This is a genomic window from Paenibacillus sp. F024, assembly GCF_057814255.1.
Genome location: NZ_JBVASZ010000026.1, coordinates 1 through 56,703 on the forward strand (window position 1 = coordinate 1; position 56,703 = coordinate 56,703).

Annotated in this window: 60 protein-coding genes, 1 tRNA gene and 1 riboswitch (1 of these 62 only partly in view); of the genes, 22 read left to right on the plus strand and 39 right to left on the minus strand. The window is 48.1% G+C overall.

The genetic code is table 11. The features are described from left to right. Positions 1 to 151 (minus strand): orotidine 5'-phosphate decarboxylase / HUMPS family protein (locus tag ACZYR9_RS20970; protein WP_488980463.1); only part of this gene is annotated, 151 nt, incomplete at its 3' end. Between the two features lie 401 nt (positions 152 to 552). On the opposite strand from ACZYR9_RS20970, the gene ACZYR9_RS20975 reads away from it, so the two are divergent. The 3 genes from ACZYR9_RS20975 to msrA are packed head-to-tail and all read left to right on the plus strand — an operon-like array spanning position 553 to position 3,228. After that, a complete protein-coding gene (locus ACZYR9_RS20975; RefSeq protein WP_488980406.1) occupies positions 553 to 1,596 on the plus strand; it encodes an LLM class flavin-dependent oxidoreductase in 1,044 nt (347 codons plus the stop codon). A 17-nt stretch (positions 1,597 to 1,613) separates the two neighbouring features. Then, entirely contained in the window at positions 1,614 to 2,237 is a 624-nt protein-coding gene (locus ACZYR9_RS20980; protein WP_488980407.1) for a TetR/AcrR family transcriptional regulator, read from the plus strand. A gap of 22 nt (positions 2,238 to 2,259) precedes the next feature. Then, a complete protein-coding gene (msrA, locus tag ACZYR9_RS20985; RefSeq protein WP_488980408.1) occupies positions 2,260 to 3,228 on the plus strand; it encodes a peptide-methionine (S)-S-oxide reductase MsrA in 969 nt (322 codons plus the stop codon). Between the two features lie 51 nt (positions 3,229 to 3,279). Here the strand turns inward: msrA and ACZYR9_RS20990 are convergent, their stop codons facing one another. The 12 genes from ACZYR9_RS20990 to ACZYR9_RS21045 all read right to left on the minus strand — a co-directional run bounded on the left by ACZYR9_RS20990 (position 3,280) and on the right by ACZYR9_RS21045 (position 11,546). Then, a complete protein-coding gene (locus ACZYR9_RS20990; RefSeq protein ID WP_488980409.1) occupies positions 3,280 to 4,137 on the minus strand; it encodes a VOC family protein in 858 nt (285 codons plus the stop codon). 85 nt (positions 4,138 to 4,222) lie between these two features. Continuing rightward, on the minus strand, positions 4,223 to 5,059 hold the full coding sequence (locus ACZYR9_RS20995) for a hypothetical protein (protein WP_488980410.1): 837 nt from the start codon (positions 5,057 to 5,059) through the stop codon (positions 4,223 to 4,225). Continuing rightward, a complete protein-coding gene (locus ACZYR9_RS21000; RefSeq protein WP_488980411.1) occupies positions 5,023 to 5,583 on the minus strand; it encodes a hypothetical protein in 561 nt (186 codons plus the stop codon). Before ACZYR9_RS21000 ends, ACZYR9_RS20995 begins: the two co-directional genes overlap by 37 nt. A gap of 12 nt (positions 5,584 to 5,595) precedes the next feature. Further along, positions 5,596 to 5,769: a hypothetical protein gene (locus ACZYR9_RS21005; RefSeq protein ID WP_488980412.1), complete on the minus strand. Its 174-nt coding sequence runs from the start codon at positions 5,767 to 5,769 to the stop codon at positions 5,596 to 5,598. A 17-nt stretch (positions 5,770 to 5,786) separates the two neighbouring features. Next, entirely contained in the window at positions 5,787 to 6,230 is a 444-nt protein-coding gene (locus ACZYR9_RS21010) for a flavodoxin (RefSeq protein WP_488980413.1), read from the minus strand. Between the two features lie 154 nt (positions 6,231 to 6,384). Continuing rightward, the gene (locus ACZYR9_RS21015; protein ID WP_488980414.1) at positions 6,385 to 6,585 is read right to left on the minus strand and encodes a VOC family protein; all 201 of its coding nucleotides are present in this window, start codon (positions 6,583 to 6,585) and stop codon (positions 6,385 to 6,387) included. Between the two features lie 15 nt (positions 6,586 to 6,600). After that, positions 6,601 to 7,140 (minus strand): NADPH-dependent FMN reductase, encoded by a 540-nt coding sequence (ssuE, locus tag ACZYR9_RS21020; protein ID WP_488980415.1) that lies wholly within the window; start codon positions 7,138 to 7,140, stop codon positions 6,601 to 6,603. A 72-nt stretch (positions 7,141 to 7,212) separates the two neighbouring features. Then, on the minus strand, positions 7,213 to 7,458 hold the full coding sequence (locus tag ACZYR9_RS21025; protein WP_488980416.1) for a YezD family protein: 246 nt from the start codon (positions 7,456 to 7,458) through the stop codon (positions 7,213 to 7,215). Between the two features lie 91 nt (positions 7,459 to 7,549). After that, positions 7,550 to 8,611: a sulfate/molybdate ABC transporter ATP-binding protein gene (locus ACZYR9_RS21030; protein WP_488980417.1), complete on the minus strand. Its 1,062-nt coding sequence runs from the start codon at positions 8,609 to 8,611 to the stop codon at positions 7,550 to 7,552. Between the two features lie 5 nt (positions 8,612 to 8,616). Beyond that, on the minus strand, positions 8,617 to 9,504 hold the full coding sequence (cysW, locus tag ACZYR9_RS21035; RefSeq protein WP_488980418.1) for a sulfate ABC transporter permease subunit CysW: 888 nt from the start codon (positions 9,502 to 9,504) through the stop codon (positions 8,617 to 8,619). A 20-nt stretch (positions 9,505 to 9,524) separates the two neighbouring features. Beyond that, the gene (gene cysT, locus ACZYR9_RS21040) at positions 9,525 to 10,361 is read right to left on the minus strand and encodes a sulfate ABC transporter permease subunit CysT (protein ID WP_488980419.1); all 837 of its coding nucleotides are present in this window, start codon (positions 10,359 to 10,361) and stop codon (positions 9,525 to 9,527) included. Between the two features lie 78 nt (positions 10,362 to 10,439). Next, on the minus strand, positions 10,440 to 11,546 hold the full coding sequence (locus ACZYR9_RS21045; protein ID WP_488980420.1) for a sulfate ABC transporter substrate-binding protein: 1,107 nt from the start codon (positions 11,544 to 11,546) through the stop codon (positions 10,440 to 10,442). Positions 11,547 to 12,146: 600 nt separating this feature from the next. Here ACZYR9_RS21045 and ACZYR9_RS21050 point away from each other — a divergent pair. From ACZYR9_RS21050 to ACZYR9_RS21065, 4 genes are all read left to right on the plus strand, one after another. Then, positions 12,147 to 13,064, plus strand: a complete 918-nt coding sequence (locus ACZYR9_RS21050; protein ID WP_488980464.1) for an ABC transporter substrate-binding protein — start codon at positions 12,147 to 12,149, stop codon at positions 13,062 to 13,064. A 61-nt stretch (positions 13,065 to 13,125) separates the two neighbouring features. After that, positions 13,126 to 14,115, plus strand: coding sequence for a FecCD family ABC transporter permease (locus ACZYR9_RS21055; protein WP_488980421.1), 990 nt, complete (start codon positions 13,126 to 13,128; stop codon positions 14,113 to 14,115). A gap of 3 nt (positions 14,116 to 14,118) precedes the next feature. Next, positions 14,119 to 15,141, plus strand: coding sequence for a FecCD family ABC transporter permease (locus tag ACZYR9_RS21060; protein WP_488980422.1), 1,023 nt, complete (start codon positions 14,119 to 14,121; stop codon positions 15,139 to 15,141). A gap of 115 nt (positions 15,142 to 15,256) precedes the next feature. Beyond that, positions 15,257 to 15,934: an HAD family hydrolase gene (locus ACZYR9_RS21065; protein ID WP_488980423.1), complete on the plus strand. Its 678-nt coding sequence runs from the start codon at positions 15,257 to 15,259 to the stop codon at positions 15,932 to 15,934. A gap of 68 nt (positions 15,935 to 16,002) precedes the next feature. Here the strand turns inward: ACZYR9_RS21065 and ACZYR9_RS21070 are convergent, their stop codons facing one another. The 3 genes from ACZYR9_RS21070 to ACZYR9_RS21080 all read right to left on the minus strand — a co-directional run bounded on the left by ACZYR9_RS21070 (position 16,003) and on the right by ACZYR9_RS21080 (position 18,997). Then, positions 16,003 to 16,467: an MEKHLA domain-containing protein gene (locus ACZYR9_RS21070; RefSeq protein ID WP_488980424.1), complete on the minus strand. Its 465-nt coding sequence runs from the start codon at positions 16,465 to 16,467 to the stop codon at positions 16,003 to 16,005. Between the two features lie 282 nt (positions 16,468 to 16,749). Beyond that, complete coding sequence (locus ACZYR9_RS21075; RefSeq protein ID WP_488980425.1) at positions 16,750 to 17,505, minus strand: IclR family transcriptional regulator; 756 nt, start codon at positions 17,503 to 17,505, stop codon at positions 16,750 to 16,752. Positions 17,506 to 17,761: 256 nt separating this feature from the next. Next, complete coding sequence (locus ACZYR9_RS21080; protein WP_488980465.1) at positions 17,762 to 18,997, minus strand: nickel pincer cofactor-dependent isomerase, group 22; 1,236 nt, start codon at positions 18,995 to 18,997, stop codon at positions 17,762 to 17,764. Between the two features lie 360 nt (positions 18,998 to 19,357). Between ACZYR9_RS21080 and ACZYR9_RS21085 the strand changes: the two genes are divergently transcribed. The 9 genes from ACZYR9_RS21085 to gluQRS all read left to right on the plus strand — a co-directional run bounded on the left by ACZYR9_RS21085 (position 19,358) and on the right by gluQRS (position 28,612). After that, positions 19,358 to 20,566 (plus strand): CaiB/BaiF CoA transferase family protein, encoded by a 1,209-nt coding sequence (locus ACZYR9_RS21085; protein ID WP_488980426.1) that lies wholly within the window; start codon positions 19,358 to 19,360, stop codon positions 20,564 to 20,566. Beyond that, positions 20,567 to 21,526: a hydroxymethylglutaryl-CoA lyase gene (locus ACZYR9_RS21090; RefSeq protein WP_488980427.1), complete on the plus strand. Its 960-nt coding sequence runs from the start codon at positions 20,567 to 20,569 to the stop codon at positions 21,524 to 21,526. Between the two features lie 121 nt (positions 21,527 to 21,647). Continuing rightward, positions 21,648 to 22,682 (plus strand): Bug family tripartite tricarboxylate transporter substrate binding protein, encoded by a 1,035-nt coding sequence (locus tag ACZYR9_RS21095; protein WP_488980428.1) that lies wholly within the window; start codon positions 21,648 to 21,650, stop codon positions 22,680 to 22,682. Positions 22,683 to 22,735: 53 nt separating this feature from the next. Further along, positions 22,736 to 23,185, plus strand: coding sequence for a tripartite tricarboxylate transporter TctB family protein (locus tag ACZYR9_RS21100; RefSeq protein ID WP_488980429.1), 450 nt, complete (start codon positions 22,736 to 22,738; stop codon positions 23,183 to 23,185). A gap of 13 nt (positions 23,186 to 23,198) precedes the next feature. Continuing rightward, positions 23,199 to 24,704: a tripartite tricarboxylate transporter permease gene (locus ACZYR9_RS21105; protein ID WP_488980430.1), complete on the plus strand. Its 1,506-nt coding sequence runs from the start codon at positions 23,199 to 23,201 to the stop codon at positions 24,702 to 24,704. 388 nt (positions 24,705 to 25,092) lie between these two features. After that, positions 25,093 to 25,851: a FadR/GntR family transcriptional regulator gene (locus ACZYR9_RS21110; protein WP_488980431.1), complete on the plus strand. Its 759-nt coding sequence runs from the start codon at positions 25,093 to 25,095 to the stop codon at positions 25,849 to 25,851. A 15-nt stretch (positions 25,852 to 25,866) separates the two neighbouring features. Continuing rightward, the gene (locus ACZYR9_RS21115; protein ID WP_488980432.1) at positions 25,867 to 27,321 is read left to right on the plus strand and encodes an MFS transporter; all 1,455 of its coding nucleotides are present in this window, start codon (positions 25,867 to 25,869) and stop codon (positions 27,319 to 27,321) included. A gap of 209 nt (positions 27,322 to 27,530) precedes the next feature. Beyond that, positions 27,531 to 27,607: transfer RNA gene (locus ACZYR9_RS21120), tRNA-Asp, on the plus strand. A 105-nt stretch (positions 27,608 to 27,712) separates the two neighbouring features. Next, on the plus strand, positions 27,713 to 28,612 hold the full coding sequence (gene gluQRS, locus ACZYR9_RS21125; protein ID WP_488980433.1) for a tRNA glutamyl-Q(34) synthetase GluQRS: 900 nt from the start codon (positions 27,713 to 27,715) through the stop codon (positions 28,610 to 28,612). 110 nt (positions 28,613 to 28,722) lie between these two features. Here gluQRS and ACZYR9_RS21130 read toward each other — a convergent pair whose 3' ends face one another. From ACZYR9_RS21130 to ACZYR9_RS21140, 3 genes are all read right to left on the minus strand, one after another. Continuing rightward, a complete protein-coding gene (locus tag ACZYR9_RS21130) occupies positions 28,723 to 29,292 on the minus strand; it encodes a hypothetical protein (protein WP_488980434.1) in 570 nt (189 codons plus the stop codon). Positions 29,293 to 29,295: 3 nt separating this feature from the next. Further along, entirely contained in the window at positions 29,296 to 29,850 is a 555-nt protein-coding gene (locus ACZYR9_RS21135; RefSeq protein WP_488980435.1) for a DUF7010 family protein, read from the minus strand. A 327-nt stretch (positions 29,851 to 30,177) separates the two neighbouring features. Beyond that, on the minus strand, positions 30,178 to 30,429 hold the full coding sequence (locus tag ACZYR9_RS21140) for a hypothetical protein (protein WP_488980436.1): 252 nt from the start codon (positions 30,427 to 30,429) through the stop codon (positions 30,178 to 30,180). A 324-nt stretch (positions 30,430 to 30,753) separates the two neighbouring features. Then, a riboswitch (cobalamin riboswitch) is annotated at positions 30,754 to 30,941 on the plus strand. Positions 30,942 to 31,091: 150 nt separating this feature from the next. On the opposite strand from ACZYR9_RS21140, the gene ACZYR9_RS21145 reads away from it, so the two are divergent. The 4 genes from ACZYR9_RS21145 to ACZYR9_RS21160 are packed head-to-tail and all read left to right on the plus strand — an operon-like array spanning position 31,092 to position 33,766. After that, positions 31,092 to 31,850 (plus strand): energy-coupling factor ABC transporter permease, encoded by a 759-nt coding sequence (locus ACZYR9_RS21145; RefSeq protein ID WP_488980437.1) that lies wholly within the window; start codon positions 31,092 to 31,094, stop codon positions 31,848 to 31,850. A gap of 4 nt (positions 31,851 to 31,854) precedes the next feature. Then, the gene (locus ACZYR9_RS21150; RefSeq protein ID WP_488980438.1) at positions 31,855 to 32,139 is read left to right on the plus strand and encodes an energy-coupling factor ABC transporter substrate-binding protein; all 285 of its coding nucleotides are present in this window, start codon (positions 31,855 to 31,857) and stop codon (positions 32,137 to 32,139) included. After that, positions 32,136 to 32,933: a cobalt ECF transporter T component CbiQ gene (gene cbiQ, locus ACZYR9_RS21155; RefSeq protein ID WP_488980439.1), complete on the plus strand. Its 798-nt coding sequence runs from the start codon at positions 32,136 to 32,138 to the stop codon at positions 32,931 to 32,933. Before ACZYR9_RS21150 ends, cbiQ begins: the two co-directional genes overlap by 4 nt. Beyond that, on the plus strand, positions 32,930 to 33,766 hold the full coding sequence (locus ACZYR9_RS21160; protein WP_488980440.1) for an energy-coupling factor ABC transporter ATP-binding protein: 837 nt from the start codon (positions 32,930 to 32,932) through the stop codon (positions 33,764 to 33,766). Before cbiQ ends, ACZYR9_RS21160 begins: the two co-directional genes overlap by 4 nt. Positions 33,767 to 33,851: 85 nt before the next feature. On the opposite strand, the gene ACZYR9_RS21165 is transcribed toward ACZYR9_RS21160, so the two are convergent. From ACZYR9_RS21165 to ACZYR9_RS21240, 16 genes are all read right to left on the minus strand, one after another. Beyond that, complete coding sequence (locus ACZYR9_RS21165; protein WP_488980441.1) at positions 33,852 to 34,130, minus strand: hypothetical protein; 279 nt, start codon at positions 34,128 to 34,130, stop codon at positions 33,852 to 33,854. A gap of 123 nt (positions 34,131 to 34,253) precedes the next feature. Then, the gene (locus ACZYR9_RS21170) at positions 34,254 to 35,375 is read right to left on the minus strand and encodes a Ger(x)C family spore germination protein (RefSeq protein WP_488980442.1); all 1,122 of its coding nucleotides are present in this window, start codon (positions 35,373 to 35,375) and stop codon (positions 34,254 to 34,256) included. Position 35,376: 1 nt separating this feature from the next. Continuing rightward, entirely contained in the window at positions 35,377 to 36,453 is a 1,077-nt protein-coding gene (locus ACZYR9_RS21175) for a GerAB/ArcD/ProY family transporter (protein WP_488980443.1), read from the minus strand. A gap of 23 nt (positions 36,454 to 36,476) precedes the next feature. Continuing rightward, entirely contained in the window at positions 36,477 to 37,949 is a 1,473-nt protein-coding gene (locus ACZYR9_RS21180; RefSeq protein WP_488980444.1) for a spore germination protein, read from the minus strand. 153 nt (positions 37,950 to 38,102) lie between these two features. Further along, complete coding sequence (gene rlmN / locus ACZYR9_RS21185; RefSeq protein WP_488980445.1) at positions 38,103 to 39,161, minus strand: dual-specificity RNA methyltransferase RlmN; 1,059 nt, start codon at positions 39,159 to 39,161, stop codon at positions 38,103 to 38,105. A 167-nt stretch (positions 39,162 to 39,328) separates the two neighbouring features. Next, positions 39,329 to 39,784: a MarR family winged helix-turn-helix transcriptional regulator gene (locus ACZYR9_RS21190; RefSeq protein ID WP_488980446.1), complete on the minus strand. Its 456-nt coding sequence runs from the start codon at positions 39,782 to 39,784 to the stop codon at positions 39,329 to 39,331. 153 nt (positions 39,785 to 39,937) lie between these two features. Then, positions 39,938 to 40,984 carry a Delta(5) desaturase DesA gene (gene desA, locus ACZYR9_RS21195; RefSeq protein WP_488980466.1) on the minus strand — a complete coding sequence of 349 codons (1,047 nt, stop codon included), beginning with the start codon at positions 40,982 to 40,984 and terminating at the stop codon, positions 39,938 to 39,940. A gap of 199 nt (positions 40,985 to 41,183) precedes the next feature. Then, on the minus strand, positions 41,184 to 41,708 hold the full coding sequence (locus ACZYR9_RS21200) for a gamma carbonic anhydrase family protein (RefSeq protein WP_488980447.1): 525 nt from the start codon (positions 41,706 to 41,708) through the stop codon (positions 41,184 to 41,186). Between the two features lie 94 nt (positions 41,709 to 41,802). Next, complete coding sequence (locus ACZYR9_RS21205; RefSeq protein WP_488980448.1) at positions 41,803 to 43,500, minus strand: IlvD/Edd family dehydratase; 1,698 nt, start codon at positions 43,498 to 43,500, stop codon at positions 41,803 to 41,805. Between the two features lie 146 nt (positions 43,501 to 43,646). Continuing rightward, complete coding sequence (locus ACZYR9_RS21210) at positions 43,647 to 43,892, minus strand: HPr family phosphocarrier protein (protein ID WP_488980449.1); 246 nt, start codon at positions 43,890 to 43,892, stop codon at positions 43,647 to 43,649. 102 nt (positions 43,893 to 43,994) lie between these two features. Then, positions 43,995 to 44,399, minus strand: a complete 405-nt coding sequence (locus tag ACZYR9_RS21215; protein WP_488980450.1) for a VOC family protein — start codon at positions 44,397 to 44,399, stop codon at positions 43,995 to 43,997. Positions 44,400 to 44,448: 49 nt separating this feature from the next. Continuing rightward, on the minus strand, positions 44,449 to 45,075 hold the full coding sequence (locus ACZYR9_RS21220; protein ID WP_488980451.1) for a fumarylacetoacetate hydrolase family protein: 627 nt from the start codon (positions 45,073 to 45,075) through the stop codon (positions 44,449 to 44,451). Between the two features lie 36 nt (positions 45,076 to 45,111). After that, complete coding sequence (locus ACZYR9_RS21225) at positions 45,112 to 45,897, minus strand: SDR family oxidoreductase (RefSeq protein WP_488980452.1); 786 nt, start codon at positions 45,895 to 45,897, stop codon at positions 45,112 to 45,114. An 18-nt stretch (positions 45,898 to 45,915) separates the two neighbouring features. Then, positions 45,916 to 46,824 carry a dihydrodipicolinate synthase family protein gene (locus ACZYR9_RS21230; RefSeq protein ID WP_488980453.1) on the minus strand — a complete coding sequence of 303 codons (909 nt, stop codon included), beginning with the start codon at positions 46,822 to 46,824 and terminating at the stop codon, positions 45,916 to 45,918. 47 nt (positions 46,825 to 46,871) lie between these two features. Beyond that, on the minus strand, positions 46,872 to 47,594 hold the full coding sequence (locus ACZYR9_RS21235; RefSeq protein WP_488980454.1) for a FadR/GntR family transcriptional regulator: 723 nt from the start codon (positions 47,592 to 47,594) through the stop codon (positions 46,872 to 46,874). A gap of 383 nt (positions 47,595 to 47,977) precedes the next feature. After that, entirely contained in the window at positions 47,978 to 50,521 is a 2,544-nt protein-coding gene (locus ACZYR9_RS21240) for a transglycosylase domain-containing protein (protein ID WP_488980455.1), read from the minus strand. 237 nt (positions 50,522 to 50,758) lie between these two features. Between ACZYR9_RS21240 and ACZYR9_RS21245 the strand changes: the two genes are divergently transcribed. Next, on the plus strand, positions 50,759 to 51,556 hold the full coding sequence (locus ACZYR9_RS21245; RefSeq protein WP_488980467.1) for a squalene/phytoene synthase family protein: 798 nt from the start codon (positions 50,759 to 50,761) through the stop codon (positions 51,554 to 51,556). Positions 51,557 to 51,655: 99 nt separating this feature from the next. On the opposite strand, the gene ACZYR9_RS21250 is transcribed toward ACZYR9_RS21245, so the two are convergent. Then, the gene (locus ACZYR9_RS21250; protein ID WP_488980456.1) at positions 51,656 to 52,393 is read right to left on the minus strand and encodes a LytR/AlgR family response regulator transcription factor; all 738 of its coding nucleotides are present in this window, start codon (positions 52,391 to 52,393) and stop codon (positions 51,656 to 51,658) included. Between the two features lie 23 nt (positions 52,394 to 52,416). Continuing rightward, positions 52,417 to 54,444: a GAF domain-containing sensor histidine kinase gene (locus ACZYR9_RS21255; protein ID WP_488980457.1), complete on the minus strand. Its 2,028-nt coding sequence runs from the start codon at positions 54,442 to 54,444 to the stop codon at positions 52,417 to 52,419. 378 nt (positions 54,445 to 54,822) lie between these two features. On the opposite strand from ACZYR9_RS21255, the gene ACZYR9_RS21260 reads away from it, so the two are divergent. Beyond that, positions 54,823 to 55,179, plus strand: coding sequence for a response regulator (locus tag ACZYR9_RS21260; RefSeq protein WP_488980458.1), 357 nt, complete (start codon positions 54,823 to 54,825; stop codon positions 55,177 to 55,179). Between the two features lie 128 nt (positions 55,180 to 55,307). Here the strand turns inward: ACZYR9_RS21260 and ACZYR9_RS21265 are convergent, their stop codons facing one another. Together ACZYR9_RS21265 and ACZYR9_RS21270 are read right to left on the minus strand one after the other, a co-directional pair. Next, complete coding sequence (locus tag ACZYR9_RS21265; RefSeq protein ID WP_488980459.1) at positions 55,308 to 56,078, minus strand: endo alpha-1,4 polygalactosaminidase; 771 nt, start codon at positions 56,076 to 56,078, stop codon at positions 55,308 to 55,310. Between the two features lie 22 nt (positions 56,079 to 56,100). Next, a protein-coding gene (locus tag ACZYR9_RS21270; RefSeq protein WP_488980460.1) for an HD-GYP domain-containing protein crosses the window boundary here: on the minus strand, positions 56,101 to 56,703 show its final stretch. The gene runs 1,257 nt beyond the window's last position; 603 of the gene's 1,860 nt are visible here — the last part of the coding sequence; its start codon lies beyond the right edge, outside the window; the stop codon is at positions 56,101 to 56,103.

A 56,703-nucleotide genomic window follows, 5' to 3' on the forward strand; every position in this document is an offset into this window, starting at 1 on the left:
AAGCTTCCTTGATTTCTTTTACCGCTCTGAGTCCTTCGTTAATGACAACCGGCGTACCGATTTCTACGATATCGATATGGTCTTGAACCTCCGCTACCAGTTGTTTTGCTCCCGGAATATCTACCAAGTCCAAAGCTAATTGTAATTTCATGTTTGTTTCTCTCCCTCGTCCTGCTTTTATTATTTGTATTTTTGGTTTGTAAGCCAATGGAATATACGATGGTGCTTTTGTTAATTTATAGCCCCGGCCAGGAACTGTGATGCCTTGTAGAAGACATGCTTCATTGTAGGCCCGTTTTTTCAAAAATGGAAGTACGCACTTTTAAGTTGAGAAGTAACAAATTAGATACTATTGAGCAATGACAGCCGTTCGCAAGGGCTTGATCCAATCAATAAGTGTGCTTTATTCTCCGAAACTTTGCCCCCACGCCTGCTTGTTTTTGCTTGACATGCGCCTCATCCAAACGTATGATACAACTAACATTGTTACCGAATAGTAACATTAATCCCATTTAGATAAGATGGATGTACGGCAAGAAGGAGGGCTACCGCATGTCCAAGCCGTTTTCAGATGAAGGATTAACCCCTAAGGGGCTTAAAGACACCCCTTTATCGGTTCTCGATCTGTCGCCCATTATCGCCGGCGGTACACCAGCCGATTCCTTCCGCCGGAGTCTGGATCTCGCCCGGCATGTAGAGAAGTGGGGCTATCGTCGTTATTGGCTGGCTGAACATCACAACATGGCCGGCATTGCCAGCTCGGCAACGTCTGTATTAATCGCCTACGTAGCCGGCGGGACATCGACGATTCGTGTCGGCTCCGGCGGAATCATGCTCCCGAATCATTCGCCTCTGGTGATTGCAGAGCAATTCGGCACGCTGGAATCCTTATATCCGGGCCGTATCGATCTGGGTCTGGGGCGGGCGCCGGGCACAGATCAGGTGACCGCCCGCGCCCTTCGCCGTGACCTTGGGAGCAGCGGCGAAGATTTCCCTGAACAGCTGGCCGAGCTCCGCGCCTACCTTCGTACCCCTGCGGATCCGTCTCAGCTTCAACCTGTCCGCGCTATTCCGGGAGAAGGATTGAATATCCCCATATGGCTGCTCGGTTCAAGCGGTTTTAATGCCCAGCTTGCCGGACTGCTCGGGCTGCCGTTCGCCTTTGCCGGCCAGTTCTCTCCGGACTATATGCGGCCCGCTCTGGAATTGTACCGGCAATCCTTCCGTCCTTCGGAAGTTCTCTCCAAACCGTACGCTATGGTTGGAGTCAATGTCATCGCAGCCGATACGGACGAACAGGCTTACCGCTTGGCCACCACTCAGCAGCTGAGGTCTTTGAAGCAGATACGCGGCTTTGCGGCTCCATTGGAGCCGCCGGTGGACCGTATGGACGATCTTTGGAGCGAATACGAGAAAGCTGCGGTCCAGGGGAAGCTCCGGTTATCGTTCATAGGCAGTCCGAAGGCCGTGAAAGAAAAGCTGCAGGCGTTTATCGAAGCGACTCAAATCGATGAAATTATGATTAACGCCCAGATTTTCGACCATGCCGACCGGCTGCGTTCCTATGAGATCGTGGCGGAGCTTAGCAAAGCGTAGCAGCGCAGGAGACCTCTATGACAAACCTTAATCCCAAGCCGGAACCGGCTTTCACCAAAAGAAAACGGGTTCCGAGCGCTCAAGCCCAGGAATATATTCTTCAGGCCGCCGGTGAGCTTTTCTATCAAGAAGGCATCCGTGCGGTAAGCGTGGACGCGGTTGTGGAACGGGCAGGCATGAACAAAATGAGCCTGTACCGTCAATTTTCCTCCAAAGACGATTTGATTCTGGCCTATTTGGAGAGGCAAAGCAAACAATTTTGGGAGGATTGGGAGTCCAGTCTTGCCAAACATCCCCGTCAGCCCAAACGGCAAATCATTCAGTTCTTTACGGATTTGGCCGGCCGAGCTTCCGTTAATGGCTATCGCGGGTGCTGCTTCAACCATATCGCCATTGAATTCCCGGATCCGGAGCATCCCGCGCGCCAATTGGTGTTTGCTCACAAAAACACGCTTATTCAGAAGCTCACCGACTTAACGAAAGCGATGAATGCGGCCGATCCTATGCTATTAGCCCATTCCCTTGCGCTATGGATCGAAGGAACCTACGCAGCAAGCCAAACCTTCGGATCATGCAGCGACACCATCCGGATGCTTCCCGTTATCGTAGAGAAGCTGTTGGTTGGAGCCGCACCTTATTAAACATGAAAGAAGATGAGAATAGATGACCGATGTAAACAAACCACTGGAGTTAGCAACATTTGCCGGCGGCTGCTTCTGGTGTATGGTGAAGCCGTTTGACGAACAGCCGGGAATTGTGAAGATCGTATCAGGCTATACGGGCGGTCACGTCGAGTTCCCTACCTATGAGGAAGTCTGCTCGGATACGACGGGGCATTATGAAGCCGTCCAAATTACATTCGACCCGGCCGTATTTCCGTATGAGCGTTTACTGGACCTGTTCTGGAAACAGATCGACCCTACGGATGCGGGAGGCCAATTCGCCGACCGCGGCGATTCCTACCGGACGGCGATCTTTTATCATAACGAAGAGCAAAAGCAATTGGCCGAGCAATCCAAGCAGCAGCTTGCGGCAAGCGGACGTTTTCAAAAGCCGATCGTCACTCCGATCCTGCCGGCTAAACCGTTCTATTCGGCGGAAGACTATCACCAGAATTACTACAAGACGAATCCGGTTCGCTATAAAGCTTATTTCGCCGGCTCAGGCCGGGAGAAGTTTATTAGAGAGCAGTGGAAGGACAAAAAGAAGGACGAGGAATTAAGACAGCGCCTCACACCGATGCAATATGAGGTGACGCAGAACAACGGTACGGAACCCCCGTTTCGCAATGAGTTCTGGAATCATCAAGAGGAAGGACTATATGTCGATATCGTATCGGGCGAGCCATTATTTACATCCCTCGATAAATTTGATTCGGCCTGCGGCTGGCCTTCGTTCACCAAGCCATTGGAGAACAGCGGTGTATCCGAGCACATCGATGTCAGCCACAATATGATTCGGGTGGAAATCCGCAGTAAAGAGGCCGATTCTCATCTCGGTCACGTGTTTGAAGACGGCCCTGAGCCGACCGGCCTGCGCTACTGTATCAATTCCGCCGCGCTTCGTTTTATTCCGGCGGATCGATTGGAAGAGGAAGGCTACGGACAATACAAGCATTTGTTTGATAAATAAGAAATAAAGAAGGCTGGATTCACCCATGGTGATCTCAGCCTTCTTCCTATTTCAGCTAATAACCCAGCGAATACGAATCCCCGAAGGGTCCTGAACAAACCAGCCGTTCTCTTGTTTGTCGGCTGTGATTCCGGCCTGCTCCAGCCGGTTCAGAATCGCCTTCATCTCTTCGGCATCCGGAACAACAACGGTGAAAAAGTCCAGACCGGCGGCATTCGCAGGCGGTGCGGGTGCGTTGACTCCCGCCCAGGTATTCAATCCAATATGATGATGGTAGCCTCCGGCCGATACAAAAAGAGCTCCGTTCCCGTAATGAGCCGTCTGATCAAAGCCTAATATGTCGCAATAAAACTGCCTGGTCCGCTCCAAATCCGCAACATGGAGATGGATGTGCCCGATTTTCGTTCCTGCCGGCAAACCCGACCAGACATCGTCCCCGGCTTCCTTCAACAAGCCTTGCACGTCGAGGGGATCGACAGCCATGAGATATTCGCCTTGGGCATCGCGCTTCCATGTCTCTCTCGGCCGGTCCCTATAGATTTCGATCCCGTTATGATCCGGATCGTCGATGTAGAGCGCCTCGCTTACCAGATGGTCGGAAGAGCCGATCCGAATTTGATGCTCGATCAGATTGCGCAGAGCCAGGCCCAACGACTTGCGATCGGGCAGCAAAATCGCAAAATGATACAGGCCGGTATGCGTTCTTCTGGGCATGGCGACAGCGTTCTCCGACTCTTCCAGCACCAGCAGCGGCTTTCGTCCGTCTGCCGTGAGCTCCACGGTCTTGCCCTCTTGCTTCAGAACGTTAAACCCGATGACTTCCCGGTAAAACGGAAGCGATCGATCAAGGCTGCTCACTCGGATGTGAACCGGTCCCAGCTCAATATCGGGATGGATTGGATTAGACATGTGTCACCCCTCCTTAGGCTATTCCATTGTATGAAGTAAGCTTCAGGTATAGCCGCATGATTGTGTATTTATTTTACGTGAAGCATCAGGAAAAGGGAAGACTGACCGGCCCGTAATGAAGCGTGGACACCACCAACCGGTTTCCTGCCTCTACAGCATCCGTAACGGCCCCTCGAATTCCGATCGAATACAGCACCGGCTTCTCCTGTTCCAGCACCAGCTTATACAAGCCGCTGCTCGAGCAGGCCAGGATATGAGCTCCTGCCTGCACCCACCGGTAAAAAAACGTATCCGCAAAACGAATGATTGAAAATCCGCCGCGCTTATTTCCTATAACCAGCTCTCCCCTGGACGTCACACCAAGCAATCGGCCCTGGCAAACCGCCAAAGACGTCACTGGAGCACCGATGTGAAACTCGTGCCATTGTCCGGTCAATACATCATAATAAGCAATCCCCTTTGCATATCCGATATACAGGAATTGAGGTGAGGACAGCAAATCATATACCGCCATATTGGGAAAAGCGGACAACTCCCAGCGGTCGTCGGCATACTGCATTACTCCGATCGCCGTAGCCGCCAGAATGAAGCCTCCCTGTAAAATCTGATAGCAAGGCATTGTCAGCTCCGTCGGATGCCAGGCACCGCTTCTCCAAACCCATAGCCCACGATCGGTGGCCGCATTGATTATTCCATCCTGTGCCTGCAGGCGGTAGGTCACCGTTCGTTCGGGCAGGCCGGAATTCATAACCTCCCATTCCCCGTCCGCGGATAGAACGTACGAGCCTTGCCCGAACGTAGCCGCAGCGATCCGGCTGTCATCCAAGCAGGCCAGGCAAGAAATACGCAGAGCAGGGAGAGAAAGCTTGCGATTTCCCCCGATCTTCATTGGATAATGGACGGCGTCGTATAACAATCCCATAGTCGTCCCTCCTCCGACAAATGATGCGGATCCCAATGCCGTTTTTCCATTCCGCCGCGAACCCATTTCATGTATTCTATGGCTCCTGCCAAGTCTTCCTCGCGGGGGTAATATACCCTTCGCTTGCCCGACAGCAGTCCGATCCATTCGATTTTGGCCGGAAGCCCGCCAAACCCGCTGCGGCTAAATAGCGTCATCAGCTGAACGCAGCCATTCCATAAAACAGGATCCTCGTCTACCACGATTTTTTGGATATGCAGACCCTCTCTTGTCCAATGGGCAATCTGAAAAGTCATCGACAATTCCAGCTGCAGCTCCGGAATGGCCGCGGTAAAGCTTTCAAAAAGAAGCGAAGGCTCCATATCCATCGGGTCTGAGAGAAAATACGCTAACAGCCGGTCGGTTACCGCAGCAAGCACGGTCACATAATGAACCTTGGATTCGAATAACTCAGGGTTTATTTTCCAACGCTCATAAATACGTTTCAAAATGGCGGCCGCACTGCGCTGCTCCGCCGGAATCATGCAGCAGTCGTTCTACACATGGTTGACCGCATATTGGGCCATCTGCCGCCAGTTCGGGGATGCCGGCTGCTTGCCCAGTACATAAATATTGCGATACTCATCCGGAGAGCGCAGCCAGGCTTCGATTTCATAGTCTTTCAACCGGGATAATCCTCCGACCGGGAGCTCCGCTTGGGATTGCAGCATGCCGATTCCCCCTCCTGTCATCGCATCAGCTTTACAAAGCGGCTTCCGAAAGCTTTGCATTGCTCTTTTTCATCCGTGGACGGAGACAGTTCGATCTTCAGTCCGTCCAGCACGACCTCCGCTCCCCGCCCACGCAGCTTCTCCACCAAAACATCTACCGCCGCGCCGACCTGCGCATAGCTGGAATCGCAGGAGCCGAAGACCGCTGCTTTCTTCCCGTTGAGTGCATACTCTTCCATCTCCTCATAGAAATCGAGGAATTCGTCCGGCAGCTCGCCGTCCCCCCAAGTATACGCGCCCAAAATGATACCGTCGTACGCTTCCAGCTCGTTCGCGTTTGTATCCAGGACGGACTTGATGACAAGCTCCTCCCCCGCCTCGCGGATCCCTTCGGCAATCGCATCCGCCATCTCTTCTGTATTCCCCGTCATGCTTGCAAAAACCATAAGAATGGTAGCCATATTACCAGCGTCCTCCTCAAAATGTTATGAAATATGCAATGGCTCTTGGTCTCATCGGGATCTGTTATGTAATAAATAAGACGAAAGGAAATGCTCAATACAATGATAATGATTCTCAATATCATTGTATTATTAATGATAATGGTTATCATTATCACTTGTCAACAAAAAAAGACCCGCGAACGGGTCCCCTATCGTCGTGCCCCGCACCGATCAGTTCCACTTGGATGTTTTCACTGCCGGGGTAGGAAAGAAATGCAAGCTCCACACCATCATCCAATGTTACCCTGCCTGCCATGCTCAAACCAAGGACTTCCGAATAGAATCGGATTGAAGCATCCATATCCTTAACCATGATGCCGATATGCTTTTAGGCGGCCCTATGCCGGACCTCTTGAATAAGCTCTTTTACGGCCGCTATCAAGCGTTGTTCCAGCTCCTCAGCCAGCTCGAAGGAGCCGTCCTCATTACGTTTGACTTGAGAATCCAAAGCAAACACCCCTGCGAATTGAATCCTCGCTCCCAATGCGGACAGTACAGGCTTTAACGCATATTCCAAAGCCAACAGATGAGCAAGCGTACCGCCAATGGCCACGGGGAGAATGACTTTTCCTTCCAAGCCCTTTTGAGGAATCAGATCGAGGAAGGTTTTGAGCACTCCCGTATACGAGGCTTTATAAATCGGCGTAGCCACCACAACGGCATCGGCCTGATGGATGATCTCATTGGCTCCAATGATCGCCGGGCTGTCGAACTTCGTATAAATCAAGTCCTCCGGCGGGAGGCTGCGGACGTCAATCCGCTCTGCATCCAGTCCATCACTCAACAGATGAGATTGTATAGTTTGAAGCACTCCGTTCAAACGTGAGCCTGCGGTCGGACTTCCTGAAATTATGGCTATTTTGGGCATAGCCTACACTCCCTTTCCATTCATATTAAGAAAAAATAACTTCCTTACTAGCCTATGCACAGAAGCCGGCGTTTAGAGGAAGTCTCCCGTAGTCCGGTAGACTTTCGGTTTCTTGAATTCATTGGTTCTCTCCGGTTTTTGCGAATTAGCTTTACCAGAGACAGCATGGTCCGATTCGAAACGCTTGCGCTCCGTTCTTTCGATCTGGACTATTCTGCCGTCATGAACAACAATTTGTACCGTGCCATATTCTAGCCCGTTAACGCTTTGAATGATACGATGGGTCCAAAGCTCATCCACATCCAGCGGCTTCGCCATGCTTACCAGCCTCCGTCTTATTTATATTACTTGCTCCCAAGTTTTACATGGGAGGAGCCGCCGAAGCCTCGACAACTCTTCCTCTAATGATTCAGATGTGTACCGGCATGGGGTCGTTCTTAAGGCTGTTTTCTAAAGTGACCCCTGCGTCTTCATCAAAGAAATAAATTCGGTGGATCAATACCTGCACCCGGTCTCCAGAATGGAGTGTCGGCAGCTCCAAAGAACGATACCCAAACAGCCTTTGGCCCCTCACGTCAACCTCCACCTGCCAATTGGTGCCCCGAAAATAGACATTCCTTACTGCACCTTCTTCCGCAGCGGAGGGATACGCCAATTCTCCCGGCAAACCAATCTCGATAAATTCGGGACGAATAATCGCTTGAGCTCCTTGAAGCGCCTGCGTCTCAAACCCTTTCAAATTCGATATATCACCGAGCTGATTTGATTCGCCTATGAAGCCGGCGACAAATGGGGTGCGGGGCTTTTGGTAAATTTCAAGCGGTGTACCCTGCTGCTCAAGGCGTCCTTGATGGATAATCAGCATTTGATCCGCTACTTCGACCGCTTCCTCCTGATCATGGGTTACGAAAATAGTCGTGATCCCCAGCCGATCGATCATCTCTTTAAGCCAGGTACGCAGCTCCTTGCGTACTTTGGCGTCGATGGCTGCAAACGGTTCGTCAAGCAGCAGGAGCTGCGGCTCCGGCGCAATCGCTCTGGCAAAAGCTACCCTCTGGCGCTGTCCTCCGGACAGCTGATGAGGAAGCCGCTTTTCCATCCCCTTTAATCCGATAAGCTCAACCAGCTCTTTCACTCGAGCCTGTATCTGTGCCTTCGTCCGTTTTTGAACGGTTAATCCGAATGCGATATTATCGTATACGTTCATGTGCCGGAATAGAGCATAATTTTGAAATACGAACCCGATCCCCCGCTCTTGGGGCCGCAGGGAATTTACCTTCTCTCCAAAGAACAGAATGTCTCCCTCATCCGGCTCCTCCAGTCCGGCCAGCATACGGAGTATGGTTGTCTTCCCTCCACCGCTTGGGCCCAGCAAACCGATCAATTGACCTTTTTCTATCTCAAAGCTGACATCTTTGGTGGCTACAAAGCTGCCAAAGCTTTTCGTCAAGTGTTTGGCAACAATATGCATACGGACTACTTCCCTTCTATACCCGGCTGATGTTGAAATTTCCACTCCATCACACTTTTTAGAATAAGCGTCGCTAGAGCCAACAGCACTAATAACGACGCCATGGCAAAAGCCCCCGCAAAATTATATTCGTTATACAAAATTTGAATATGCAGCGGCATGGTGTTCGTCGAGCCTCGAATATGTCCGGATACGACCGATACTGCGCCGAATTCTCCCATCGCCCTGGCGTTGCACAAAATGATCCCGTACAGCAAACCCCATTTGATATTCGGCAAAGTGATCTTCCAGAAGATTCGCCAGCCTTTGGCCCCTAGTGTTACCGCCGCTTCCTCCTCTTGTACGCCTTGGGCCTGCATGAGAGGAATCAGCTCCCTGGCTACGAACGGGAACGTAACGAATATCGTGGCCAGTACGATCCCCGGCAGCGCAAAGACAATTTTGATATCATGCTCCTGCAGCCAAGGGCCAAACCATCCGTTGGCGCCAAACAACAGAACGTAAATCAAGCCCGCGATCACAGGGGACACGGCAAAAGGAAGATCAATGAATGTGATAAGGAGGTTCTTTCCTTTAAAATTAAATTTCGTAATGGCCCAGGCAGCCGCAATTCCGAAAATCAGATTGGCCGGTACGGCAATGGCCGCCACCGTTAGGGTCAAGCGGATGGCGGCGGCGGCGTCCGGATCGATCAAAGCTGCGGAATAGACCTCCCATCCCTTGCGAAAAGCTTCTACAAATACACTGATCAACGGCAATATCAATAGAACTCCAAGAAAAAGCACTGCAATCAAAATCAGTATCCCTCTTACCAGCGGTGGCTCCGTGATATGACGGGGTCTGGAAACAACAGACGGATTTGACTTTACAGCGGTGGTTACATATCCAGCCATGTGTTACCCCTCCTCTTCCCTTATGCCGTCGTAGTATGCCGGTTCGTTCGCCATTGCAAGTAATTGATAACAAGAAGCATCAAGAAGGAGATAACCAGCATGACCAGGGCAATCGCTGTCGCGCCTGCGTAATCGTACTGCTCCAGCTTTGTCATAATAAGAAGTGGGGCAATCTCCGTTTTCATCGGCATATTACCGGAGATGAATACCACCGAGCCATATTCACCCACGGCTCTTGCAAAGGCAAGCGTAAACCCGGTTAATAACGGCGGCAGCAGCTCGGGAAAAATGACCTTGCGAAACGTCCGCCACCGATTGGCCCCCAAGCTGACAGCCGCTTCTTCCACTTCCTTTTCCAGCTCTTCAATGACCGGTTGAAGCGTCCTTACAACGAACGGGATACCGATAAAAGTAAGGGCAAGCATGATGCCGAGAGGCGTAAAGGCGATCTTGACTCCTAAAGGCTCCAAATGACTTCCAATCCATCCGTTTTGAGAATAGATCGTCGTTAATGCTATACCGGCCACCGCCGTAGGCAAAGCAAACGGCAGATCGACCAAGGCGTCTAAAAGTTTTCTTCCGGGAAACGTGTAACGAACAAGCACCCAGGCAACAACAAATCCAAACGCCGTATTAACGAATGCCGCCCCAAGCGCTGTTCCAAAGCTTACTTTATAAGAAGCGACCACGCGCGGATCGGTAACCGTCTGCCAAAATGGCTCCCATCCCATCCCGGACGTGTTGATAAATATGACAGACAATGGAAAAAGTACGATAAAGCTTAGATACATCACCGTATAACCCATAGATAATCCAAATCCCGGAATCATACTGCGTTTTTTCAAGCTCTTCGCCATTGTTCTTTCTCTCCTCAAGCCGGACCCTGTCCGGACAATTTCTATTCATGAAATTGTCCGTCAGGTTACGTTTTTTCATTATGGTTTGTAAACCTGATCAAACAAGCCGCCATCGGCGAAATGAGTTTTTTGCGCTTTTGGCCAGCCCCCGAACAGCGGATCGTCGATCGTAAGCAGGTTAAGCTTAGGAAACTGATGTTCATATTGTTTGGCTGCCGACTCTAATCGCGGACGATAATAGTTTTTGGCGGCAATCGTTTGCCCTTCCTCCGAATATAAGTACTCCAAGTAAGCCTGCGCCACTTCACGGGTGCCCTTCTTATCGACTACTTTATCAACAACAGCCACAGGCGGTTCAGCCAGAATGCTCATGGACGGAACTACAATTTCGAATTTATCCTTACCGAACTCGTTGATGGAAAGGAAGGCTTCGTTCTCCCAAGCAAGCAGTACGTCGCCGATTCCTCGCTGTACGAAGGTTGTGGTGGAATCCCTGGCGCCGGAATCAAGCACCGGAACGTTCTTATACAGCTGCTTCACGAATTCTTGGGCTTTGGCTTCGTCTTTATTGTTTTTATTGTAGGCATATCCATAGGCGGCAAGATAATTCCAACGCGCACCTCCTGAAGTTTTAGGATTCGGCGTAATGACCTGTACGCCGGGCTTGATCAGATCCTCCCAGTCTTTAATGCCTTTTGGATTGCCTTTCTTCACCAGAAATACAATGGTTGAGGTGTAAGGGGAGCTGTTGCTTTTCAGCTTGCTTTGCCAGCCCTCCTGTATAAGCCCTTTCTGTTGAATCGCATCGATATCGTATGCCAGCGCCAAGGTGACGACATCGGCCTCCAAACCGTCGATCACCGACCGTCCTTGTTTGCCGGAACCGCCATGGGACTGCTTAAAGGTAACCGTTTGACCCGTTGTATCCTGCCAATGCTTAGCGAAGGCTTTGTTGTATTCCTGATACAGCTCTCGCGTAGGGTCGTAGGATACGTTCAAGAGCTCAACCGGAGGCTTAGACGCGGATTGGCTTTTTCCGCCTGCCGCTGCCGTACCGCCGCTTGCGGCATTATTGGGGGATGCTGAGCTCCCGCAAGCTGTCAGCCCGACCAGCGATAAGGCCAATACACTTAACACGGAAAACTTGCCAAAAGACCGGAGCACTTTAATTTTAGAATGAATCATAAGGAAAACCCTCCTGTTTTATAAGTAATACTTATATTAAGGTTATCAGCTAATCATCTATGAGCTTATGCCTAAGATGATTGAAGTGCTCCGGTCGTCCGGTCGTTTAACTTATAATTCCGATAAGCTTACTAGGTATGGTGAGTATATTAGCACCAGACAAGATGAGGTGTCAATCGTATCCTTTCTTTTTGTCAAAATAATATGAAGCGGTAAATACTAGACATGAACTCTAATCCGCCAACCCATTTATAAGGGTGGGGGACTCTTTATAGAGATCATAAAAGCAGCTGCTTTCTTTCCTTTTGAATAAAACCTGTGTGAAAAATCCAACAACCTATTTTCATCCTGTTATAAAAAAATAATTGAAATAATCTAATTGATAATGATTTTCATTATTGATTATTGTCAATGTTTATGCTAAACTGCTCCTTGTTGATAATGAGAATTAATATCAATTGTGCTGTAGGTGATTTCTATTCCCTATTTTACATACCGAATACCTATCGGTTCCGTTTTTCATTCCACATGGAATCGCATGAATATAAACACATAAGGAGGATATTGAAGGTGAGATTTCGCAAACCGGTTAAGCTTTTCATGATTTTATCTTTGCTGGGTACCGCTCTATTGGGCTGCAGCCAAACTAACGGGACGAAGGAAGCTAATGGCTCATCAAGCGATGTACGAACGGTTCATCATGCGCTAGGAGAAACAGGGATTGAAGGTCATCCGCAGCGGATTGTGGTTTTGGAATTAGGGCCGATCGATACTCTGCTTTCTCTCGGTCTGAAGCCGATCGGGGTCGCTGACGACCAAAAGCCCAATCTGATCGACCCCGAGGTTCGAAAAGCAATTGAAGGCTATCAATCCGTTGGAACGCGCTCCCAGCCAAGCTTAGAAATCATCCAAACGCTTCAGCCGGATTTAATTATTGCCGATGCGGACCGCCATAAGAACGCTTATGCGGAATTGACGGCTATCGCTCCGACCATTGCAGTGAAGAACTTAAATGGAACCTATCAGGATATCTTGGATTCTATCATCGTGATTGGGAACGCAGTGGATAAAACCTCTGAAGCGGAAAAACTGCTTCAAGCTCACAGAGCTAAGGTCAACGAAATAAAACAAAAGGTCCAGGGGAACCCAAGCGTTCTCTTAACCGCAGAAAGAGACAAAACCTTCAACGTTCGCACACTTCAGTTTTACACGCCTGGCTTATTGGAAGCTGCCGGATATACATACGCATTAAAGAACAATACCGGGGAATTTAGTGTCACGATGACCATTGAGCAGATCGTAGAAACGGACCCGGATATCCTCATATTAATGAAAACGGTGGACGGGAAGTCTTCTATTCCCGGCTGGGCTAACGATCCTTTATGGAAATCTTTAAAAGCGGTTAAGAATCATCAAGTGTATGAGGTCGACGTCACTTTGTGGTCCCTTCGCCGCAGTCTGGAAGGCGCGGATAAAATCTTGAATGAGACGGAACAGCTGATTCTGTCATCAAATTAATTCTTGAAGAGTAGACGATCTTGGATCGGCTGCTCTTTTTACTGGAAGGAGCGCGCTTCGTTTGCCACTTAACCTGTTCCGATTGTCCTTATCCAGTCTGATCGTTGTGCTCATATCGTTGTTCATCTCCATGCGGATCGGATCCGTGAACGTACCTTTATCCGTCGTTTGGGATTCCGTTTTTTATTTTGACGGCTCCAAGGAGCATTTGGTCTTACGCAATATCCGAATTCCCCGGGCTATCGTCTGCGCTTTAGTAGGAGCTAATCTGGCCGTTGCCGGCGCTTTAATGCAAGCTCTTACAAGAAATCCATTAGCATCTCCGGGTATCTTTGGAATGAATGCCGGCGCCTCTGCCGCTGTAGTGATACTGACTCTGATGCTGCCCGGTTTAAACGGGCTCGGTTTGGTTTTTGGGGCCTTCGCCGGCGCTGCATTCGTTGCACTAACCGTGTACACTTTAGCCGCCTCAATGAAGGGGGGCCATACAGAGGTCAAAATGGCGCTTGCAGGGGTGGCGATTCAGGCCTTGATGATGTCCATTACGCAAACCCTTCTTGTCTTCAACGATCAAAAAACAGCATCTCTTTTGTTTTGGCTTGCGGGTTCGGTTTCAGGCAAAGACTGGAGCAGCGTGATGGTGCTATTGCCCTGGAGTATCGGAGCATTAACGATAGCGTTTATGCTGGGTAAATCGGCTTCGATCATAAGCCTTGGCGAGGACGTCGCCCGCGGGCTGGGTCAGCGCATTAAGCTGCTTCGCGGGGTGACTTCGATCGTCATCATCGTTCTTGCAGGAATTTCCGTGTCTATAGCCGGTCCCATCGGCTTTGTCGGATTGATCGTCCCTCATATCGTGAGATACTTTGTCGGAACAGACTATCGGATCATACTGCCTTTTTCCGCGATTATGGGTGTGGTTTTACTCGTATTGGCCGATAATCTATCCCGTTTGGTCGTATTTCCTTATGAAGTGCCGGTAGGTGTCGTCACCGCTCTGCTTGGAAGTCCTTACTTTATTTATTTGGCAAGACGTAAAAGGAAGGGATAAGGGATGAGTTCATTCGTACAAAGCACCAAACGCCAAGTCATGAAAGAACGGCCCCGAACAACGCTGACGATATTGTTGGCGATTTTAATCAGCCTTTCGGTGGTGAACTTAGGCATCGGGGCTTCGCAAATTTCCCCATGGGACATCGTTACCTCCTTGATGGGAATCGGCGATGCCAATCTGGCTTCGATCATCCTGAAATTCCGGATGCCGCGGATTGCTCTGGCCATTCTGACTGGAGCCGGACTTGGCATCTCGGGAGTGATCGTTCAGTCGATCATGAAAAATCCTTTAGCCGCTCCGGATACGCTGGGCATTTCCTCGGGAGCCGGACTTGCCGCCATCATCGTTACCCTGCTCATTCCAGCCTCGTCCCCGGAGCTGTTGTCCATCTCCGCTTTTTTGGGCGGAGCTGTGGTTGCGGCTGCCGTATATTTGCTTGCTTTTCGCAACGGTGTAGAGCCTATGCGGCTTGCCCTGGTAGGCATAGCGGTTAGTGCGTTTTGCTCCTCAGGGATTCACTTTATCGTGTCCAAAGCCAACCCTAATGTGAATTCCGCATTAATCTGGCTCAATGGAAGCCTCTGGGGCAGGACCTGGGATCAGGTGCTCGAGCTTCTTCCCTGGACTGTCTTCCTTGCGCCCCTCTCATGGATCATGGCTGTAAAAATGGATTTGATCCATCTAGGCGATACGGTCGCTGCCGGTCTTGGAGTTCGCGTGCAAATGATAAGGCTGCTGCTGTTATGTTTTGCCGTCGGGATGACGGGGGCTTCCGTGGCGGCGGTGGGTACGCTCGGTTTTGTAGGACTGGTGTGTCCGCACATTGCCAGAAAAATCATCGGAGCAAAGCATCGGCTGCTCATCCCCGTATCGGGGATCATAGGGGCCATATTCGTTCTTACGGCAGATGCCATCGGCCGGGGGCTCATCCCTCCGGTAGAGATTCCGGCGGGCTTGATCGTTGCGATGATCGGCGTCCCTTATTTTATTTATCTGATGTGGAGGGAATCCAGATCGAAGTAGTCGATAATGTGGGCCCAGGCTATCCTCGGCTGTATTTTTAAAGCAGAGGTATGACTAAGCTTGACAACCGGACCGGCTTTATGCAATACTCCGTAAAAATACAGGAGGCCTGATCATGAACAATGCTCAAATCCAATGGATCTTCTTTGATCTTGGGGAAACGCTGATTGACGAATCGGCCCCCATAGCCGAAAGTATCCGTCAATTTATCGAGCAAGCCGCTCTTTTAGGTTATACATTTCGTCCCGAGCAGGTACAAGCCGCTCTGCAGGAGGCGTACCGCAAGTTCGCCCCGTTTCCGATGCGCAGTGTGATGGAGGCATGGATCCCCTCCGAAGAGCATCGGGCGCAAATCAAGCAGGGCATGGCGTACCGCAAAAGCATGGAGCGCCCGTTTCCGTCGGCTTTGCCCCTTTTACAAACCCTATCCAAGCGCTATCGTATCGGGATCATTGCCAATCAGGGACCCGGAACACCTGAAAGACTTGAGGCTTATGGCTTCGCCCCTTATATCTCCGTCTGCTGCGCATCGGCTGAGGCCGGCATGGAGAAGCCCGATCCCCGGTTTTTCCGCATGGCTCTCGAACAAGCGCAGTGCCGGCCCGAGCATGCGGTCATGATCGGCGACCGGATCGATAATGATATCATTCCAGCCAAGCGTCTGGGTATGAGCGCGATTTGGGTCCGTCAGGGAGACGCACGCTTTCAACCCGTCCCCTCCGGGAATGAAGCGCCGGACGCCATTTGCGAGACCATGGATGAGGTAGCGGCATGGTTTGCAACGTATGGTTGATTCCGGCTAAAAATAAACAGCACTGCAGCCCGTGAGCGGGTTACAGTGCTGTTTGATTGGTGCTCCGATTAACAATACTGATATTCAGTAAAGGCTGCAGCCTGTCCTCTATACTGCTCCTTGCGGTCCATAATGTTCCAAACGATAGCATTTACAATGTAAAACCGCCGCCCCGTGCTTGAAATGCGAATGCCCGTGTAGTTATCGACAAATCCGTTGGACGTCACGATTTCAAAAAATTGTTCCCTTGCTATTCGTTCCATAGGTTCTGCCGTTAACTGTGATGGCGTTCGGGTAAAGCTCTCCCAATCCATCTCCCACAATTGTAAGGCCGCTTGATTACCGTAGTTTAATACGGGATCGGATTCCGTTCCATGGGATAAAATGACGGTAGGACAATGAAAAAGCCTTTCCTCCAAAATTCCTTCTGTTTCCAACGGCAGCAGTTCTTTGCCTGTCCACCTCTTATAACTGTCAACCAGCATTTGGGCATGTTCCCGGCCTGCACCTATCCCCGATGTTGGCCTATTCATATCATGTAACCTCCCATGACTTTCGAATTGTCCATTTTGTTTCTTTGTCTCATGTCTTTCATCCATACAAAATCAGAATGAAGAACGTAATATATACCATCGCTCTAAAAGGAGGTCAGAAAAACATGATGCATAAAAAAAGAAAAGTGTTTGTGATCAAATTAAAGCCCGGTGAAAAAGCCATTATCATTTGTAAACATCACAAAAAACACCAGCATCGTATGAGCTAAGATGGATTGCAGCAGCACCCCGCTTTGACGGGGTGCTGTTTTATGTTCCGACTTACTGCCGATAGCCCATATTTCCGGACAATTCTAATGCCGCTGATTTTACTTTAAGACGGAATTGATCAATAATCTCCGGGGTAAACCGCATACTCGGACCGGAAATGCAGATGCTGGCTGACACCTGGCCATGGATATTGAATATAGGGGCTGCCACTCCGGCCACTCCGGCCGTTCTCTCATCTATACCGACGGCGCATTGATCCTTTCGGATAAGGGGGATTTCATTTTCTAATTTGGTTCGCGCTTCCTTCGATTTCACATGCCGAAGAATCAATTCAATATACGAAGGAGATTGAAAGGCCAAAATTGCTTTGCCCGAAGATCCTGCCCACAAGGGCAGCTTTTCCCCGATGTTGACAATGTGCTGCACGGACTGGAGGCCTGTATATCGCTGTACGCAAACCCGTTCTTGGTTGTCTATAATATACAGGCTTACGGTTTCTCTGGATTCATTGCGCAGCTGTTCCATAATGGGCTTGGCCAACTCTTTGATATCGATCGAGATTTCGGCAATATGGCCGAGAAAATACATTTTTTTACCCAGCTTGTACTTGAGGCTGTTCGGATCCTTCTGTACAAAATCATTTTGTTCCAGCGTCGCTAACAACCGGGTAGTCGTTGATTTGGCCAAATCGATTTTTTTTGCGATCTCCGTCAAAGACAGCTCATTGGTTTCTATCGTAAAGCAATTTAGTATATCTATCGAACGTTGAACGGTTCGTATCCCTTTCGCATCTTCTTTTTCATTCATCAGGCTACCCTCATCTCTAATTTCCCGTATCATACGGCAGAATTACGATGCAAAGCTTTTTTGATAGAACCTATTTTACAATTAAATCTCTTAATTCACCAGCATCCGCGCGATGAAAAAAAGGCATCCTTAAGGATGCCGTAACTCACTCCTTTTCTTCAATATTCAAAAGCAACTGATAAATGCTCTCCAGAAAAAAAGGCATTATATGATTCGGGGGAACCACTCTCCTTCAATTCATCGTCCCATCTCATGATCATTGATGAATAGGTTCATCCGATGCCAAAAGCGCAATGCCCTCTCCGGTCAGCCGGAGCTTCTCAAGATCCCGAACTTCGTTAAGCAGCGCACCGGACACCCACAGATTCTCAAGGTGCAAGGTATTCGGTATCCGGACAATTCTCAGCTGCTCCGGGTCCTTTACACCGAGGGAACGAATGGAAAGCCGGACAGCTTCTTCCTCGGACTCCGCAATGATGGGAATCATCGCCCGCTGAACAAAGGTAGAGGACAGATTGTTTAAGTAGGTGGATTTCCAATCGATCTTATCCACCAGTCTTCGCGTAGTAAAATCCGCTAATCCGATTCCGTTGGCATTACCATGGGAGGACTCGGCAAGATCGAGCACAACGATGCGTTCGATGCGGGGCGATTCTGGCTCCGGCTCACCATGGATGCGAAGCCGTCCAATGACATTGGTATCCATTCCGGTGCCGGAAAATCCCTTCCCCATTGAATCTACAATAAGAACATCCAAGCGTTCAAAGGGCAGCCCCGGCAGCATGGTTTTGGATTGAATAAGGAGTTCGGCCTCTTTTTGAGGAATGTCCCCGGGCTCCATTCCTACGATATCCGCCGTTTGCTCGAAAGCGTTTTCCAAAATACCGATGCCATAAACTATCGGACTATTCGACAGCACGACCTTGGCCATAGGTTCAATACATTCTCTTAAACCCTTCACTCCGAAACGGTGAAGATTGGCCGCGCCGGCGGGGTTGCCGAGACCGACCACCATCATCTTGCATAATCCGCTTTCCACGCGGCTCTTAAATGAGGTATGCGTTTTGATCCGGTTCACCACTACAATGCCGTCACTTTCATAAGCAAGACGGTTCTGGAAAACCTTGGTTCCATCCGGCAGGCTTCCCAGCTCCACAACATCAGCGGTCGCATGGATGGGAGCGCCTACCGCATCTTCAGTTACACCCAGTCCTCTAAGCACTTCTTTTTGCCCTTCTGGAGTTCCTCCTCCATGGCTTCCCATACTTGGGACCAGAAACGGTTCGGCTCCATTAGCACGCAATATCTCGCAGATTGTCCGCAGAATGTCGACGCCGCTATTAATTCCTCTGCTTCCGGCCGTCACAGCAATTTTGGCTCCAGGGCGCAGGCCTTGAAGAAAAACCGCCTTTTGCAGTTCTTCGCGAACCTTCTGAGCTACATCCGGTACCGATTTTCCTTCAAACTGCTGATGTACCGGATACATCATCATCTTTTTCAAAACTTTTCCGCCTCGCTTTCATATATGTCAAGCTTTAACCCCCATTCCTCCCCATTGGGCCGGCATGATTCCGGTTGAGTGATCCCAAATATCAGCCATTGATCTGTTTGTCTGGTAATATGTTGTCTGCCTTATTGCTTTATATACTATTCCAATATTATGCATCGATCAACCATAAATTGAGATTCAAACTCCATTTTTTTGATGACAAGGATACATAGGTCTGCTATAATGGCAAAAACAGGTTCCATTATTTGATTTTAAGTTACATAGAATGGAACTAATAAGAGGTGCTGCTTTCGCAAATGTAAAGGCTGGACCAAAACGTTAGGAACTTTTGAGGAGGGGCACATGAGCAAATCTAATTTTGGACCTTTGACCGGGCTTCGCATTATCGAAACCTCATCCGTGATTGCTGCTCCGTTCGCTGCCAGTCTGCTTGGCGATTTAGGAGCGGAAGTCATTAAAGTAGAGCTTCCCGGGGAAGGAGACGCACTCCGTGGAATCGGCCCTTATAAAGGCTCTGAAACCTTAAGATGGCCGGGCATTTCACGTAATAAACGTTCCGTCACACTGGATATTCGTACGGAGGAAGGCAGCCGAATCTTTAAGAAATTAATCCGTACTGCTGATGTCCTTATCGAGAATTTCCGTCCTGGCACCTTGGAAAAATGGGGATTGGGATATGATGTGCTCAAACAGGTCAACCCGCGGCTCATCATGGCAAGGCAAAGCGGCTACGGACAAACAGGACCTTATGCTAAAAAGGCCGGCTTCGGGACACCTTGCACCGCTTTTTCCGGTTATACGTATTTGCAGGGCTATCCCGACCGGCCGCCCATTTCCCCATCATTCTCTTTGCTTGATTATGTTTCAGGCATCTTTCTTGCTTTCGGCACCGTAAGCGCTCTCATCCATAGGGAAACCGTTTCCCCTAAGGAAGGCCAAGTCGTCGAGCTGGGGCTGTATGAGGGGATGTTCCGGATGATGGAATTTTTAATTGCTGAATATGACCAGCTTGGCATCGTGAGAGAAAGAAAACCGATCTTAACCAGTCACTCCAGTCCTGCCGGCACTTATCAAACAAAGGATGGAAAATGGGTTGTTCTGGTTTGCAGTACCGAAAAGACGTGGGAACGTCTTGCGGAAGCTATGGGCCGAACAGATTTATTGAACAATCCGCGTTATCTTACCAATAAAGAACGGCTGCAGCATGACGCAGAGCTTCAGGAAATCGTAAAGGACTTTATTGGTCAATACGATTACAAAGAACTATTCGAAAAGCTGGATGCATGCGGAGTCCCCGTCTCCCCGATCTACAGCATTGAAGATATTTTTAATGATCCTCACTATCACGCGCGAGAAAACATATTAGAAGTGGACCATCCGCGATTAGGCAAGATCAAAGTGCCGGGCGTCGTACCGAAGTTTTCCAAAACCCCCGGGGCCATTCGGCATCGTGCACCCGAGCTGGGTGAGCATAATGAAGACATTTTAGGAAAAGAGCTCGGCTTGTCAGCAGATGAGCTTGCCTTGTTGAAAAAAAAGGAGGTTATTTGAATGGCGGAAGGTAAACCATGGGTTACGCCGGACCGGGTAACGGTTTGGGAGGTTTGTCCGAGAGACGGTTTTCAAATGGAACCCGAATGGATACCCACGGATCAAAAGGTGCGGATTATCCGGGAGCTGGCCAAAACCGGCATTAAACATATCGAAGTCACCTCCTTCGTTCATCCCAAAGCGATTCCTAATTTAAGTGATGCGGAGGAGGTCGTCAGCCGGGTTCAGGATCTGGAGGGAGTTCAATTTCGCGCTCTTATCCCGAATCTTCGCGGGGCCCAACGGGCCATTCAGGCGGGAATTAAGAAGTTTAAGCTGATGCTGTCCGCTACCGATTCACACAGTCTCTCCAACATGAACTGTTTAACCAAAGAGGCGCAAGAAGGCCATCTTCCCATGGTGGAGTTAGCGGTTAAGCATGGAGTGAAAGTAGGCGGCTCCATAGCTGTAGCGTTCGGCTGCCCGTTTGAGGGGAAAGTCCCTATCGAACGGATCATATCGATCATAGAAGGTTATCGGCAAATGGGGATCAATGACGTTTCGTTGGCAGATACCTCAGGGGTAGGGAATCCGAAGCAAGTATATGAGATGTTGGGCAGCTTGCAAGGTTTATTTCCGAGCTTCACCTTCTCCATGCACCTGCACAACACGCGGGGATTGGCTCTTGCCAATGCGGTAGCCGCCCTGCAGCAAGGAGTGGTTGAGTTCGACAGCTCCATTGCGGGACTAGGGGGCTGTCCATATGCACCCGGCGCAAGCGGGAATGTGGCGACAGAGGATCTTGTCGATGCTTTCTCGGAAATGGGAATCGATACGGGAATTAACCTTTCAGCCTTATTGGAAGCGGCCAAAGAGGTGAAGCAAACGATCGGCCATGACGGAGGCAGCTTCGTTCTCAAGGCAGGCCCTAGCTCCAAGCTCTACGCCAAAGCGACAGGACAGCAGAAGCTGGTCAACTAATAAGCCTTACTGGAGTTCGGCAACTCTCTACTCCCATTGGATATGGAGAGCGGCAAGAGCTATTACATTCTTTGTTGTAAGCGGTATCAATAAAATTTAATTTTTAGGGGGCGTTCCCACAATGAAGGTTAAAAAAATCGTATCGATATCACTGATGGTGGCCTTAACGTCTGTTCTGGCGGCATGCGGAGGACAACCGGCACAGCAGGGTGGCGCCAGCGGTACCCCAACCGGTGCTCAAGCAGCATCGAAGTATCCGGAGAAGCCGGTCAAAATCGTAGCCCCGAGCGGAGCCGGAGGAGGATGGGATACGACGGCGCGCATGGTGTCCAAGGTGCTGGGCGAAACCAAAATTGTGTCCGTCGGGCTTCCTGTTGAGAATATCGAAGGCGGAAGCGGCAAGGTATTTATGGAATCCTACATGAAAAATAATGTAGGCGATCCGTACACCATCTTCGTCAATTCACCTCCGATGATTTTAAACGCACTGCAGGGCTTCAAATATTCGTTTAAAGACGTGACGCCGATTGCGGGAGTCATTTCCGAGTTTGCAGGCTTTGCGGTACAGGCTAATTCCAAATACAAAACGCTGCAGGAAGTGATGGACGCGCTGAAGCAGGATCCGTCATCAGTTAAAGTGGCCGGGGGCTCAACGCCCGGGGGGATGGACCATCTGGCGTTTATGCTGGCTGCTCAAAAAGCTGGCGTGGACATCAAAAAGATCAATTATGTGCCGTTTCAAGGCGGAGGCCAAGCCATGACGGCTCTATTGGGTAACAATGTCGATCTGGTCAGCACCGGAATTTCCGAAACGTTGGGGCAAGTGGAAGCCAAGCAGATTCGGCTGTTGGCCATCACGGCCACGCAGCGGCTGGATGGTGTGATTTCCGAAGTTCCGACATTGAAGGAAGCCGGATACGACGCCAGCTTTGAAATTTGGCGCGGATTTTTCGGACCCAAAGACATGCCGGCCGATGCCAGGAAATATTGGGAGGATGCTTTCGAAAAGATGACCCAAACGCCGGAATGGCTTGAAATCCTGAAAAAGCAAAAATGGGTCGACGCTTACAAAAACAGTCAGCAATTCACTCAATATCTGGAACAGCAGTCCCAACAAATCGGAGACATCATGAAGGAGCTTGGCATCAGCAAATAATCCGGCAGCCGATACGGGGGACGGCGTCCCCCATTTTTCCGAAGGAGGTTCCTATGTTCGATCGGTTCGTAAGCATTGCCATGTTCATCATTGGAGCGGCAACCGTGTATGCTTCCGGCCAGCTCCCCAAGCCGATTTTTGCCGGTCAGCTGGGTCCGGGGGTGTTTCCCATGGGGGTCGGGTATGGCATCATTCTGATATCGGTCCTGTTATTTTTGGAAAGCCAAAAACAAGCGCAAAGAAAATCGGAAAATCAAACAAGCGGCCTCCGCTGGAACCGCCGCTTCTGGATGAGTGTCGGAGTGATCCTCCTTTACCTTCTTATCTTTAAGCCGATTGGCTTTATCCTCAGCGGATGTTTACTGATTTTTGCATTCGGATGGCTGCTGGGCGCAAAAAAATGGGTCCCGCTTCTGAGCATTTCGATCCTTTTCCCGGCCGCCATTTATTTCGGCTTTCACGCGCTGGGACTGAATTTGCCTTCCGGGATTTTACCTATCTAAAAGGATGGTTGCTATGGACATTTTCAACAATCTGATTGAAGGGTTTTCCGTTGCCGTTACACCCGTGAACCTGCTTCTCGCTTTCGTCGGAGTGTTTATCGGAACCCTTTTGGGCGTTTTGCCGGGAATCGGACCGATCAGCGGCGTGGCGCTTTTGATTCCGGTAACGTACGGTTTGGGACCCACCAGTGCGATCATTATGATGGCAGGGGTGTATTATGGAGCCATGTACGGAGGCTCCACCACCTCCATTCTGTTGAATACGCCGGGAGAATCCGCGTCTGTCGTGACAACGCTCGACGGCTATCAAATGGCGAAGCAGGGCAAAGCGGGACCGGCGCTGGCCATCGCGGCGATCGGCTCATTTGTGGCCGGAACGTTTAGTGTCGTAATGCTGAGCTTTCTGGGTCCTCCGCTGGCCAAATTAGCCTTGCAGTTCGGTCCCCCGGAGTATTTCTCGTTAATGCTGCTTGGACTTTGCGCGGTAACGGGATTAGCCGGCAAAAGCATGAACAAGGCCTTTTTAACGCTATTCATCGGAATCTTGTTGTCGATGGTCGGCACAGACCTGCTGTCCGGAGAAGAGCGCTTTACGTTCGGCGTTTCCAATTTGACCGACGGCATAGATTTTCTGATTGTTGCCATTGGCGTATTTGCGTTGGGCGAGGTACTGCAAACCATCGTTTCACTGAAAGACGGAAAAGCCGAGCGGATTCAATTATCCGGTAACATCATGCCCTCCCGGGATGAATTGCGGCGTTCAACCGGGCCTATTCTTCGCGGATCGGTGCTGGGCTTCTTCGTGGGTGTGCTTCCGGGTGCGGGAGCCACGATCGCCTCTTTCATGTCATACAATCTGGAGAAGCGACTGTCCAAATTCAAGCATTTGTTTGGTAAAGGGGCGATTGAGGGCGTGGCTGCTCCGGAAAGCGCCAATAACGCAGCGAGCGGAGGAGCGATGGTCCCCCTGCTGACTTTAGGCATCCCGGGCAGTGGAACGACAGCCATCCTGCTGGGAGCCTTGATGATTCACGGCATTACACCCGGACCGCTTCTATTCGAAAAAAACATTGATGTGGCTTGGGGCTTGATAGCGAGTATGTACATCGGCAACATCATGCTTATTATACTGAACCTGCCTTTGGTCGGGATGTTCGCAAAGATTATCGATATCCCGCAAAAATATTTGCTGCCGATCATCGTCGTCATCTCTGTCGTCGGCGTCTACGGAGTGACAGGCAACATTTTTCACTTGTACCTCATGCTGGGGTTTGGGGTAGCGGGTTATTATATGAAAAAATACGATTACCCCGGCGCTCCGATGATTCTGGGTATTGTACTCGGGCCTTTGATGGAACAGTCCTTGAGACAAGCCCTAATTATGAGTAATGGCTCCTATTCCATCCTGTTCTCCCGCCCCCTCTCTCTCCTGCTTCTGGTGTTAGCCTTGCTATGGGTGCTCGGTCCCATCCTGCTCAAGCGTATGGGAAAACGAGTATTGGTCGTGGAGGACGAGTAGAGGCAGATTGGCGGTCGCGGGCACAATCCCGGGACCATACACCCATGTTTGTCGCGGTGCCGAAGCACAAACATGGGTGTATTAAGTTTCTATTCCCGATTTACATAACAAAGATGGGTAAAATCCCCTGCTATTCCAACCGCTTGTTTTAAATACGGGAGACCTTTTACCGCAACATCATCATTTCTCCCCCCCACCCCTCAGCTCCGGAAAGATGTCCTCAAGAAACGTTTCTTCTCTGCCGTCCAATGTACGAAAATTCTCATTCGGTACGCCACGGTACATTTATAAAAATTTCAAATTGACGGTGAAATCCAAAAAGTGGTAGTATAAAATCGTAAAAGGTTAGACCATTAGACATTTTACATTAGAGAGGGTGATAAAGCCATTGGAGGACAAAGGTCAGAGGGGATTGGACCCTATTTTTAATGCCGTGCGTCCTGCCCGAGGGTTTGAGGAAATTGCGCAGCAAATTCAGCAAGCGATTACAGGAGGGTTACTTAAACCGGGAGACCGCCTGCCCAATGAACGGGAGCTTTCCAACACATTTCATGTCAGCAGAGCCACTTTAAGAGAGGCGCTGCGGCTTTTGGAGGGAGCCGGGATCGTCGAGGTCGTTCGCGGAGTTCAGGGAGGCGTGTTTGTCACTTCCCCCAAGCCCGCAAAGGTGGCTAAATCTATCGAGGCGCTTATTCGATTTCACGATGCTTCATTTTCTGATCTTGTGGAGTTCCGTGGAAATTTTGAAGCGGAGACGGCTTATTGGGCGGCCCAAAAAGCAACGCCCGAGCAAGTCCGGGAATTGATGGACATAGCTGAAAAATACGCTGCGCTCATCGAGACATCTACTTGGGCTGAACTCGTTGAATTGGACGTGAATTTTCACCAAAACGTAGCCAATGCCTCACAAAACTCCATCCGGATCGCCATCATGTACGGAATCTACGGTGCGCTATTTGATGCGTCACTGGCCTTAACCGAATTGGATGAGCCAGATTTGAGAAGCAGAGCGGCTGAAGAGCTTTTAAGTATTGCAAAAGCCGTCGGTCAAAGGGATTCTGATTTGGCAAGGCGTTTGATGCTGGAGCATGTGGAGTGGAACCTACAATTGGAACAAAACTTATTGAATGAGACGCGATTGCTCTAAGGGGGCCGGTGAACAATGTCTGCTGCAGGTTTTCAGGATCAACGAATCCGAACCATCTGGGGGGTAGCTTTGGGGTATTTTATGGTACAGCTGGCACTAGTACCTGTGAATGCCATGCTGCCTACTCTGCGCCATGAAATGGGAATCGGCGTGGGTGCATCCGGATGGATCATGACGACATATTTATTGTCGCTTACCAGCTTTTTATTGATTGCCGGCAGATTGGGGGATCAATTTTCCCATCAGCGGATTTTCAAATTAGGTATTGTGATTTTCGGCATTTCATCCCTGTTTGCCGGACTGGTTACCGACTATACCCAGCTGATCATATGCCGTGCGGTTCAGGGGCTGGGTGCGGCCCTGTTTTCGGGAAACAGCATGGCGATCGTACATAAATCTTCTACAGAGGAGAATCGTGCGAAGACCATCGGTTATCTGACTTCGGCTGCGGCACTGGGAAGCTTTCTGGGCATCATCATCGGTTCTATGCTGATCCAATTCATTAGCTGGCGATGGCTTTTTCTGATTTGCATCCCCATTTCAGTCCTAAGCTTTTTTCTCATTAAAAACGATCCACAAAAGGAAACCCAACGAAACTGGAAACAAATTGACATTCCCGGCGGCATCCTGTTGTATCTGTTTCTTGTATTGGTTACGTTCTCCTTCAGTACGGGACCTAACGATCATGCCGGCCACGGCGGAGAGATCGTGTTGACGGAGTCCCCCTCCCTGATCAAATGGGACTTGCTTCTGCTCTCCCTTCTCTGTTTGATCTTGTTTGTTATCGTGGAAAAACGCGCGAAACATCCTATGGTGTATTTCAGCCAATTCCGCAATATTGCCTTTACGGCGTCTGTCGTTTCGAATTTTATTCTGCATTTTGTCATGATTTCCGTCGTCTTTTTTGTTCCTTTTCTCGTCGAGGAAGGACTCCGGCTGGTGCCTTTGTATACGGCTCTGGTTTACCTGTCGGTAGAAATTATGAACGCGGCACTTCCCCCGCTGAGCAACTATCTGTACCATCGCAAAAAATATTACTGGCTTCGTCCGGCCGGTATGGGCATAGTGACCATGGGCTTTATATTATACTATTTTATGGTGGATCAAGTAGGAATTGCGGGATATATGCTGCTCGGCTGTTTAATCGGTTTGGGCATGGGGAATTACTGGTCTATCAATAACCATGTGATTATGGATCAGCTGGAGGACAAATACCGAGGCTTCTCCTCCGGTATGCTGGAAACGACCCGGCAGATGGGGCATGCCATGTCATCGGGAATTGCCGCCGTGGTGATGAGCTTTGCGCTGGACCAACACAGCGGGCACAGCGGGCATGGACAAGGAATGGAGGCTTTGTATTCCGGGACCCAATCGCTGCTCCTGATCGGAATCTTTATGGCTTTTGCAGCCTTTTTACTGTCCATGATTAAGGGCAGAAACGAAGCCCGAAACGGATTGGATCTAAAATGAAATACGCTGTAGGAGGACGCGGCATTCCGGGGCTGCAGCCAACCGTTAAGCCACCTAGTGCAAGCGTCCTCCTACAGCTTGTGTGACGATTCATGCGGAACGTAACGACGCGAAAAAATGATCGGGTCTACAAAGGGCTTGTCAGATCGTATCCAATCATGTTATTATACTACTTGTGTCTGAAACACGACACATAATGATGAATGTGTGGAGCCGTGGTGTAGAGGCCTAACATGCCTGCCTGTCACGCAGGAGACCGCGGGTTCGAATCCCGTCGGCTCCGCCATGATTTACATCCTGTGAGGGATGAGAACGATCTTACATAACCTTAAGAACACCGAGCAGAGCGACATGTCTGCTCTTTTTTGTATTCTTCAAGGAGCGTGAGCGTATGACCCGCCGAGGACGTTTCGCACCAACTCCATCCGGACTGCTTCATATCGGCAATGCATTCACCGCCCTTGCCGCATGGCTGCACATGCGCCAAGCCGGCGGTGAATTCATACTGCGCATTGAGGACATCGATAAAGCCCGTTCCCGTCCCGCCTATACCGAGCAGCTGCAGGAAGATCTGCTTTGGCTGGGCATCGACTGGGATGAAGGGCCGCGCACTGGCGGTTTCTGCGCGCCTTATGAGCAAAGCCGCCGTGAATCGCTTTACGAGGAAGCGCTGGACCGGCTCCAGCAAGCCGGAAGGCTGTATCCGTGCTATTGCAGCCGAGCTGAGCTGGCATCGGTCGGCAGCGCCCCTCACGGGCTGGCGGCCGAAGGCGCTGCCTATCCCGGCTTATGCCGTTCGCTCACAGCCGAGGAGCGGCAGGCCAGAGCTGCGAAAAAGACACCTGCCCTGCGGTTCATCATGCCGCCGCATCCGCTGACATTCCACGACGCGCTGGCCGGACTGCAAACGTTCGCAGGCGAAGCTCTGAGCGACTTTGTCGTCAAGCGCGCCGACGGCATGTTCAGCTACCAGCTCGCGGTTACGGTCGACGATGCCGCCATGGGCATCTCGGACGTGCTGCGCGGGGCCGATCTGCTGGATTCGACGCCAAGGCAGCTGGCGCTTTATGAAACGCTTGGACTTCAAGCTCCGGAATTTGCCCACGTTCCCCTGCTGGTCGATGCAAGCGGCAAACGTCTGTCCAAGCGCGATAACGCGCTAACGCTTGCCGCGCTGCGCAGTACGGGGGTTCCGCCGGAGCGGCTGCTGGGCGGCCTGGCCTATTTGGCGGGTTGGATGAATTCCCAAATAGGCAAAAGAGACGAGCTAAGAAATCAGCTGCTTTCGTGACTGGCTTTCAACCCGCATAGTCAAAACATACGTGGTCAACGGGATCAACTGCAGGGCATGAAGTCCGAAAAAATGAGGAACGCGCAAATCTCCGAAAAGTATGCTCCAGTTCAGAAAAAACAATCCTTCACCGCCGTCAGCGCCCCAACCGAATGCCGATTATTGCCCGCCATGTATCCCCCGATCACCGACCCGACGATCGAAATCAGCAGCCCGAATCGCAAGGCTGCGGCCAGATGCGGGGACAGCTCCAGCCGGGCAAGGAGGAGATATACCCAAAGGATGATGGCCGCAATCGTCACGATCCCAATCGTAATCCCCATCATCGAGTATAGTGCGGCATCCAGCGGCGTCTCCAGATTAAAGTGCGACCTCTTGCCTTGAGCCGCTTGGAAGCTAATCATACCGATATCGATGATAAACCCGGTGGAAGTCGTATACGACACCAGCTTTTGAATCACGCGATTACGGACATAACGCATGATATAAGCAAAGGTCAACGAATATACAACGATAGATAAGGCAAACTTTGCCGGCTTTATCCAAACATTGAGCCCAAGGAGAGTACGGGAGTCGACCAGTGCCAACAGCACAAACAGAACAGAGAGAAAAATGTGACTTACGCCCAATACCGTCAAACAACGATCATGACGATAAAGCTCTCCAAACCAGCTTCTCATGGTTTAACTTTCCCTTTCCAGGTCGTTTTTGTTTTCACGCAGCAGCCAAATTACGGTCATGCTATACACCAGAAAAAGAACAAGAGGAACCAGGGTGTAGGCTTGAGATAAGAAAGCGCTGCCTAGAATTAAAGCCGATACGGTCGTGCCAATCGTTAAAAACAGATACGCCTTGCTGTTGTAAATCCATACATAAACAAGAAAATGCGATCCGCCCAGAAGTCCTACCGCGAGGGGGATCCATTCCGGTGCGACTTGAAAAATCACGATAAACACCGGAATATAAAAGCCCTGCACTCCGGCCATCAAACCGCCCAAGGTTCCTAACGGATTGTCTTTAGTCATTATCGTTACTCCCAAAATTCTGGCAATCCATAGCCCCAGCGGAAAAATGGAGCCCAAGCCAATGATCCAAATCAGGCGCACCGTTTCAGCCGGAAATAATGCCGGTGCCAAAGTAAGAAAAAGCATAAAGACAGCGCCTGAGATCAGAATCGGATATCCGCGCTGAGAAGACTGTATGAGGTCTTTTCTAAGTTCATCTAATGTACGAGTCATTTCATCCCTTCTTTCCAGGTATAAGAAATCGGTCACTAAAGCAAATGTAATGTGTATCTCCCTTATTCAGAGCAAAGGGGATGCTAAATGATAAACTAAATCCCGAGCATATCCATAGTAAAGAGGAGACTCCGCCTAAAGACAGCGGCATGGTCAGAAATATAATCATAGTCATTATGAGGAACAAAACAACGATGGCAGCTGCAAAGTTTACGGCAGAGCTAAGAGAATATGCCCGCTTTTTTACCTCCTTCCTGCTGTTTCTCCCTGAGTCTCAGGTTGATTCTCGTTCGGCCAAGAGGCCTTATCAAGCAAAAAACCGCTCACTTACAGCAGCGGCATCAGATCCTTATGCTCTTTTTTCATTTGCAGGGCCGATTTGATCGCCTCTTTGCGCAGCAGGTCTCTTACGGTTGAGGAATTCTCAACAAAAAATGTTTCGCATCTGCTCAAATTGTAGAGTGCTCTTTTTGCCGCCTCGCCGGCCAGCTTTTCACATTGCAATAAATAATAACAGATGCTGTAACAATCCATTTCGTGCTTTCTTAAGAAAGATATGCGATCCTTTTTATCCATCATCAGATCATCCCTAACTTTTCTTACTTATTCCATATTTTAAAGGGTTTTCACTTGCTGAATAGTACTATTTTCTTCTAGTACCCTTCATTAAGTATATAGGGCGAATATAAACAAAAGTTAAACAGATGCTAAACAATTTCTTAATTGTAGTCCGCGTCCTTTTTGCAGCATTCATCCTCCGCGTTTCGTAAAAGGAACAGTGAATGAATGGAGGATTTCGATAGACAAACACTCTAATTCGTGTTATAGTTCAATAAATTTGTGTTACATAGAGGAATTTATCGATCGATAGCGAATTTGTAGCATGGATTACCACAAACCAACTGCATACTTAATAGATCAGGTGCCTTTGTACTGACAAAGGGTAACAGGGAATCGGGTGCAAATCCCGAGCGGTCCCGCCACTGTATTCGGGGAGTTTCTCTCAGCATGTCACTCGATGCTCCATCGGGGAAGACGGGAGAAGATGTCGATCCGATAGCCAGGAGACCTACCTGATTTATGCACCCGAACGCCTTCGAGGAAAGGAGTGGTGTACGAACGATGAAGCGACGATCACGAAGGACAGCCGATCTTGTCGTCTATTATTTCGTACCCCTAACCAATCCGGCAGGATTGGTTTTTTGAGTTTTATGATCATATACTAGGGAGGAAATGTGAACATGTTGTCCAAAAAAGTCATAAGCACGCTGCTGTTAGTCCTGGGCTTTACCCTTTACCTGAGTATCAATGACCCGCAGTCCGCCTATGCCATGCATATTATGGAGGGCTTTCTCCCGTTCGGATGGGCCATCTTCTGGTGGGCTGTATTTATCCCGTTCTTCATTCTCGGACTCCGGGCTTTAATGAGAATTACAAGGGAAACGCCGGAATTGAAAATTTTACTCGGCGTGGCCGGAGCCTTCATCCTCGTCTTGTCGGCGCTCAAAATTCCGTCCGTAACGGGAAGCAGCTCGCATCCGACCGGGACAGGCCTCGGCGCGGTCATGTTCGGCCCGCTGCCCATGAGCGTGCTAGGCTCCATTGTCCTGCTGTTTCAAGCGCTGCTGCTGGCCCATGGCGGGTTGACTACCCTTGGCGCCAATGCCTTCTCCATGGCTGTCGCCGGCCCTATGGTCGGTTTTGCCGCTTACCGGTGGATGATGATATCTACGGGAAAACAAAAGCTGTCCATTTTTACGGCGGCCGCTCTGGCTAACCTGTCTACCTATGTCGTCACTTCGATTCAACTAGCCTTGGCGTTCCCGGCGGATAGCGGCGGCGTTCTCGCTTCTTTCGCTAAATTCGGAGGCATCTTTGCCATAACTCAAATCCCTTTGGCCATCAGTGAAGGTCTGCTTACCATATTGATATGGAACTGGCTTAAGGCCAATAGCTCTGAGGAATTATCGATGCTGCAGCGTAAAATGAAAGGAGTCTAATCTAATGAACCATCGCACAATGAACCTTCTCATCCTGATTGCCGTTGTCTTGTTGGCTGTTCTTCCGCTCCTGTTCGTCAACGGAGAATTTGGCGGTGCGGACGGCGCCGCTGAAGAAATGATTACCGAGATTCAGCCGGAGTATCAACCCTGGTTTTCTCCGCTGATGGAGCCTCCGGCAGAGACCGAAAGCATGCTGTTTGCCCTGCAGGCAGCCATTGGCGCCGGTTTTATCGGCTTTGCCATCGGATGGTTCAAGGGTAGGGCTTCCAAAACCAAAACTCCATGATCAAGCTGATCGATACGCTCTCTTACACCAACAAACTGCGCTCCGTTTCTCCGAGGTGGAAATGCGGATTCGCGGCCGTGCTGATGGTACTGTCTTATTTATCTCATCCCATCATCCAATTGCTGATCATCGCCTGGATGTTCATATGGACTGCCCTGTATGCCCGGATACCTGTCAAAGTGTACAGCCTGCTGATCGCGGCCTCCTGCCTGTTTTATGCAGCCAGTCTGCCGGCCATTATCATTGAGCTTACCTCCACCGGCCCGGTCTCGCCCGATGGGAGGGTCCTCTTTACGATTGCCCAGTGGACGGCCTATGTTACGGAAGCAGGCATGTACCAAGCCGGCAGCCTGCTGATTCGGATCATCGCCTGCTTGTCCTGCCTGACCTTTGTTATGTTAACGACGCCCATGTCCGATCTGTTTCAGGTGATGAGAGCATGGCGCGTTCCCTCTCTGGTACTGGAGTTGATGCTGATCATGTACCGTTTTCTCTTTGTGCTTTCGGATACGGCCCAGCAGATATATACGGCTCAGAAAGCCCGGGGCGGTCAGACCGGCTTCTACCGCAGGCTTAACGATACGGCCATCCTGATCGTTCGGTTGTTCGGCAAAACGATGCAGAGGTACAAGGTGCTTTCGCAGGGCTTAGTGGCTAGAGGATTTATCGATGAGATTCAATTGGCACCGGTTCAAGCGGCTTCCATGCCCTTTCGTTATACTTTGGAAAGTTACATCGGAGTGACTTTTTTATTACTTTTTGAGCTCTGGCTTCGCTGGGGGGAAACGATATGAAATCCATTATAGAAGCTCACGCAGTACATTACAGCTACCCGGGAACTCAAGCCGAGGCTCTTCAGGGCTTGACCATAAGCTTGCCGGAAGGCAAAAAAACCGCCATTTGCGGCCATAACGGGTCGGGCAAATCCACTTTGTTCCTGCATGCGGTCGGCATACACCGACCAGCTGCCGGAGAGATAAAGTGGAAGGGTACGCCCATGTCCTATCGCGCAGCTGATCTCAAAAAGCTGCGGCAGCAAGCTGGACTGGTGTTCCAAGACCCGGAACACCAGTTGATTCTGAGTACGCCATATGAGGATATTTCCTATGGTCTGCGCAATGCCGGGATATCCGAGCATGACATCCTTCAGCGTACCGAACATATCCTTGCGTCCATGGGTCTGAAACATTTGGCGAATACACCCATTCATCACTTAAGCCTAGGTCAAAAAAAACGTGTCGCCCTGGCCGGAGTGATGGTTCTCGAGCCCGAGCTGCTGCTGCTGGATGAACCTACCGCTTACTTGGACCGCTTATCCGAGCAGCGGTTAGTGGAAGAATTGGACCGCATTCATGATCAAGGAACTACCGTTGTCATGGCCACGCACGATATGAATTTGGCTTACACCTGGGCGGATTGGATCCTGGTGATCGATCATGGGAAATGTTTTCTGGAAGGCACACCTTACGAGGTGTTTCAACAGGAAGACTTGATCCGGTCGCTCGGTCTGGAGCCTCCTTTGCTGCTGCAGGTTTGGTCGAGTCTGCCCGGGCATATACGTGCAAAGAGCACTCCGCCCCGCAGCATCGCTGAGCTAAAAGATTTTATGAAGCAGGTATATACATAGACACAGAAAGAGCCGGTTCCCTTACCATACTCATCGGGAACCGGCTCTTATCCTGTATGGGAGTTACTTCCTGCCTTCTTTACCACTAATCCCCATAGCCTGCCAGACCTTTGTCCATCAGGTAGTCCATCTCCGCATCCAAAATCGCTTCAACGGCCAGCTCGTCCAAATGGATATCGGACCGGCTCATCACGTAATCGACAAGCTCGTCGCTGTCTATTTCCACCTCTCCTTTGGCATTCTCCTTCGCGCTGTTGATATATTTTTGTTCATGCTTTAATACAAGCATGATGGCTTTCGAGTCGGCATTGGTTTTGCCGGCTATGTATTGTACAAGCTCTTTCTCGTTGATTTGCTCGCTCATGGGGCGCCATCTCCTCATCGTGGTCTACAGCCTATTGTAACATAATGCTCCCGCGGCTGCCTCAAAGGTACATTAGCAAGCTATCACCGGCTGTGATTGAAGATCGGCCTCCTTTTGAACATATCATTGAAATTTACCATAATCCTTGATTTCCACTTTTACATTACATTGGATCTGAATGGAAGGGTAAACTTCTTTCCACTTCATGTTCTTCCAATCCTCATACTTCATGCTGTTTCTAACATGCTGACCGATGCCAAGGCTATCCACTTTGTTTTTTTGCATTTGATCAATCAAGAATTCTGCTCTCTTTTTTATATATTTGGATATCTCACTTTCCAATTCTTTGCGGTTTTGATTGTTACCTAAACGCAGCTTCCCCGTATACTCCAGTAAGGAGCCTTGGACATGAAGGTCGAACAGCACATGGAATGTATTGCTTTCATCCTTTGGAAGCACCTGTATTTTCCGACGATTCTTTATGGAGCCGAGTGTTACAGCTTCCGAGCGGTTTTTATTTTTTAATTTTAAATTGATTTCCCCTTGTCTCAAATCTCCACGCAAACAAGAAAAAATTAATGTGTCTTGTGACGAAATCTTGGTTTTGTAACGATCCTGGTCGAATAATCCAAGGCCTTCAATGGCCAAATGCTTGTCCCGATTCAGCTTTAGGATGGGAGCCACAGGATCAATGCCATCATCATACAAATCCCGGATAAAGTGATACATACTAACCTCCGGAATCGTTTTATTCATCTCTTCTTTTGACAAAAGCCTGTAGATATATTTCCCGGTTTCCGGTTCATCGGAAAAATCCGATTTCAATAAATTGGATGCACTTCCTTCCACTATAATCACTCTGACCCTTGGTCCGATCGACGGGTCCCGTACGAGCGTATCCACGTGCCGCCCAAGTCCCTGCTTGGCGATTTCTTTGCCAAAAAGAATATTTCTAAGCTGACCATTGACCAGCATTTTGCTCGTTTGCCTTGCTAAAATACCTCTAGCCTCTTTACTTGATGCGGATACGGCAGTTAAAAACTCTCTATTCTTTGCAGCAGCACTCTTGGAAATCGGTATACTGACCGATACGAGCAGATTCTTATTTCCTTTCTCATCCGCTAATAAATCGTAACTGATGGAATTGATCAGCCCCAGCTTTTCGAGCTGTCTTTTATCTGTAGAACAACCGACGGACAACAAAAGAAACAGGAGCGTCCAAATCAGGTATAGAGATCTAAACATATCATTGTACCCCTTGAGGCCTTCTCATCACGAGCAGAACAATCAAAAAACCGGGAATCAAAACATTGAAAAAGATTTGCATCAAAACTAAATATGCCAGCCAGTCCATCACTTTACTGAGGATGTCGGGTATAGCGGAAATAAAGAATGTAACGATGGTTATCAAAAATGACAGGAGCTTCGGAGGCGCTTTAACAAATAATCTTTCAAGGTAAATCTGGGCGATCCAATAATAGATGACAGTCGTGATAAACATTTTGAAGATAAAGAAAACAAACAATAGGTTTTCTATTCGTTCAACGAATGGGAGTTCGATATAAGCCAAGAGATCAAGTAAAGGGAACATGATGTTCAATAAAAGTCTGAACCCAAAGAAACCGAAGCTGATGATACATATGAAGATATAAATGAAGCTGGTGTACAGGTTGCCCAAAAGCACGGCGCGAAGAAATTTAGAGTTACGTTCGACGTAGGGAATTAAATATAACCCTATCTCATAGCCCAGCAGCGATCCGAATATCTGCAGCATCCCGTGAGCCATGTTCGTTCCCTCCTGGAACAAAAAGGGGGTAAATCTGGCCAGCTCGAATTCTCTAAAATGATAAAGCAGCAGCAAGGGCATCCATACGGTCAAATAGAAGAAAACCGTAGAAGCTTTCACGATATTGTATATCCCTTTGATCAACAAGGAAACTACCAGCACATCATAAAAAATTTTTAAAATTAAAGGTGGCGTGGTTTGAAACGAAAGCATTTGAAACATTAAAATGTATTGTTTTCCAATCAGACAACCGGAAATGGACCATACACTTGCGATGACAAAATAAAAAGGGGCAAGAACGAATTTGGGCACAGACGATTCCATAATATCGAATACGGATTGCCCTTGACCCAAACGATGCACGATGTAAAATAGCCCAACATTCATACAAACCAGCATGGAAGCAAAAAGAATGGAGATCCAGCCGTTTGTTCCAAAATGTTCAGCGGTTAACCGGGGGAGGCTGAACATGATTACACCGGACTGCACCAGATACATGAGCAGTCCAATGTGATACGGATTAATTTTTTCGCGCATACGAATCCCCCCATCCGACCTGTCTATTTCATTCTTTGTTTGTTCTGCGCTTTAGCTTGAGACGGTCTTTGGCGAAGCGACCAAAATGGCATACGAATGAAGGTATCCTTCCAGTCGTTTAAATTCATTGGAGCAATCGGAGTAAGGTAAGAGGTGCCTAAATTGGTCAATCCGGATAAATGAATGACGATCAAGCCGATTCCGAATAACAGCCCCAAATTCCCGAAAATACCGGCTGAAAGGATAAGTCCGAACCGGATTAAGCGAATGGAGGCGCTCATAATGTAACTGGGAATCACAAAAGAAGCTATCGCTGATGAGGCAACCGCTATAATTAATATATTGCTCGTTAATCCAGCTTGAACGGCCGCTTGTCCGATCACGATACCGCCTACAATGCCGATCGTTTGTCCGATTTTGGAAGGCAATCTGGCACCCGCTTCGCGCAAAAGCTCTATAGTGATCTCCATCAGCAGCGCTTCATAAATGGGAGGAAACGGAACTTTGCTCCGTGACTCCGCCAAATTCAACAATAAGGCTTGCGGAATCATTTCATAATGATAGGTCGTTACTGAAACATAGAATGCCGTAAAGGTAACGGTAATCATAAAGGCAATGAATCGGAGCAGCCTTAGTCCGGTTCCCAACAGCCATCGTTGATAATAATCGTCCGGTGAGGAAAAAAATTCAAAGAAGCTGGTGGGTGCGCAAAAGGCAGAAGGGCTTCCGTCAACCAGCCCCACAATTTTACCTGCAATCAATTTGGAAGAAACCACATCGGTTCGCTCCGTGGTAATGAACTGCGGAAAGACAGAGTTCGGCTGCTCATCGATCAATTGAACGAGCATATTTCCTTCGAATATTCCGTCAATTTCGATGTTCCTTACTTTGTTTACCAATCTTTGCACCAGGTCATCATTAGCGATATCCTGAATATACAGAAGGTAAATCGTAGTCTTGGTCACTTCTCCGACAGAAAGCTTGATGGTTTTTAATTTAGAGCTTCTTACTCTTCTGCGTATGAGCGACAAATTGGTTGCGACGTTCTCGTTTAATGCATCATGCGGACCTGTAATCACCGATTCCGTTTCCGATTGTTCAATGGATCTGGAGTCGGGACCGTATACGTTCACGGTATAGGTATGGTTCTTATGAAAAATGGCTGCGGACCCGTTTAACACGTTTTCAACGGTTTCGCTCTTGTTTTCGGGAACCTTAAATTGAGATTGCTGGAATATTTGCGGTAAATCGTCTGGTGAAGCATTTTCCAGCAGGTTTATGACCTCCCGGTTTAACTCGTTCTTGTTTACAAGATGATCGAAGTAAAACAAAGTCAGGTTTAAGTGGGGAAATGTTCTGGTTACAAGATCCTCGCAGTTCTCAAATTCCTTTTGGATATCAGCAGCCTTTGGCAGTTCAGATGGATTGGCGTTACAGGTTTCAAAGCTCCTGCCTTTTGTATAATCAATACCGAGCAAACGACGAAATTGATCCATTGGAACCTCCTTACATCAGCCACCCCTATATTTTGAATAATACATTTGGAAATTATACAAAATTAAGCTAAATGCCCCCTCTATGATTTCGTTTTATTTGCATACGAAAAATGCGTACCCGCATGGATACGCATGTGCACTACCAATATGATTTTACACTGCTTTGATTTGTTTGCTCCTTAACTGTCCGCAAGCGGCATCGATATCGGTTCCATGCTCAAGCCGGACACTGCAGCTGATGCCCTGCTTTTTCAATGTATCGTAAAACACCCGTATGGATTCCTTCTCGCTTCTCTGATATTGGCTGTGTTCATCCACCGGATTGTATGGAATTAAATTCACATTGACAAGCGGCCGGCGATCGGCGATCAGGTCAGCCAGCTCCATCGCATGCTCCATCCGGTCGTTTACATCTTTCAGCAGGATATATTCCAAAGTAATCCGCCGTTTCGTTCTTTCCAGATAATAATCAATGGACTGCAATAATTGTTCAATCGGAATGGCGCGATTGATTTTCATGATCCTTGTCCGAAGCTCGTTGTTTGGCGCATGCAGCGAGATCGCCAGGTTCACCTGCAGCCGGGCGTCGGTAAATTCGACAATCTTATCGGCAAGACCGCTGGTCGATACGGTGATATGTCTCGGGCCGATGGCCAGTCCCTTGTGATCTTTAATTACGGTCAGGAAATCCACCAGGTTCTTAAAATTATCAAACGGTTCGCCAATACCCATCACCACCACGTGGCTCACCCGTTCATCCTTTTTCACTTGATCCAGATGAAGCTGTACCTTCATAATCTGTTCGACAATTTCGCCGCCCGTGAGATCGCGGCTTTTGGCCAACAGCCCGCTTGCACAAAAGCTGCATCCGATGTTGCAGCCTACTTGGGTGGTGACGCAAACCGACAATCCGAATTTATGTCTCATCATTACCGTTTCAATCAGGTTGCCGTCAGTTAGCTTGAACAAGAATTTGATCGTACCATCCGCTGATTCCTGTCTGATGTGTTCAGTTAAGGTTTGGATGACAAAATGGTCCGCTAATAGCTGGATACATTCTTTATTGACATCCGCCATTTCCGAGAAGTCCGTTACCCGCTTCCGGTAAAGCCAATCCCACACTTGCGCCGCGCGAAACTTAGTATGCCCGTGCTCCATAAGCCATGCTGTCAGTTGATCCAATGTCAATCCATATATGGATGCTTTATTCATTCGCTGCCCTCTTTTCAAAACGTTAAATTTCAGCCTTCTCTTGCTCCAGCGGCCAAACGGCTCATCACATGATTGTATTGTCCCAAATCTTTTTTATTCATACAAAGAGAGCTTGGCCATTATTCTTATGGGACCGAGCTAGACTCTCATTCCAATAGTACCACATGTTAATCGCACTTCTCTAAGTGGTTGAGGATCTGACCGTTCAATCGCAGCAATTCCTCAATATCTTTATGACTCATTTGCTTGAGCACCTTCGCCATAGCTTTATAAGAATTGGCATTTTGTATTGATTTTTGGGATATTTCCTTACCTTTGGCCGTTACGGTCAATTTGACCTCTCTCCTGTTGTCTTCCCGAATCTCGCGCTCAACCAGACCCGAATGAACAAGAGCATCGATGTTTACACTCATTGTACTTTTGGAAGACATCAGCCGTTCCGTCAATTCTTTCAAGGAAATACGGGGTGTCGAAACCAGAGTATGGAGTATGGCCATTTGCTGCACCGTGATCCCCATAGTAGCGGCATTTTTTTGCGAAAGCTTAACCGCTGCTTTATTGATGCTCCAGTAAGATTGCAGTACTTCGCCCGCAAGTTTAACCAGCTCATCCGAAGAATTCATAGGCATGCCCCGCTTATCATTCATTCATAGACAGTTCATTCATGAACAGTTTATAGATAAACAATATAGTTGTCAACTCGCAAATCATGGTGAGATACGCCATAAGAAAAAGAGGCATTCCATGGCGAATGCCTCTAATTGTTATCTGCAACTCTATACTTCCGCTTTATTCACTACTATACTTTGCCGCTGGGCCGTTAACCCTTTGATATCCTTGAATCCGACGAATTTCTTGCTGTGCTCGTCCCAGATCCGAAAGCGAAGGGACTGCAAGCTCGTTCGCAAAGTAATCGTTTGTACATCCTGTAATCTGCTGTTCGAATGATGAGCCCGCTCCAGGTAGTAGTTAGGCACCCGCGGACTCAGATGGTGAATGTGATGAAACCCGATATTCCCGGTAATCCAGTGCAGAACTTTGGGAAGCTTGTAGAATGAGCTGCCCTGCAGGGCTGCTTTTACGTAATCCCAATTTTCCTCGGTTTCATAGTATGCTTCCTCAAACTGATGCTGAACATAGAAGAGCCAGATTCCGGCTAAACCCGAAACAAGAAAAATCGGGCCTTGGATCAGGAGAAATTCCTTCCAGCCTATGGTCCAGCAAAGCAAGCCTGCGATCCCTGCAATACTAAGGTTCGTGATATACGTATTGATCCGTTCCCTTATACCGGCGCGCTTGCGGTTAAAGCGATAATCAATAAGGAAAATATAGATCGGCCCGATGCCGAACATAAAGAGAGGATTCCGGTAAAGTCGATAGATTAGCCGCTTCAGCCACGATGAGGACAAATACTCTTCCACCGTCAGCGTCCAAATATCTCCCGTTCCACGCTTACTCAGGTTGCCGCTGGTCGCATGATGTACCGTGTGCGTATGTCTCCATTGATAATAGGGGCAGCAGGTCAGAATCCCTGTTATGGTTCCTACCATTTCGTTGGCCATCCGGTTTTTAAAGAAGGATTTATGGCAGCAATCGTGAAAAATGATGAAAATCCGGACCAAAAACCCTCCGGCAACCACGGTCGCTGCAAGCGTAAGCCAATAAGAAATCGATAGACTCCAATAAGCGAGATACCAAAGAAGAAAAAACGGCCCCAGCGTATTGATGATCTGCCACACACTGTATGTCATATGCGGTCTTTCGTAAGGTGCAATATCTTGCCGCCAACTGTTGTCGTGTCCCTCGTGCTGTAAGCTTGAAATAATGATCCCTCTTTCTTCTTATCATTAGAAAAAAAATCAACCCAAACTATATAATACGATAAATTTCGGAATAAGTTTCAATTTTTTTTAAAAAATAAGCGGAATTCAAAAGAAAAACCGCTGGAGAACGCTCCGGCAGTCGATTCAGGTGCTGATATGCAGGATATTAATTCCATTTGAATCTATTTTTGCACTCAATTTATGTTGTAGTGTGAATATGCGCAGCCAGATATCTCCTGCCTTGCGCGACATAGTGTTCTGCAGAAGACTGTAATGATTCCCACTCCTGTTCCGACAGTTCCCTTACGACTTTCCCCGGGTTGCCCATCACCAGGCTTCTCGGGGGAATGACTTTACCTTGCGTAATCAAGGTATTGGCCGCAATCAAGGTTTGTTCTCCGATCACCGCATGGTTCATAATCGTCGAACCCATGCCAACCAATGCGCCATCTTTGATCGTACATCCATGCAGGATAACATGATGACCTACGGTAACCTCATTGCCTACGGTAAGGGGGACATTGGGGTCAACATGCAGAATGCTTCCATCCTGAATATTGGATCTGTCTCCAATAACAATAGGGGCATTATCTCCCCTTAGCACCGCATTAAACCATACGCTTGACTCTTTACCTATCTTGATATCTCCGATCACCATCGCCCCCGGGGCTATATAAGCACTGGGATCAAGGTCGGGATGATGGTTTTCCAATGAAAAAATCATAGGGCACGCTCCTTTATTTTTTAAACGTTTTAATTTATTTATACCAAGCCTTTAAAGCGTTTTCAAGTCCGTTGATGGATGAATGACCGCGAGTTCAGAGTCTTTGTCTCTCCTTTTCCTTGGGAAGAGAAAAATCAAAATCGCAGCCTTGATCCGCTTGAAGCACGTGCTGACGGTACAACCACTTATACCCCGTATCGGTAAATTGCGGCGGACTCCAGCTTTCTCTTCTCCTGAGCAGCTCTTCATCTGAGACAAGCAGCTCGAGAGAGCCTTGTTCAGCATCCAGTTCGATCCAATCTCCATTCTTAATTAATCCGATGGGTCCGCCTACCGCAGCCTCAGGCGCGATATGAAGAACTACCGTACCAAAGGCCGTACCGCTCATTCTGCAATCCGAGATCCTCAGTATGTCCCTGACACCCTGCTTAAGCAATTTCTGGGGGATAGGGATCATCCCGGCCTCCGGCATACCCGGAGCGCCAACCGGTCCGGCATTTTGAAGCACAAGAATATGATCCTCCGTCACTTCCAAATCAGCAGCATTAACGCGGTTTTCCATATCTTGAATGGAGGTAAAGACGACAGCCTGACCCTTATGCTTAAGAAGCTTCTTGTTGATCACCGCCTTCGGCTTCATGACCGCTCCGTCGGGGGCCAGATTTCCTCGCAGTACGGTAATTCCACCCTTGGTATGTAACGGTGACTCCAGAGATGTGATGATATGACTATAATGAGGATTCCATTGGACCCCTTTCAAATTATCCTTAAGCGTTTGTCCGGTAACGGTCAGTTCATCCATATGCAAAAGCGGGGATAATTCCTTTAAAACGGCAGGAACCCCGCCGGCATGATACAAATCCTGCATCTGATATTCGCCCGCAGGTCTTAAATTGGCGATAACCGGCGTGGTTTGACTCAGCTCCTCAAACCGGTCCAAAGTAAGCTGGATACCCAGCCTTCTTGCTATCGCAACCAAATGAATAACGGCATTGGAAGAGCCCCCGACAGCCATCAGTGTTCGAATGGCATTGTCAAATGCGTTCTCCGTCATGATATCCGAAGGACGGATATGATCTTGAACAAGCCGGACAATCGCCTTACCGGTTTCCTTGGCAAGTCTCATCCGCTCATTGACCGTAGCCGGTGCCGCCGCGCCACCCGGCAGCATCATTCCGAGCGCCTCGGAACAGGCCGCCATGGTGCTTGCCGATCCCATCACCATGCAGTGTCCTGCTGTCGGAGCAAGCTGCGCGTTGATTTCTTGGATTTCCTCCTCGTTGACGGTTCCGGCTTTATACTCCTGCCAGAAGAACCGGCAATCCGAGCAGGCACCAAGCGTTTTTCCATTATACTCTCCATTGTTCATCGGTCCGCCGGTAAACATAATTGCAGGTTTATTCGCACTGGCGGCTCCCATCAGCTGTGCGGGAGTCATTTTATCGCATCCGCCGATTAATACCACACCGTCAATGGGCTGAGCCGTGATCATCTCCTCGGTATCCATGGCCACCAAATTTCGATAAAGCATGGTTGTCGGACTCGTAAACATTTCGCCTATGGAAATCGTCGGGAACTCCAGAGGGATCCCTCCGCCCATAATCACTCCTTGTTTAATGGCATCCACCATAGGCTTGATGTGACTGTGGCAACGATTGATCTCACTAAACGTATTGCAAATCCCAATGATTGGCTTTTCAAAATCTTGCTCATCGTAACCAAGATGTCTCTGAAAAGCCATCCGTATGAAATGACTGAAGCCGGAATCCCCATAAGAAGTATTGGTTTTCATCCATATACCCTCCTCATGTAACCATGATATTGAACCACTGTATGTAACCGGTATCAACTATCTTTGTATACGTTAACCTCTTTCATTTAAAAAAGCCGGCCAGTCCTACCAACTGATCGGCTTTCACAACAGGAGTCCATACTTGATTACTCTTCAATAAGCTTAACCCTTAAACCATGTTCTCCAAGCACCTTCAGCATGGCTTCTTTCGCTTCTTCTTCATCCGGGCCATGAACATGAAGCTCGTGTTCTCCGGAGTCCGAAAGCGTAGTATACAATCCGAGCAGGCTTTTGGCATCCACAAACTTGTTATTGTACTTCAATACAATAGAAGACTTGAAATTATTCGCGGCTTGGACAATCCTTACCATGGTTTCTGCATGATTTGCCATATTTATTACCTCCCCAATAAAATGAAATCAGATCTTTCCATATTATATCATAATTCTCTATATCCCGAGCAGCCTCAAGATCGCAGCTAATCTCATAGGCCCCTACCCTTCAACTAGAGCTTCTTTGTTTCGCTGAACAAATTGAAGCAGCTCACGGTCCGGTCCATAGAAGAAGATGGTCTTTCCTCCGCCGGGAGCAGGATTGGGTTGTTCACTGTTGAATTGAATGCCTTTTTTGCGGTAATAGTCTATCGCTTCTTCGATATTGTCCACCGTAAAAGCCAAATGATTGACGATTCCCTTAGCGGAGTAATCCCCTTGCGGCTCGCGGTCTTGAATCAGCTCGATTTCAAAGCCCGGCTGATTGTCGTGATACAGGAATCCCATTCTTCGAGTAGGGTTTTCTCCTTTTAACCTCAGCTTATAGCCGAACATATCTCCATAATACGAGATCGAGGCTTCCAGATCGGTAACGATGATTGCTACATGCTCCGCTTTTGTAATCATTTGCTTCTTTCTCCTCATCTACATTTTTGGGAATCGTTAATCCCATGCTTTAAGACAATTTAATCGTACAATCGCCGAGCGTTTGTTCTCCCCATAATAAGGCCAGCCGGTCGCCGTCTGAAATCGGCCCGACGCCTTCCGGAGTTCCAGTAAAAATAATATCCCCTTCACCGAGACCAAAGTGCAGCGCAGAAAAATCAACGAGCGTTTGCAAATCAAAAATCATATGCTGAATATTGCCAAGCTGAGCCTGCTCCCCGTTCTTCAAGAGAGCAAAATCGGTTTGTTTACATTTTTCTACACCCGGAAACGCAATAAATTTACTCAGAACGGCCGAATTGGGAAAGCCTTTGGCCAAGAGCCAAGGATAGCTTTTTTTCTTCAGCTCGCTTTGAACATCGCGTAAAGTAAAGTCAATGCCTACGGCCATGCCGTCCACAATATCGTCGACCTTGATGCCTTTTTCATAGGACTTGCCGATCCGGATGACCAGTTCAACTTCATAATGAACCGATCCCCGAGCCCCTGGAAGTACAACCTCCTTCCCGTCCGCTTCTACAAGCGCATGGGTCGGCTTGGAAAACAGAAATGGAGATGCGGGCACTTCATTCTGCAATTCCTTAGCATGTAAAGCGTAATTCCGGCCCACACAATAAATGTTTCGAATCGATTTCATGGATGACACCTCTTGGAATGAATTAGTTGAAATAAGTCAGATCGATTTGATCATGCCGCCATCGATGAGAATAGAGCTTCCCGTAACGTAGGAGCTGGCATCCGAAGCAAGGAAGGTAACGACTTTGGCAAACTCCTCCGGCGTACCATATCGGCCGAGAGGGATTTGCTGCTTGGACTGTTCCTCCACCTGCTCGCGGGTTTTCCCGGTTTTTTGGGCCTTCAAATCATCCAGGAACGCCACACGGTCGGTGGCAATTCGTCCAGGCGCAACGGTATTAATGAGGATATTATAAGGTGCAAACTCCTCGGCCAACGTTTTCGTTAATCCTACAATGCCCGTGCGGAACGTGTTGGACAGAATTAATCCCGGTATCGGTATTTTTATGGAAGAAGAAGCCAGGTTGATAATACGGCCGCCTTCCTTCTTCAAATCAGGCAGCACTTCACGGATCACCCGAATATAGCTTAACAGATTCAACTCGAAGGCTTTCTGCCAGTCCTCGTCCGTAAACTGCTCAAAAGTGCCTCCGGGCGGTCCTCCCGCATTATTAATCAAAATATCGATTTTTCCAAAGGTATCCCTTGTTACCTGAACAAGCTGTTTAATGTCTTCCGTTTTGGTAATGTCTGCAGGATGGAAGTCAACCTTTCCTGTACCCAAGCGCTCAAACTCGTTTTTGACGGCCTGCAGTTTTTCCGGGTCACGGCTGGTCAGCATGACATGGGCGCCTTCCTTCACCAGTTCGGCGGCGATCGCTTTGCCCAGGCCTTGACTGGATGCGATGACAAGAGCCACTTTCGTATGTAAGTGTAAATCCATGCTTCCATCTTCCTCCCGTTAACGGATGTGTATTTTTTGGGATGCTTCCATGTAGGACAGCAGCGTTTCTAATTCCTCTTGATGGATCTGGTCCAGCGAAGGACCCGGATGCCGGAGCACCGCATGGGTGATAACCCCTCTGCGTTTTAAAATTTCTTTTCGAATCGCAAGTCCGATTCCGATCTGCCCTTCATAACGAATCAATGGACTGGCTTCATAGAAGACGGTTCTCGCCTCTTCTATATCCCCATTCTGAAAGCGCGTATAAATATCGACCAGAATTTCAGGGAAAGCAAAGCCCGTCATGGTGCCAGAAGCTCCGCGTACCAGTTCTTCCAAAAAGTAAACGCCTCCGAGACCGCCAAAAATGCCTATCTCCACATGCTTTAACAAAGATTTGGTACGGGCAAGCTTCTGTGGAGTTGGAGCCTCCTCCAATTTGATATACTTGCAGCTCGGAATTTCAGTACACACCCTGGCAAGGAATTCAGGAGGCATCAGCACTCCGCTAAAATTCGGTTCATCCTGAACCACGATCGGAGCGTTAACTCCGACGGCAATCCTCCGGTAATACTCGAATACCGCATCCAAATTTTTTACATTCATCGGCGGTGCCAGCATGATCCCGTCCGCGCCTAGTTCCATCGCTCTTTTGCTGTAATACACAGCCAGATCGGTTCCGCCTGCGCTTGTGCCTACCACTACAGGAATACGGCCTGCCGCTTGCTCCAGGACGGTTTGAATGACGGTGTCTCTCTCGCGCTCATTGAGCTTATGCGCCTCGCCAAGAATGCCCAGGATCGTAAGGCCGCGAACACCCTTTTCGATGTTAAACTCCACTAACCTGCGAATCGATTCCGTATCTACCCGCCCTTCTTGATCAAATGGAGTAGCCAGGATGGCAAAAACACCTTTGAACTCTTTCAATTCCATCGTCTCCCGTTCAGCGTAGTGTGAACCATTACAAAGGCTGTTTACTTTTCTATATGAAGTTCATGGCTCCAAATTTTCGTTTCATTCTTTTGCAGATGCTCCAGCATAGCCAACCGCGCTTCTTCCGGGTTCCTCGCTTTCAGAGCTCCAAGAATCCGTTCATGCTCCTCGTGCGCTTCTTCAAGATAATGCACCGATAGTTCCCTGGACTGTTTTTTGGAAATTTTGATCGCTTCCAGAAATCTGGCCGAAATCGAATCGAAAATGGATTCATAGATCGAATTTCCGGAGGACATGATAATCAGATAATGAAACCGGAAATCCTCATCCATACCGATTCCTCCATTGCGGTTCGTTTCGATGAGCTGCAAATGCGCGGCCTCAATCGCCTCAATCTGCTCATGGCTTGCCCGTTCGGCGGAAAGGGCGGCGGCCTCCACTTCAATCGCCCGTCGAAACTCCAGAATTTCTCTTAGCGACTGCTCCCCCACAATCAAATTATTCGTGATTTGATCGACAAAGGTACTGCCGGTAACCTCTCTTAAAATACTGCCTACTCCGGATTTTTTCTCCAAAATCCCTTTGGCGGCCAAAACGCTAAGTGCTTCGCGAACGGCGGTTTTACTGACCTGAAACAGCTCCACCAGTTCATTTTCCGACGGCAATTTGTCGCCAGGCTTCATCCCCTCTTTTTGAACATATTGAATAATCTGCGATACGATTTCTTCATAGAGGTTTTTTTTCCTGATGGATTGGAATGTCATCGCATTCACATCCTTATTAACTTTATAATTTATGATGGTAGCACCACGATATTCATTCAAATTCAAAAATTACAGTTCAACATTATCATATGGCTTGCTTTATGTAAACGCTTAATTCTTATTGATAAATTAAAATCCCCTCCCGTGATCCAAATGAAAAATCGTACATGCCGACATTTCATTTGGATACCTAAAAGAAGAGGATGATCCTGCTGTAGCGGCGATTTATTGAACCAACCGGAAGCGCGATTCCAGCGGCTGAAATTCCTTATCCCCCGGTTCCGCCGTCTTCTTGCCGAAAGGCATTTGTACAATCAGCTTCCGTTGTGCGGAGTATTCCATGTTTTCTGTACACCGCCGTCGATCAGAGGGTTTCGGTTTTGTTATTCATCTTTTGAAGCCTCATCGGCTTCCGACGTCTTTGAGTTATCAGAGCTGCTTACGTCCTTAGTTTTGCCGCTGCCCTCTGCAGCACCTGTTATCGTACTGCCTGCCCCGCTTGTCACCTGAGGTTTAGCCGGCGGTTTAGCCGCCGTTTCGCTTGTTGAAGCATTTGCTGCAGCCGCGGCATCGCCTTTTCCTGTCTCGTCCGGAACATCAGGAGCACTGTCATCCTTAGCCGCTCCGCTGTTTCCGTCAGCACCCGCCGATCCTGCCGATTTGCCGGAAACGTTGACCTTGCCCGCCGTGTTTTTGGATTCTGCCGCCGGCTTTTCCGCGTCTGAGACCACCGGCTGTTCCTCCTCTTGAGAGGCATTATTCGCCGCCACTGCGTCTTCCGCCGGAACCTTAGGAATATCCTTCGCCGGATCTTCTACAGCAGCCACAGGCGTATCCTCCGCTGCCGTCGCTACATCTAAACTCTCTTGCACAACCGCATCCGGCACAGGCACAGATTCCGTTTGAGCCTGGTGCTTCTTGCGCTTTTGGGACATCATTGCGTATAAAGCTTCCTTATCTCCATTAATAAGCCTGTTACCTCCAACGATAGGCTTATAGGATTTGGGCGGCTCAAAACGCTTGACCGGCGTACCCTGCAAGGCCTTGCTTACCACAAGCTTGAACAAGGAGGCCGGATATCTGCCTCCGGTTGTATTGAGATAACGCTCTTTGTTGGTTCTTTCATAGCCCAGCCAAACCGCTGCGACAATATCCGGCGTGTAGCCTACAAACCATGCATCTTTAGAGCCGGACAGCTGGTTTCCGTACCTGTCCTTGAATTCCGGGGCATCCGGAAGCTGGGTCGTTCCGGTTTTTCCCGCAACAGGACGATCCATCCGCGCATTTTGTCCTGTCCCTTCATTCACTGCCTTTTCCAGCATCTTTGTCATCGTGTAAGCAATGCCCGGATCCAGTACAGGCTCAAGTACCGGATGAGCTTCCCGGCCCACCAGCCGCCCTTCTCTGTCGGTTATTTTTGTAATGGCATAGGCCTTTGCTATTTTTCCTCCATTAGCAAACATCGTGTACGCTTGAGCCATCTGAAGCGGTGACATTCCCTTACTTGTGCCGCCCAATGCAATACCGAAAACTCTGTCCGAATCCTGCAGCGGAAGACCTGTTTTTTTGGCAAATTCCATGCCTTTTTGGATACCGATTTCCTTAAGCATCGCTACGGCCGGAATGTTATAGGATTCGATCAACGCTTCCTCAAGCGTGACCCAGCCATGAAACTTTTTCATATAGTTCATGGGCTTGTATCCTCCGCCGAAGTCCGTTTCCGCATCGTAGATGAGATCCTTTGGCCCAAAGCCCTCGATTAATGCCGGTGCATAAACCAGAATCGGTTTAAACGTCGATCCGGGCTGACGCTCGTTTTGCGTAGCATAGTTAAATTCCCTGAATTGATGATTCGGATTTCTGGACCCGACAATGCCAAGCAATGCGCCGGTTTGAGGCTCCATCAATACAATGCCGCTCTGCAGCCCGCCCTTATCCTCAGGGAATAAAGAGGGATTCCTGTATACTTCTTCCGCCGCCTTTTGCACCTTCGGATCCATATTGGTATAAATGTGCAGGCCGGAAGACAAGATTTGCTCCTCTGTCAAACCGTATTTTTCAATCGCTTCATTGATGACATGATCAATATAAGAAGAGTAATACTTCGGGGTCTTATCCGCCGTTCTCTCAAAGAGCCTGATCTCTTCCTTTTGCGCTGCATCCCGTTCTTGCGCTGTAATTTTCCCCTGTTCGGCCATCAGGCTTAAAACCAGGTTTCTGCGTTCTTTGGCTTGATCGGGCTTTTTGACAGGCGAATAATGCGTCGGTGATTTAGGAATTCCCGCCAACAGCGCACTTTCGGCTAACGTCAGCTCTGAGGCATCCTTATCAAAATACATTCTGGCGGCACGCTGCAGCCCCCAAGCCCCTTCGCCAAAATAGATATAGTTCAGATAACGCTCTAAAATTTGCTCTTTCGTATATGTTTTCTCAATTTTGATTGCAGCAACGGCTTCATTAAGTTTTCTGGTGTAGGTTTGCTCCGAGGTGAACAGCAGCGTTTTGGCAAGCTGCTGAGTAATGGTGCTCCCGCCTTGTACGGTGTACCCCGCCTTCAGATTGGTGTAAAAGGCACGCGCAATGCCATAATAATCGAGTCCGTTGTGCTCATAAAAGCGGGCATCCTCCACGGCGATTACAGCATCCAGTATGGTCTTGGGGAAGTGATCCAAGGACATATACTCCATCTTGGCATTGGTAATTTCCGTCATGGCTTCTCCATGGCGGTCATAAAAAAAAGTAGACCGGGCAGCCTCCTTGTCCAATAAAGAAATATCCATGCCGCGGTACATCGATTGATACATATTCCATAACATCGTCAATCCCAGCATTCCTGTCACAGCCAGGAAGATCGTAAACAGCAGGATGAAAACCTTGATTTTAGAGACCTTCTTCGGTATCTCTTCCGTTCCTTGTAATGGTTCCATCAAGCAATCCCCCGTTTTTTCTTACATTTTTATTATTTTACTTACCACAAAGCGGGAGAGATCAAACAGAAGAGCCTGAAAACTTCCATCTCCGATATTCAACAGATCGCTGGTTTCAGAATTCGTCAAAAAGTAGTAATATAGAACATGACAAGCATAATGAAGTTTAGACAACATCATCAGTGGAACAGAGAATAGTTTTTTGGAGGGTAGTTCGTGAACAAAACGAATGATTTAATGAGTGATGCCATGGAGATGCTGGCTGCAACCAGCCGGACCTTTTATATTCCGATCAGCGGCTTGGTTCCGGGTCTAAAGGAAGCGGTAGCATCCGCTTATTTGTGTATGCGGGCGATTGATGAGATCGAAGACCATCCGGGAATGGCTCCGGAAATAAAAATAAAGCTGCTTCTTGGAATTAGCAAGCACCTGAACGAGCCTTCCGAGCTCGAGTCTCTTTTCTCTGCATATCAACAATCGCTCGATGAGGTCAGCCTGCGTATTAGTGACTGGCTCGAGCTTTGTCCGCCTACCATTGCCCCGCGCGTCTCGCAGGCAACAGCTATGATGTCGGAGCAAATGGCTGAGTGGGTGGAGCGGGATTGGAGCATACGAACGGAGGAAGACCTGGACTATTACACCTACTGCGTCGCTGGAGCGGTTGGGGAGCTTCTTTCCGATCTTTGGCTGTGGCATGACGGTACGCAAACGGACCGCGTCAAATCGGTTGCCTTCGGCCGAGGACTTCAGGCTGTAAATATTCTTCGAAACCGTATTGAAGATTCCACCAGAGGCGTGAACTTCTTCCCTGATCATTGGGGAATGGATGAAATGTTCGCCTACACGAAGCGTAATCTGAAGGTGGCTGATGAGTATATTGCAGATATTCCAACAGGGCCGATTCTCGATTTCTGCAGCATTCCGTTGGCGCTTGCACATGCTACCGTTCATGCTCTGGCTGCAGGTGAAAACAAGCTGAACCGGGCAGCAGTATTGGAAATCGTAGATAAGCTGACCGGAGGAGCAAAATCTTAGGGACTCATTAGAGGATTTGAGGAATAGGGATGGCAGGGGCATGTTGAAATAATGGCATGCTCTTTAAGCTGGCTGAAATAAGCCGCGGCGGGTGAGGGATTACTGCAATCGTTTTATTTTTTGCTGCAAGTCTTCAATTTTCAGTTTGGACACATGTGCATACTTGTCCGTGTTCGGAAAAAATGCCAAATACGTTTGATTGATGGCTTTTATTTGAGATATTTGGGTTATATTCAAAATGTAAGAACGGTGAGACATAAAGAACGTATCTTCACGCAATTGTTTCATTAATTCCCCGATCGCTTCATTGGTTGTATATGTTTTTTGAGGCGTATAAATGTGGCATTTCTTCCCTATCTTCTCTATGAAAATAATATCCTGTTGAGGAATATAGAAATAGTTGTTATTATCTTTGATAAATAATCGCTGTGTACGATTCGTCGCTGCTTTTTCCTGCAAGGTAACTTGCCTTCTGATTTTCTTTACTTTTTCCAATGCGGTATAAAGTCTGGTTTTCTCGATGGGTTTCACCAAATAATCTAAGGCCGATAGCTCAAAGGCTTGAACGGCATATTCATCATAGCTGGTGATAAAGATGAATATGAGGTCGCTTTTAATCCTCAGACAGGAGCGTATGGCTTCCATTCCGTCCAGTTTAGGCATATTAATATCCAGCAGGATCACATCGGGATCGGTTTTCATGACGGAATCAATTAATTCTTCTCCATTTTGACATTTGTCTACAATTAAGAAATCGGGAAGCTGCTCAATAAAATATTGCATGATGTCCAATGAATCTTCGTTATCGTCTACAATAATCATTCGAGCCTGTTCCACACAACCCGACCTCCATTTGCTAACTAAGATTGAAGTGAATTCATATCGGAGAGCGGAAGAGTAAACCAAAAGCTGCTGCCTTCGGCTTCTTTACTTTTTACACCAATAGAACCACCCATCATGGACACGAAGTTTTTGACCAGTGCAAGCCCGATCCCCGTGCCTTCAATATTATGCTCCGGATGATAAATACGATAAAACGGTTCAAAGATTTGTTTGAGCTTGTCTTTAGGTATACCTATTCCCGTATCCGCAATACATATTTTGATATGCTTGGGCTTGAGCTTGCAGTGAACGGTTACTTTACCGTTGGGATTATTATATTTGATGGCGTTCGTGATTAAGTTAATTAATATCTGCTTGATCCTTGTGAAATCGCCCTTCACATAGATATCTTGTCCGGCATTGATTTTATTTTCAATGGAAACTCCTTTAGCTTCGGCGATCGGAAGCAAGAGTCTCATGCTTTCTTCAATGACCTCCTGCAGATTCACATTCTCCAAGCTTACTCTAACTTTACCAGATTCGATTTGAGAATGTTCTAAGATTTCATTTATCAAATGGATTAAATGACGTCCTGATTTCAATATTTTTAAAATCCTGTCCTTTTGGATGTCATTTAATGAGTTCTTACTGTCATCCAGCATAATTTGGGAAAAGCCCAGAATTGAATTTAAGGGCGTTCGAAGCTCATGACTCATCATGGATAAAAATTCGGATTTGGCCTTGCTGGCTGTTTCAGCTTGTTCCTTTGCTTCAATTAAAGCCTTTGTTATTTTATCCTTTGTCGTAATATCCCTAAAAATGATGAGGTGGTTGCCGGGAGTAATCTCTTTTGTCGATGAATATTCGATAAGCCTCTCGGTTCCGTCTTTTAAAGTAATGTTAATTACACGTTGTGATTTTCCCAGCTTTATAACCGAAAAAAACTCCTTTAGATTCTTCGCTAGAATATCTTCCCGTTTCACCCCCAGCTTATGACATGCAGAGGGATTGGCATTCAAGATGTTTCCTTCCGTATCGATCAGCATAATGCCGTCTAAAGCACCCGTAAAAATATCTCTGAATTTCTTTTCGCTTTCCTCAAGCTTTTGAAAGTTTGCAGAAAGCTCAGTATTTGTATTCTTAAGCTCTGTAATTAAAAAAGTCCGCTCCAATGCCATGGCCACTTGATTGCAAATGGTTTCCATTAGTTCTATTTGAATTGTACTGAATTTTGCCCGTTTAGATGACCCAAAAGATAAGGTCCCGATCATTCTTCCGTAGGAAAATAGCGGATGGCATGCATAGGCTTTGATGCCTAAATCCTTAAGTAAGCTAACTCGCTGATCATTGGAATTCTCAATCTCTTCAACAACGAATCTTTCGGTTTTTTGAGCCACGTAACCGCAAACCGCCTCACCCATTTCAAGCCATTCAATCTCTTTAGCCGTATCTTTATCGATCCCCGAATAATTCATCAACCGGAGCTTTCCTATTTCTTTATCGTAAATGTAATTGAAGTATACATCCAAATCCAGAAAATCCGATAATTCATTAAACAAAGAATCCAGCAGTTTTTTGGGCTCTTCATGACTGATAATATGATTCGCCGCTTCGGTAAGAAGAATGAGCTTAATATGATTCTCTTGAATTTTATGTTCTACTTCTTTTTGGGAGGTAATATCGCGAATAAGTGCGGATACTCCGTTTGGGTTGGGGAAGAGTTTAACATCAATCCAATGGGAACATGTACTTTGGTAATGGGACTCAAAGTGCACTGTTTTCTGTGATTGTCTCACCATGCTCAGTTCATGCTGAAATTTAGAGCTCAAATCCTTGGGAAGGACTTCCCAGAGTTCCTTTCCAGTACTGTCCTTATGAGATTCAAGAAGATTTTTGGCCGAAGAATTTGCAAATTGAATACGATCCTGATGATCCAACAGGAAGAAGCCGTCGGAGAGACTGTCCAGCAAACAACTGTGGTCACTAAAACTTACACTGCTCGGCTCAGGCATAGAATCCCTTCTTTTACTTAAATTACTTGTGATAGTAGGAAAAAAAGCCAGCAAAGTTTTGCCGCCTTTTAAAAACAACTCTTAATTATATACTGATATGCACGAAATGGAAGAGCTCAAGTTTGATATGATCAATTACAGGATCGAATTGTGCGTAATTCTCCGCGAAAAGAATGAATCCAGTGTAATACCCTTCTCTTGATATGTCATCCGGTACAATGTTCTAGTCCTTTGGGACTCCTACATTTTGCAAATATGCCTCAAAAGTCATCAAATGATGTCGAAGTGTGACAAAAATGGCCTCGATATCTTCAAAATCGGGATTGAAATTACATCATAGCGTTCGACTAAACCCATAGGTAATCGCTATGATAAATATATTCTACAAAAGGCATATCATATGTTTTTTGCATGTTGAAGGCGGGATTCCTCATGGCAACCATCATAATCGCGGATGACAATAAAGGTATCCAGATGCTTCTTAAAGAAATCGTTACCAATGCCGGACACGAAGTGGTAGCTTCATTCAATAACGGGGCGGATGCTTTGAACCATTATTTCAAATCTAAGCCAGATATTATGATATTGGATAATCTGATGCCGAATTTGAATGGAATACATGTTGCCCGACAGATTTTACAAAAGGATTCCTCCGCCAAAATCATCTTATGTACCGCCAATCACGAGGAAATTAACGATCTGGCAAAACAGCTTGGTTTAACCCTCATACCTAAGCCTTTTCATCCGGAACATATCGTACAATCGATTGAATTCATATTAAAAAAATAAAGATGGATATTTTTCATGTGATTGAAAACAAAACGTTCAACATCCATAACAGCAAGCCGGCAGCTTAGCTTTGAGCACATCGGGCCGGCGGTTCTTTACAAGGAATGCGCCGCGGCGAATCTGAGCAGCTATATATATTGATCCGAAGCTTCATAATAGAGAAATTCATGTTTGTCCGCAATGGTTTGAGCCATAATTCCTGCCGATGGCTTCCGCTTTGTTTCGTTCGCTTCATGCAAAAATAAGGCTCTTATCCCATAGCGTTCTTTAAGATTTACGATCCGCGTTAATACGGATTGGCACCACTCCTGGCTTTCTTTATAAGAGAATAGGGGATTCTCCCAACAGATTCCGTCAAGGTAGCGGGCCGTATGAACGCATAAGCGCTCCAAACCGTTGTTTTGTATAATAACATGATGAGGAAACGATTCACGAATATCCCGCGTGATCTCCACGGCCCGTTCGATTTGAAGCTGAGCCTCAACCGGAGGAATGTCGGGAGACTCTACATTCCCGATAGTATCCATAAAGATGCCGTCATACCCGTCATGAAGCAGAAGCTTTCCAACCTGATAATGAAGCAAGCCCTTCCAGCGTTTGGATTTCAGATCCATGACATACGTATCAAAGGACCCTTTGTATACGGTCTTTCCGTTGATCTTCAGAAAATCCTCTTCCTTCAGCCTGCCGAACATCTCGTGAAACGGTCCCTGCTCCATGACGGTCACATAACCGATGACCAATGTACCCGATTCTTTCAAGGATTGGATATCCTGTGCGGTGTGAGCGCTCGGCTCCACGATAGCTATATCATAATTGGCCAGTTGACTGATCCGGCCGCGTCCATAATATAGGGTAAAGCTGCGCGCCTCCTGAAACATCCTTCTCCGGTTTCTCATCCCTTTGATCCCTCCGCAGCGATCATGCTCCACTTGCCTTCACTTCGTGTCTTGTTACAAATTCCGTACGAACGATACACGTTTCGCAGCTTTTACCGTGTGCATGACATAAATTATTTTCAACCTCCCAGCAGGGAACATCCCTCTTATAATACACAGGGCACGATTGGCATATGCTAGAAGGCACACACAGAACCTCTGAACATGTTCCCATAGGACGCCCGGCTACAGATGGATTCAATCGTTTTTTATTCAACCACTGAATAAACACCTGAACGATTTTCTCGTCCAGCTGCGCTCCCGCTGCTGACTCCAAAGCATCCAACGCCTGGTTTAAGCTGAGGGCTTCACGATATTTTCTGCCCCCGACCTTGGCCAAGAAGGTTTGTACTACAGCAATAATTCTCGAGCCTACCGGAATCTCTTCGTCCTTCAAGCCTGCAGGATATCCGTTTCCGTCCATTCTCTCATGATGATGCAGGATATAAGAAGCCAGCCTCTCATTGCCTGTCGCTACATTGACGATGGAGGCCCCCACTTCCGAGTGAAGCTTCATCAGCTCGTATTCTTCATCCGTATATTTGCCTTCCTTCTCAAACAATTCGCTGGAGAGTCCCAATACTCC

Coding starts and splice junctions, on each gene's coding strand:
- ACZYR9_RS21090 (WP_488980427.1), top strand. CDS start 20,567: ATGGCGGAAGGTAAACCATGGGTTACGCCGGACCGGGTAACGGTTTGG.
- ACZYR9_RS21180 (WP_488980444.1), bottom strand. CDS start 37,949: ATGGATCAATTTCGTCGTTTGCTCGGTATTGATTATACAAAAGGCAGG.
- ACZYR9_RS21205 (WP_488980448.1), bottom strand. CDS start 43,500: ATGAAAACCAATACTTCTTATGGGGATTCCGGCTTCAGTCATTTCATA.
- ACZYR9_RS21145 (WP_488980437.1), top strand. CDS start 31,092: ATGTTGTCCAAAAAAGTCATAAGCACGCTGCTGTTAGTCCTGGGCTTT.
- cysW (WP_488980418.1), bottom strand. CDS start 9,504: ATGGCTGGATATGTAACCACCGCTGTAAAGTCAAATCCGTCTGTTGTT.
- cysT (WP_488980419.1), bottom strand. CDS start 10,361: ATGGCGAAGAGCTTGAAAAAACGCAGTATGATTCCGGGATTTGGATTA.
- ACZYR9_RS21065 (WP_488980423.1), top strand. CDS start 15,257: ATGAACAATGCTCAAATCCAATGGATCTTCTTTGATCTTGGGGAAACG.
- ACZYR9_RS21175 (WP_488980443.1), bottom strand. CDS start 36,453: ATGCGCGAAAAAATTAATCCGTATCACATTGGACTGCTCATGTATCTG.
- gluQRS (WP_488980433.1), top strand. CDS start 27,713: ATGACCCGCCGAGGACGTTTCGCACCAACTCCATCCGGACTGCTTCAT.
- ACZYR9_RS21005 (WP_488980412.1), bottom strand. CDS start 5,769: ATGCTGCAATCCCAAGCGGAGCTCCCGGTCGGAGGATTATCCCGGTTG.
- ACZYR9_RS21235 (WP_488980454.1), bottom strand. CDS start 47,594: ATGACATTCCAATCCATCAGGAAAAAAAACCTCTATGAAGAAATCGTA.
- ACZYR9_RS21210 (WP_488980449.1), bottom strand. CDS start 43,892: ATGGCAAATCATGCAGAAACCATGGTAAGGATTGTCCAAGCCGCGAAT.
- ACZYR9_RS21085 (WP_488980426.1), top strand. CDS start 19,358: ATGAGCAAATCTAATTTTGGACCTTTGACCGGGCTTCGCATTATCGAA.
- ACZYR9_RS21010 (WP_488980413.1), bottom strand. CDS start 6,230: ATGGCTACCATTCTTATGGTTTTTGCAAGCATGACGGGGAATACAGAA.
- ACZYR9_RS21260 (WP_488980458.1), top strand. CDS start 54,823: ATGGCAACCATCATAATCGCGGATGACAATAAAGGTATCCAGATGCTT.
- ACZYR9_RS21130 (WP_488980434.1), bottom strand. CDS start 29,292: ATGAGAAGCTGGTTTGGAGAGCTTTATCGTCATGATCGTTGTTTGACG.
- ACZYR9_RS20990 (WP_488980409.1), bottom strand. CDS start 4,137: ATGTCTAATCCAATCCATCCCGATATTGAGCTGGGACCGGTTCACATC.
- msrA (WP_488980408.1), top strand. CDS start 2,260: ATGACCGATGTAAACAAACCACTGGAGTTAGCAACATTTGCCGGCGGC.
- ACZYR9_RS21070 (WP_488980424.1), bottom strand. CDS start 16,467: ATGAATAGGCCAACATCGGGGATAGGTGCAGGCCGGGAACATGCCCAA.
- ACZYR9_RS21240 (WP_488980455.1), bottom strand. CDS start 50,521: ATGGAACCATTACAAGGAACGGAAGAGATACCGAAGAAGGTCTCTAAA.
- ACZYR9_RS21025 (WP_488980416.1), bottom strand. CDS start 7,458: ATGGCGAAGCCGCTGGATGTGGATGAGCTTTGGACCCATCGTATCATT.
- ACZYR9_RS21265 (WP_488980459.1), bottom strand. CDS start 56,078: ATGAGAAACCGGAGAAGGATGTTTCAGGAGGCGCGCAGCTTTACCCTA.
- ACZYR9_RS21080 (WP_488980465.1), bottom strand. CDS start 18,997: ATGATGATGTATCCGGTACATCAGCAGTTTGAAGGAAAATCGGTACCG.
- ssuE (WP_488980415.1), bottom strand. CDS start 7,140: ATGCCCAAAATAGCCATAATTTCAGGAAGTCCGACCGCAGGCTCACGT.
- ACZYR9_RS21135 (WP_488980435.1), bottom strand. CDS start 29,850: ATGACTCGTACATTAGATGAACTTAGAAAAGACCTCATACAGTCTTCT.
- ACZYR9_RS21220 (WP_488980451.1), bottom strand. CDS start 45,075: ATGAAATCGATTCGAAACATTTATTGTGTGGGCCGGAATTACGCTTTA.
- ACZYR9_RS21095 (WP_488980428.1), top strand. CDS start 21,648: ATGAAGGTTAAAAAAATCGTATCGATATCACTGATGGTGGCCTTAACG.
- ACZYR9_RS21015 (WP_488980414.1), bottom strand. CDS start 6,585: ATGGTTAAGGATATGGATGCTTCAATCCGATTCTATTCGGAAGTCCTT.
- ACZYR9_RS21140 (WP_488980436.1), bottom strand. CDS start 30,429: ATGATGGATAAAAAGGATCGCATATCTTTCTTAAGAAAGCACGAAATG.
- ACZYR9_RS21225 (WP_488980452.1), bottom strand. CDS start 45,897: ATGGATTTACACTTACATACGAAAGTGGCTCTTGTCATCGCATCCAGT.
- ACZYR9_RS21115 (WP_488980432.1), top strand. CDS start 25,867: ATGTCTGCTGCAGGTTTTCAGGATCAACGAATCCGAACCATCTGGGGG.
- ACZYR9_RS21105 (WP_488980430.1), top strand. CDS start 23,199: ATGGACATTTTCAACAATCTGATTGAAGGGTTTTCCGTTGCCGTTACA.
- ACZYR9_RS21200 (WP_488980447.1), bottom strand. CDS start 41,708: ATGATTTTTTCATTGGAAAACCATCATCCCGACCTTGATCCCAGTGCT.
- ACZYR9_RS21150 (WP_488980438.1), top strand. CDS start 31,855: ATGAACCATCGCACAATGAACCTTCTCATCCTGATTGCCGTTGTCTTG.
- ACZYR9_RS21100 (WP_488980429.1), top strand. CDS start 22,736: ATGTTCGATCGGTTCGTAAGCATTGCCATGTTCATCATTGGAGCGGCA.
- ACZYR9_RS21000 (WP_488980411.1), bottom strand. CDS start 5,583: ATGATTCCGGCGGAGCAGCGCAGTGCGGCCGCCATTTTGAAACGTATT.
- ACZYR9_RS20975 (WP_488980406.1), top strand. CDS start 553: ATGTCCAAGCCGTTTTCAGATGAAGGATTAACCCCTAAGGGGCTTAAA.
- ACZYR9_RS21030 (WP_488980417.1), bottom strand. CDS start 8,611: ATGCATATTGTTGCCAAACACTTGACGAAAAGCTTTGGCAGCTTTGTA.
- ACZYR9_RS21075 (WP_488980425.1), bottom strand. CDS start 17,505: ATGAATGAAAAAGAAGATGCGAAAGGGATACGAACCGTTCAACGTTCG.
- ACZYR9_RS20995 (WP_488980410.1), bottom strand. CDS start 5,059: ATGGGATTGTTATACGACGCCGTCCATTATCCAATGAAGATCGGGGGA.
- ACZYR9_RS21060 (WP_488980422.1), top strand. CDS start 14,119: ATGAGTTCATTCGTACAAAGCACCAAACGCCAAGTCATGAAAGAACGG.
- ACZYR9_RS21165 (WP_488980441.1), bottom strand. CDS start 34,130: ATGAGCGAGCAAATCAACGAGAAAGAGCTTGTACAATACATAGCCGGC.
- ACZYR9_RS21050 (WP_488980464.1), top strand. CDS start 12,147: ATGATTTTATCTTTGCTGGGTACCGCTCTATTGGGCTGCAGCCAAACT.
- ACZYR9_RS21170 (WP_488980442.1), bottom strand. CDS start 35,375: ATGTTTAGATCTCTATACCTGATTTGGACGCTCCTGTTTCTTTTGTTG.
- ACZYR9_RS21160 (WP_488980440.1), top strand. CDS start 32,930: ATGAAATCCATTATAGAAGCTCACGCAGTACATTACAGCTACCCGGGA.
- rlmN (WP_488980445.1), bottom strand. CDS start 39,161: ATGAATAAAGCATCCATATATGGATTGACATTGGATCAACTGACAGCA.
- cbiQ (WP_488980439.1), top strand. CDS start 32,136: ATGATCAAGCTGATCGATACGCTCTCTTACACCAACAAACTGCGCTCC.
- ACZYR9_RS21245 (WP_488980467.1), top strand. CDS start 50,759: ATGAGTGATGCCATGGAGATGCTGGCTGCAACCAGCCGGACCTTTTAT.
- ACZYR9_RS21215 (WP_488980450.1), bottom strand. CDS start 44,399: ATGATTACAAAAGCGGAGCATGTAGCAATCATCGTTACCGATCTGGAA.
- ACZYR9_RS21190 (WP_488980446.1), bottom strand. CDS start 39,784: ATGAATTCTTCGGATGAGCTGGTTAAACTTGCGGGCGAAGTACTGCAA.
- ACZYR9_RS20980 (WP_488980407.1), top strand. CDS start 1,614: ATGACAAACCTTAATCCCAAGCCGGAACCGGCTTTCACCAAAAGAAAA.
- ACZYR9_RS21045 (WP_488980420.1), bottom strand. CDS start 11,546: ATGATTCATTCTAAAATTAAAGTGCTCCGGTCTTTTGGCAAGTTTTCC.